This is a genomic window from Caulobacter segnis (assembly GCF_023935105.1).
Classification (GTDB): domain Bacteria; phylum Pseudomonadota; class Alphaproteobacteria; order Caulobacterales; family Caulobacteraceae; genus Caulobacter; species Caulobacter segnis_B.
In genome coordinates, this window is sequence record NZ_CP096040.1 from 109446 (window position 1) to 164304 (window position 54859).

53 protein-coding genes, 2 tRNA genes and 1 pseudogene (2 of these 56 only partly in view) are annotated in these 54859 nt (G+C 68.5%); 19 read left to right on the forward strand and 37 right to left on the reverse strand.

Annotation, left to right across the window (positions count from 1 at the left end; all coding sequences use genetic code 11):
* The 9 genes from MZV50_RS00595 to purU form a co-directional block, all read right to left on the reverse strand.
* Positions 1-16 carry the 5' portion of a very short patch repair endonuclease gene (locus tag MZV50_RS00595; RefSeq protein ID WP_252632436.1) on the reverse strand. It extends 446 nt beyond the left edge of the window, so 16 of the gene's 462 nt are visible here — the first part of the coding sequence; its start codon is at positions 14-16; its stop codon lies beyond the left edge, outside the window.
* The gene (locus MZV50_RS00600) at positions 13-1212 is read right to left on the reverse strand and encodes an FAD-dependent oxidoreductase (protein ID WP_252632437.1); all 1200 of its coding nucleotides are present in this window, start codon (positions 1210-1212) and stop codon (positions 13-15) included. Before MZV50_RS00600 ends, MZV50_RS00595 begins: the two co-directional genes overlap by 4 nt.
* Positions 1213-1217: 5 nt before the next feature.
* Positions 1218-2204, reverse strand: a complete 987-nt coding sequence (gene cysK / locus MZV50_RS00605) for a cysteine synthase A (RefSeq protein ID WP_252632438.1) — start codon at positions 2202-2204, stop codon at positions 1218-1220.
* A gap of 72 nt (positions 2205-2276) precedes the next feature.
* Positions 2277-3416 carry a DNA cytosine methyltransferase gene (locus MZV50_RS00610; protein ID WP_252632439.1) on the reverse strand — a complete coding sequence of 380 codons (1140 nt, stop codon included), beginning with the start codon at positions 3414-3416 and terminating at the stop codon, positions 2277-2279.
* Positions 3417-3460: 44 nt separating this feature from the next.
* Complete coding sequence (locus MZV50_RS00615; RefSeq protein ID WP_252632440.1) at positions 3461-4738, reverse strand: serine hydrolase domain-containing protein; 1278 nt, start codon at positions 4736-4738, stop codon at positions 3461-3463.
* 87 nt (positions 4739-4825) lie between these two features.
* Positions 4826-5707, reverse strand: a complete 882-nt coding sequence (rfbA, locus tag MZV50_RS00620; RefSeq protein ID WP_252632441.1) for a glucose-1-phosphate thymidylyltransferase RfbA — start codon at positions 5705-5707, stop codon at positions 4826-4828.
* A gap of 123 nt (positions 5708-5830) precedes the next feature.
* Positions 5831-6709 (reverse strand): dTDP-4-dehydrorhamnose reductase, encoded by an 879-nt coding sequence (gene rfbD, locus MZV50_RS00625; RefSeq protein WP_252632442.1) that lies wholly within the window; start codon positions 6707-6709, stop codon positions 5831-5833.
* Positions 6709-7776 (reverse strand): dTDP-glucose 4,6-dehydratase, encoded by a 1068-nt coding sequence (gene rfbB, locus MZV50_RS00630; protein WP_252632443.1) that lies wholly within the window; start codon positions 7774-7776, stop codon positions 6709-6711. Before rfbB ends, rfbD (MZV50_RS00625) begins: the two co-directional genes overlap by 1 nt.
* An 81-nt stretch (positions 7777-7857) precedes the next feature.
* Positions 7858-8700: a formyltetrahydrofolate deformylase gene (gene purU, locus MZV50_RS00635; protein WP_252632444.1), complete on the reverse strand. Its 843-nt coding sequence runs from the start codon at positions 8698-8700 to the stop codon at positions 7858-7860.
* A 189-nt stretch (positions 8701-8889) separates the two neighbouring features.
* Between purU and argE the strand changes: the two genes are divergently transcribed.
* On the forward strand, positions 8890-10068 hold the full coding sequence (gene argE / locus MZV50_RS00640) for an acetylornithine deacetylase (RefSeq protein WP_252632446.1): 1179 nt from the start codon (positions 8890-8892) through the stop codon (positions 10066-10068).
* On the opposite strand, the gene MZV50_RS00645 is transcribed toward argE, so the two are convergent.
* Positions 10065-11090 carry a glycosyltransferase family 2 protein gene (locus MZV50_RS00645; RefSeq protein ID WP_252632448.1) on the reverse strand — a complete coding sequence of 342 codons (1026 nt, stop codon included), beginning with the start codon at positions 11088-11090 and terminating at the stop codon, positions 10065-10067. The two genes, argE and MZV50_RS00645, sit on opposite strands and share 4 nt — an antisense overlap.
* Positions 11091-11127: 37 nt before the next feature.
* Here MZV50_RS00645 and rfbC point away from each other — a divergent pair, with 37 nt between their 5' ends.
* The 5 genes from rfbC (at position 11128) to MZV50_RS00670 (ending at position 14751) form a co-directional block, all read left to right on the forward strand.
* Positions 11128-11685 carry a dTDP-4-dehydrorhamnose 3,5-epimerase gene (rfbC, locus tag MZV50_RS00650; RefSeq protein ID WP_252632450.1) on the forward strand — a complete coding sequence of 186 codons (558 nt, stop codon included), beginning with the start codon at positions 11128-11130 and terminating at the stop codon, positions 11683-11685.
* Between the two features lie 137 nt (positions 11686-11822).
* The gene (locus tag MZV50_RS00655; RefSeq protein WP_252632451.1) at positions 11823-12737 is read left to right on the forward strand and encodes an alpha/beta fold hydrolase; all 915 of its coding nucleotides are present in this window, start codon (positions 11823-11825) and stop codon (positions 12735-12737) included.
* Positions 12738-12813: 76 nt separating this feature from the next.
* Positions 12814-14016, forward strand: a complete 1203-nt coding sequence (locus MZV50_RS00660) for a threonine ammonia-lyase (protein WP_252632453.1) — start codon at positions 12814-12816, stop codon at positions 14014-14016.
* Between the two features lie 68 nt (positions 14017-14084).
* Positions 14085-14327 (forward strand): hypothetical protein, encoded by a 243-nt coding sequence (locus MZV50_RS00665; RefSeq protein ID WP_252632454.1) that lies wholly within the window; start codon positions 14085-14087, stop codon positions 14325-14327.
* Positions 14314-14751 carry an HD domain-containing protein gene (locus MZV50_RS00670; RefSeq protein WP_252632456.1) on the forward strand — a complete coding sequence of 146 codons (438 nt, stop codon included), beginning with the start codon at positions 14314-14316 and terminating at the stop codon, positions 14749-14751. Before MZV50_RS00665 ends, MZV50_RS00670 begins: the two co-directional genes overlap by 14 nt.
* A gap of 3 nt (positions 14752-14754) precedes the next feature.
* Here MZV50_RS00670 and MZV50_RS00675 read toward each other — a convergent pair whose 3' ends face one another.
* Positions 14755-15252, reverse strand: coding sequence for an FKBP-type peptidyl-prolyl cis-trans isomerase (locus tag MZV50_RS00675; protein ID WP_252632457.1), 498 nt, complete (start codon positions 15250-15252; stop codon positions 14755-14757).
* A 163-nt stretch (positions 15253-15415) separates the two neighbouring features.
* On the opposite strand from MZV50_RS00675, the gene galU reads away from it, so the two are divergent.
* Complete coding sequence (gene galU, locus MZV50_RS00680; RefSeq protein WP_252632459.1) at positions 15416-16291, forward strand: UTP--glucose-1-phosphate uridylyltransferase GalU; 876 nt, start codon at positions 15416-15418, stop codon at positions 16289-16291.
* 117 nt (positions 16292-16408) lie between these two features.
* Here galU and queG read toward each other — a convergent pair whose 3' ends face one another.
* From queG to MZV50_RS00705, 5 genes are all read right to left on the reverse strand, one after another.
* Positions 16409-17527, reverse strand: a complete 1119-nt coding sequence (gene queG / locus MZV50_RS00685) for a tRNA epoxyqueuosine(34) reductase QueG (protein WP_252632461.1) — start codon at positions 17525-17527, stop codon at positions 16409-16411.
* Positions 17508-18194: an FtsZ-binding protein FzlA gene (fzlA, locus tag MZV50_RS00690; protein WP_252632462.1), complete on the reverse strand. Its 687-nt coding sequence runs from the start codon at positions 18192-18194 to the stop codon at positions 17508-17510. Before fzlA ends, queG begins: the two co-directional genes overlap by 20 nt.
* A 116-nt stretch (positions 18195-18310) precedes the next feature.
* Positions 18311-19762, reverse strand: a complete 1452-nt coding sequence (gene rfaE1, locus MZV50_RS00695; RefSeq protein ID WP_252632464.1) for a D-glycero-beta-D-manno-heptose-7-phosphate kinase — start codon at positions 19760-19762, stop codon at positions 18311-18313.
* Positions 19763-19794: 32 nt separating this feature from the next.
* Positions 19795-20724 carry a cation diffusion facilitator family transporter gene (locus tag MZV50_RS00700; protein WP_252632466.1) on the reverse strand — a complete coding sequence of 310 codons (930 nt, stop codon included), beginning with the start codon at positions 20722-20724 and terminating at the stop codon, positions 19795-19797.
* A 31-nt stretch (positions 20725-20755) separates the two neighbouring features.
* On the reverse strand, positions 20756-21841 hold the full coding sequence (locus MZV50_RS00705) for a citrate synthase/methylcitrate synthase (protein WP_252632468.1): 1086 nt from the start codon (positions 21839-21841) through the stop codon (positions 20756-20758).
* 73 nt (positions 21842-21914) lie between these two features.
* On the opposite strand from MZV50_RS00705, the pseudogene MZV50_RS00710 reads away from it, so the two are divergent.
* Positions 21915-23065 (forward strand): annotated as a pseudogene (locus tag MZV50_RS00710) (citrate/2-methylcitrate synthase).
* 394 nt (positions 23066-23459) lie between these two features.
* Here the strand turns inward: MZV50_RS00710 and rpsA are convergent.
* The 3 genes from rpsA to aroA all read right to left on the reverse strand — a co-directional run bounded on the left by rpsA (position 23460) and on the right by aroA (position 27299).
* Complete coding sequence (rpsA, locus tag MZV50_RS00715; protein WP_252632470.1) at positions 23460-25169, reverse strand: 30S ribosomal protein S1; 1710 nt, start codon at positions 25167-25169, stop codon at positions 23460-23462.
* A 151-nt stretch (positions 25170-25320) separates the two neighbouring features.
* Positions 25321-25962: a (d)CMP kinase gene (gene cmk / locus MZV50_RS00720; RefSeq protein WP_252632472.1), complete on the reverse strand. Its 642-nt coding sequence runs from the start codon at positions 25960-25962 to the stop codon at positions 25321-25323.
* A gap of 5 nt (positions 25963-25967) precedes the next feature.
* On the reverse strand, positions 25968-27299 hold the full coding sequence (aroA, locus tag MZV50_RS00725; RefSeq protein ID WP_252632473.1) for a 3-phosphoshikimate 1-carboxyvinyltransferase: 1332 nt from the start codon (positions 27297-27299) through the stop codon (positions 25968-25970).
* Positions 27300-27416: 117 nt separating this feature from the next.
* Here aroA and MZV50_RS00730 point away from each other — a divergent pair, with 117 nt between their 5' ends.
* The 4 genes from MZV50_RS00730 to MZV50_RS00745 all read left to right on the forward strand — a co-directional run bounded on the left by MZV50_RS00730 (position 27417) and on the right by MZV50_RS00745 (position 29185).
* On the forward strand, positions 27417-27881 hold the full coding sequence (locus tag MZV50_RS00730) for a TIGR02300 family protein (protein WP_252632475.1): 465 nt from the start codon (positions 27417-27419) through the stop codon (positions 27879-27881).
* Between the two features lie 226 nt (positions 27882-28107).
* A tRNA-Ala gene (locus MZV50_RS00735) sits at positions 28108-28183 on the forward strand.
* Between the two features lie 186 nt (positions 28184-28369).
* Positions 28370-28798 (forward strand): Hsp20 family protein, encoded by a 429-nt coding sequence (locus MZV50_RS00740; protein WP_252632477.1) that lies wholly within the window; start codon positions 28370-28372, stop codon positions 28796-28798.
* Positions 28799-28915: 117 nt separating this feature from the next.
* Positions 28916-29185, forward strand: coding sequence for a DUF1150 family protein (locus tag MZV50_RS00745; RefSeq protein ID WP_252632478.1), 270 nt, complete (start codon positions 28916-28918; stop codon positions 29183-29185).
* Between the two features lie 172 nt (positions 29186-29357).
* Here MZV50_RS00745 and ptsN read toward each other — a convergent pair whose 3' ends face one another.
* From ptsN to MZV50_RS00790, 9 genes are all read right to left on the reverse strand, one after another.
* Entirely contained in the window at positions 29358-29822 is a 465-nt protein-coding gene (gene ptsN / locus MZV50_RS00750; RefSeq protein ID WP_252632479.1) for a PTS IIA-like nitrogen regulatory protein PtsN, read from the reverse strand.
* 83 nt (positions 29823-29905) lie between these two features.
* Positions 29906-30538, reverse strand: a complete 633-nt coding sequence (gene hpf / locus MZV50_RS00755; protein WP_252632480.1) for a ribosome hibernation-promoting factor, HPF/YfiA family — start codon at positions 30536-30538, stop codon at positions 29906-29908.
* A gap of 75 nt (positions 30539-30613) precedes the next feature.
* Positions 30614-31225 (reverse strand): exopolysaccharide biosynthesis protein, encoded by a 612-nt coding sequence (locus MZV50_RS00760; protein ID WP_252632481.1) that lies wholly within the window; start codon positions 31223-31225, stop codon positions 30614-30616.
* A 39-nt stretch (positions 31226-31264) separates the two neighbouring features.
* On the reverse strand, positions 31265-32764 hold the full coding sequence (gene rpoN, locus MZV50_RS00765; protein WP_252632482.1) for an RNA polymerase factor sigma-54: 1500 nt from the start codon (positions 32762-32764) through the stop codon (positions 31265-31267).
* A 208-nt stretch (positions 32765-32972) separates the two neighbouring features.
* A complete protein-coding gene (gene lptB, locus MZV50_RS00770; RefSeq protein ID WP_252632483.1) occupies positions 32973-33728 on the reverse strand; it encodes an LPS export ABC transporter ATP-binding protein in 756 nt (251 codons plus the stop codon).
* Between the two features lie 9 nt (positions 33729-33737).
* Positions 33738-34301, reverse strand: coding sequence for an LptA/OstA family protein (locus MZV50_RS00775; RefSeq protein ID WP_252635324.1), 564 nt, complete (start codon positions 34299-34301; stop codon positions 33738-33740).
* Positions 34302-34358: 57 nt separating this feature from the next.
* Positions 34359-34979, reverse strand: a complete 621-nt coding sequence (lptC, locus tag MZV50_RS00780; protein ID WP_436792197.1) for an LPS export ABC transporter periplasmic protein LptC — start codon at positions 34977-34979, stop codon at positions 34359-34361.
* Positions 34980-34988: 9 nt separating this feature from the next.
* Positions 34989-35606, reverse strand: coding sequence for a ribonuclease D (locus MZV50_RS00785; protein WP_252632484.1), 618 nt, complete (start codon positions 35604-35606; stop codon positions 34989-34991).
* Between the two features lie 168 nt (positions 35607-35774).
* A tRNA-Leu gene (locus MZV50_RS00790) sits at positions 35775-35861 on the reverse strand.
* A gap of 170 nt (positions 35862-36031) precedes the next feature.
* On the opposite strand from MZV50_RS00790, the gene MZV50_RS00795 reads away from it, so the two are divergent.
* Positions 36032-36997, forward strand: a complete 966-nt coding sequence (locus MZV50_RS00795) for a complex I NDUFA9 subunit family protein (RefSeq protein WP_252635325.1) — start codon at positions 36032-36034, stop codon at positions 36995-36997.
* Between the two features lie 78 nt (positions 36998-37075).
* Here the strand turns inward: MZV50_RS00795 and MZV50_RS00800 are convergent, their stop codons facing one another.
* On the reverse strand, positions 37076-37879 hold the full coding sequence (locus MZV50_RS00800) for an undecaprenyl-diphosphate phosphatase (protein WP_252632485.1): 804 nt from the start codon (positions 37877-37879) through the stop codon (positions 37076-37078).
* A 228-nt stretch (positions 37880-38107) separates the two neighbouring features.
* On the opposite strand from MZV50_RS00800, the gene MZV50_RS00805 reads away from it, so the two are divergent.
* Positions 38108-39556 carry an NAD(P)-dependent oxidoreductase gene (locus MZV50_RS00805; protein ID WP_252632486.1) on the forward strand — a complete coding sequence of 483 codons (1449 nt, stop codon included), beginning with the start codon at positions 38108-38110 and terminating at the stop codon, positions 39554-39556.
* An 18-nt stretch (positions 39557-39574) separates the two neighbouring features.
* Positions 39575-44098 (forward strand): glutamate synthase large subunit, encoded by a 4524-nt coding sequence (gene gltB, locus MZV50_RS00810; protein WP_252632487.1) that lies wholly within the window; start codon positions 39575-39577, stop codon positions 44096-44098.
* Here gltB and MZV50_RS00815 read toward each other — a convergent pair.
* A complete protein-coding gene (locus MZV50_RS00815) occupies positions 44095-44526 on the reverse strand; it encodes a PaaI family thioesterase (RefSeq protein ID WP_252632489.1) in 432 nt (143 codons plus the stop codon). The two genes, gltB and MZV50_RS00815, sit on opposite strands and share 4 nt — an antisense overlap.
* Positions 44527-44645: 119 nt before the next feature.
* Here MZV50_RS00815 and MZV50_RS00820 point away from each other — a divergent pair, with 119 nt between their 5' ends.
* Positions 44646-46271, forward strand: coding sequence for a cisplatin damage response ATP-dependent DNA ligase (locus MZV50_RS00820; RefSeq protein WP_252632490.1), 1626 nt, complete (start codon positions 44646-44648; stop codon positions 46269-46271).
* Here MZV50_RS00820 and MZV50_RS00825 read toward each other — a convergent pair.
* Positions 46268-47491, reverse strand: a complete 1224-nt coding sequence (locus tag MZV50_RS00825) for a multidrug effflux MFS transporter (RefSeq protein ID WP_436792236.1) — start codon at positions 47489-47491, stop codon at positions 46268-46270. The genes MZV50_RS00820 and MZV50_RS00825 overlap by 4 nt on opposite strands.
* Positions 47492-47617: 126 nt before the next feature.
* Positions 47618-48778 (reverse strand): DegT/DnrJ/EryC1/StrS family aminotransferase, encoded by a 1161-nt coding sequence (locus MZV50_RS00830; protein WP_252632493.1) that lies wholly within the window; start codon positions 48776-48778, stop codon positions 47618-47620.
* A gap of 142 nt (positions 48779-48920) precedes the next feature.
* Here MZV50_RS00830 and MZV50_RS00835 point away from each other — a divergent pair, with 142 nt between their 5' ends.
* On the forward strand, positions 48921-49913 hold the full coding sequence (locus MZV50_RS00835) for a mechanosensitive ion channel family protein (RefSeq protein WP_252632494.1): 993 nt from the start codon (positions 48921-48923) through the stop codon (positions 49911-49913).
* On the opposite strand, the gene MZV50_RS00840 is transcribed toward MZV50_RS00835, so the two are convergent.
* Together MZV50_RS00840 and MZV50_RS00845 are read right to left on the reverse strand one after the other, a co-directional pair.
* On the reverse strand, positions 49840-51015 hold the full coding sequence (locus tag MZV50_RS00840; protein WP_252632495.1) for a trans-sulfuration enzyme family protein: 1176 nt from the start codon (positions 51013-51015) through the stop codon (positions 49840-49842). The two genes, MZV50_RS00835 and MZV50_RS00840, sit on opposite strands and share 74 nt — an antisense overlap.
* Before the next feature lie 8 nt (positions 51016-51023).
* A complete protein-coding gene (locus MZV50_RS00845; RefSeq protein ID WP_252632497.1) occupies positions 51024-52418 on the reverse strand; it encodes a pyridoxal-phosphate dependent enzyme in 1395 nt (464 codons plus the stop codon).
* A 138-nt stretch (positions 52419-52556) separates the two neighbouring features.
* Here MZV50_RS00845 and MZV50_RS00850 point away from each other — a divergent pair, with 138 nt between their 5' ends.
* Both MZV50_RS00850 and MZV50_RS00855 read left to right on the forward strand, forming a co-directional pair.
* Positions 52557-52991 carry a MarR family winged helix-turn-helix transcriptional regulator gene (locus MZV50_RS00850; protein WP_252632499.1) on the forward strand — a complete coding sequence of 145 codons (435 nt, stop codon included), beginning with the start codon at positions 52557-52559 and terminating at the stop codon, positions 52989-52991.
* A complete protein-coding gene (locus MZV50_RS00855; RefSeq protein WP_252632501.1) occupies positions 52988-53218 on the forward strand; it encodes a hypothetical protein in 231 nt (76 codons plus the stop codon). The genes MZV50_RS00850 and MZV50_RS00855 overlap by 4 nt, the downstream gene beginning before the upstream one ends.
* Here the strand turns inward: MZV50_RS00855 and MZV50_RS00860 are convergent.
* The 3 genes from MZV50_RS00860 to rfbD (MZV50_RS00870) all read right to left on the reverse strand — a co-directional run.
* Entirely contained in the window at positions 53215-53448 is a 234-nt protein-coding gene (locus MZV50_RS00860) for a hypothetical protein (protein WP_252632502.1), read from the reverse strand. The genes MZV50_RS00855 and MZV50_RS00860 overlap by 4 nt on opposite strands.
* A 138-nt stretch (positions 53449-53586) precedes the next feature.
* A complete protein-coding gene (gene fsa / locus MZV50_RS00865) occupies positions 53587-54240 on the reverse strand; it encodes a fructose-6-phosphate aldolase (RefSeq protein WP_252632503.1) in 654 nt (217 codons plus the stop codon).
* Between the two features lie 71 nt (positions 54241-54311).
* Positions 54312-54859: the 3' portion of a dTDP-4-dehydrorhamnose reductase gene (rfbD, locus tag MZV50_RS00870; RefSeq protein ID WP_252632505.1), read on the reverse strand. 334 nt of this gene lie beyond the right edge of the window; the window shows 548 of its 882 coding nt (coding positions 335-882); the start codon falls outside the window, past its right edge; its stop codon occupies positions 54312-54314.

Here is a 54859-nt window from a genome sequence, read left to right on the forward strand (position 1 = left end):
AGACGTCGGTGCTCATGGCCGCGTCTCCGGCGGAAAACGGCCCAGGCGCAGCGTCCCCGTCAGCAGCAGCACGCCCAGCGGCTTGAGGCCCGGCCAGCGCGACATCGGGGTGAAGAACCAGTCTCGCATCAAGGGCCAGAACGCGCCGTGGGCCTGGAACAGCGGCGTCAGCGCCTTGGACGCCAACTGATAGAGGCCGGTATGACGCCGTCGATCCGCCTGCCAGGCGCGGACGGTGACGGCGGTCGGGCGCAGGTCGCGGTCCAGGCGCGCCGCCAGCTCGACGGCGTCGACCAAGGCCAGGTTCGCGCCCTGACCCAGTTGCGGGCTGGTGCCGTGGGCGGCGTCGCCGATCAGGACGCAGGCCTGGCGGTTCCAGCGTCCAACGGAAACGTCGCGATAGACGGCCCGCGAGAAGCCTTGCCAGCCAGCGCGATCGGCCAGCAGAGCCGCGGCCTCGGGCCAAAGCGGCGCCAGGCGCGTGTCCCGCCAGGCGGCGAAGTCGCTGGCCAGGAAGGCGTCCATCTGGCCGACCGGTAGCGACCAGAACAGGCTGACCTGACCGGTCTCGCCATCTGGGCCCCGCCCCACCGGCAGGACGCCGGTCATCACCTCGGCCCGGTGGTAGACCTGCCGCAGGGCGCCGGCGAAGCGTCCATCCGGATCGGTTGCATTGGTCCAGACGGCGCCCCAGGGATAGACCGGAGCCCGCGCTCCCGGCCGGATCGCCGTCCGCAGGGTCGAGGCCGAGCCGTCGCCGACGATGGCCAGGTCGAACGGCCCGAAGATCCGTCCGTGCTGGTCATGCAGGACGGGGCGGGCGGGATCCTCGACGCGGACGATCCGCGCGTCGGTGACGATTTCGACGCCCGCCGGGGCCAATTGATCGTGCAGCGTGTCGAACAGCACGGCGCGGTGGATGCCTACCCCGTGCGCGCCGGGTCGCCAGTCGCCGTAGTTCAGATCCATGACCTGGCGGCCGCGCGTGTCCTTGCCTTCCAGCCGCTCGACACGGGCGCCGGCGGCGCGGATGGCCTCTTCCAGGCGCAGGGCGCGCAAAGCCGCCAAGCCCGTCGGCTGCAACAGCAGCCCCGAGCCCAGCGGACGCGGCTGGGCGAAGGCTTCCAGAAGCGTGACCGCATGGCCTCGGCGCGCCAGGGCCAGCGCGGCGGCCATGCCGCCGACGCCGCACCCGACGACGCCGATGCGCAACGGGCTCAGAGGCCCTCGAACAGGGCCGTGGACAGGTAGCGCTCGGCGAAGCTGGGGATGATCGCCACGATCAGCTTGCCGGCGTACTCGTCGCGCAGGGCCAGGTCGAAGGCCGCCGTCAGGGCCGCACCCGAGCTGATGCCCACCGGCAGGCCTTCGGTGGACGCCGCGCGGCGGGCCATGGCGAAGGAGTCGTCGTTCGACACCTGGACGATGTCGTCGATCACGCCGCGATCCAGCACGCCCGGCACGAAACCGGCGCCGATGCCCTGGATCTTGTGCGGGCCGGGCGCGCCGCCCGACAGCACCGGAGAGGCCTCGGGCTCGACCGCGACCATCTTCAGGCCGGGCTTGCGGGCCTTCAGCACCTGGCCGACGCCGGTGATGGTGCCACCGGTGCCGACGCCCGAGACCACGGCGTCCACGGCGCCGGCCGTGTCGTTCCAGATCTCCTCGGCGGTCGAGACGCGATGGATCAGCGGGTTGGCGCCGTTCTCGAACTGCTGCGGCATCACCGCGCCAGGCGTGGCGTCGATCAGTTCCTGGGCGCGCGAGACGGCGCCGCGCATGCCCTTCTCGGCCGGGGTCAGCTCCAGCTTGGCGCCCAGCAGCAGCAGCATCTTGCGACGCTCGATCGACATGCTCTCGGGCATGACCAGGATCAGCTTGTAGCCCTTGGCGGCGGCCACGAAGGCCAGGGCGATGCCGGTGTTGCCCGAGGTCGGCTCGATGATGGTCGCGCCGGGCTTCAGCAGGCCCTGGGCCTCCAGCGACTCGATCATGGCCACGCCGATGCGGTCCTTGACCGAGGCGATCGGGTTGAAGAACTCCAGCTTGGCGACGACCTCGCCCTTGGGCTTCAGCTCGGCCGTCAGGCGCGGCAGGCGGACCAGGGGGGTGTCGCCGATCGTGTCGATGATCGAATCGTAGATCTTGCCGCGACCGGCGCGCTTGAAGCGCGAAGCGTCATAGAGGGAGGAAGCGTCGTCCATCGGAGCACCCTGGAGCCTTAGGTTGCGGAAAGCGGCGGCACCCTAGACCCGCAAATCCCACCTGTCAGGAGGTCATTCAGCGGCGAGGCTTGCAGTTTTGCTATCGAGCAGGGGCTCCAGCAGGCTTTCCGCCAGCCAGCGAACGGCCGGAACCGCGACGCCATCGCCGATCACCTGCAGGCCGGCTGTCTGGGAGCGCGGCAGCCGATAGCTGTCTGGCAGGCCCATCAGGCGCGCGCCCTCGCGCGGCGTGACCAGGCGCGAGCGGACCTGACCGTTCTCGATGACCAACAGGGTCTGGCGCGAGGAGCCGCCGCGCGGCGTGCGCAGACATCCGGCCAGACCGTCGAACCGGACTTCGGCCCGCTGGTCGCCGCCGCGCATGCGCCGGAACACCGCCCCGACCGCGCGCTCGCCCGACTTGATCCGCAGTTCGACCGCCTCGCGGTGGCTGTCGGCCATCAGGGCCAGCAGGGCCTCGGTGCGGTCCTGGGGGTTCCAGGCCACGGCGTCGTCGGGCTCGAGCACGACGGCCAGGTCGGTGTTGCGGGCCGGCGGTGACGGGACACCCCACCAGATCCAGCGTTCTTTCAGGTCATCGGGCAGGCGGGCGGCGGCCTCGCGCACCGCGCGGGTGTGGAAAGCGCTGGAGCCCTCCAGCTCGACCGCCGGCAGGCGCGTGGCGACCACGAAGACACGGGGCCGCGACTGCGGGACGAAGGCGCTGGCGTCGATCTCGATCGCCCCGAAGCGATAGCCCTCCTCCGAAAGCGCGCCGCACAGGGCGGTGAAGTCATCGCCATGGTGCGAGGTCAGGAGGCCGACCACGTTCTCGATCACGATCACCGGCGGGGCGCGATCCTGCGCCGACATCGCCTTCATCAGCGTCCAGAAACCGAAGAAGGCCGAGGACTTGCCGCCCGCCAGGCCCGCCCGCGCGCCCGCCAGGCTGAAGTCCTGGCAGGGGCTGGAGGCCCAAGCCAGGTCGGCGCTCGGGATCTGGTCGGCAGTCAGGGCGAAGACGTCGCCGGCGTGGAAGTGCCCCTCACCCTGGGAAGAGCCGGCGTCCGCGAAGTTGGCCCGGTAGGTCTGCGCCTTCACCGCATCGAAGTCGTTGGCGAAGGCGCAGGTCCAGCGCTCGCCCAGACCGATGCGGGCCATGCCGCCGCCGGCGAAGAATTCGAGGAAGGAGGGGGAGGCGTTCCGATTCATCGCCCCGGAGTCTAGTCGCACCCGCCGCCCGGCCCAAGCCATCGCTAGTCGCCTTTTGGCCCCAGATAGTCCTTGCCGTAGACCGCCTCTCGGAAGTCGTGGTGCAGCGTGCCGTCGAACGGATAGGTCTGGACGAAGAACACCGCCGTCAGGTTGTTGACCGGGTCGACCCAGAACAGGGTGGTCTCGCGGCCGTCCCAGAAGAATTCGCCGACCGCGCCGCGGTTCTCGGCCGCCGTCTGGGGCTGGCTCTTGCGGACCGTGAAGTCGAGGCCGAACCCGACCGTGCCCTTGCTGGGCAGCCAGCGACGCTGGGTGACGCGGGCGTCCAGGTGGTCGGTGGCCATCAGGCGCACGGTCGAGGGCTTGAGGATCCGCACCCCGTCCAGCTCGCCGCCGTTCAGCAGCATGCGCGAGAAGCGGGCGTAGTCGTCGATCGGGGCCACGATGCCGGCCCCGCCCATGGTCAGGCGACGGGCGGGGTTGAAGTTCAGCCTTCGGGTCTCGGCGTCATCCTGACGCGCCAGCTTGCCGTCGGGACCCTTGTTGTAGGTCGCCGCCAGACGGGCGAAGGCGGTCTCCGGCTGGGTCCAGGCGGCTTCCTTCATGCCCAGCGGGTCCAGGACATGAGCCTTCACATAGGCCTCGAACGGCTGGCCAGTCAGCGTTTCGACCAGCAGGGCCTGAACGTCGACGGCGGCGCTGTAGCTCCATTCCTCGCCGGGATCGAACAGCAGCGGCGCCTTGGCGATGCGATGGCCGAACTCGGTCAGGTCGTTGCCGATGTTCATCGGGTCGAGGGCCGAGAACGCCGCGTCGGCCGGCGTCGCCGCGCCGCCGTACGAGAAGCCTGCCGTGTGGCGGAGGATGTCGCGGATCAGGATCGGGCGGCTGGCGGGACGCGTCTGGCCCTGGGCGTCCATCACCTTCATGTCGGCGAATTCGGGCAGGTAACGCGACAGCGGATCGTCCAGACCGAACTTGCCCTGCTCCCACAGCTGCATCAAAGCCACGCCCGTGATCGGCTTGGTCATCGAGAAGATCTGCACCAGGGTGTCGCGACGCATCGGCTTGCCGCCTTCGCGGTCGGCCATGCCGGCGGTCCCGAAATAGCGCTCCTGGCCGTCCTGCCAGACCAGGGCCGAGACCCCGACGGCTCGGCCGCTGTCGACCATGGCTTTCAGGGCCGCGTCGATGCGTTTCTTGTCGATCTTGACCGGAGCGACAGCCTGGGCGGCCGGCGTCGGACGCGCGAGAGCGGGCGCGGCCGGAGCGGCCAGCAGCGTCGCCGCGACGGCGGCGAGGATGAACTTCTTGGACACGCGGCCTCCCCGACGCTTCTTATGACGGCGTCGGGACTGTCGCCGAGGGCGCGTGGCTTTTCCAGCCCGTCGTGGTCGTAGACGCGATCAGGACCGGTCGGGCTGGGAGGCGACCATCTTGAGGTAGACGCCGTAGGGCGACTTGGCCAGGTCGTGGGCCAGGCCCAGCAGCTGCTCGGTCGAGATCCAGCCGTTCTGGTAGGCGACCTCCTCGACGCAGCCGATCTTCAGGCCCTGGCGGTGCTCCAGGGTCCGAACGAACTCGGAGGCCTCCAGCAGGCTGTCGTGGGTGCCGGTGTCCAGCCAGGCGAAGCCCCGGCCCATGCGCTCGACCGACAGCGCGCCGGCCTCCAGGTAGAGGCGGTTGATGTCGGTGATCTCCAGCTCGCCGCGCGCGCTGGGCTTGAGATCGCGGGCGAAGTCGACGACGCGGTTGTCGTACATGTAGAGACCGGTGACCGCCCAGTTCGAGCGCGGCTTTTCCGGCTTTTCCTCGATCGACACAGCCTTGCCCGAGGCGTCGAACTCGACGACGCCGTAGCGCTGCGGATCGTTGACGAAGTAGGCGAAGACGCTGGCCCCACTCTTCGACCGCTCCTTGGCGCCGTGCAGGATGCGGCCAAGGCCCGCGCCGTAGAACAGGTTGTCACCCAGGACCAGCACGCTGGGCTCGTTCCCCACGAAGTCGGCCCCGATCCGGTAGGCCTCGGCCAGGCCGTTCGGATTGGCCTGCTTGGCGTAGGTGATGTTGATCCCCCAGCGCGCGCCGTCGCCCAGGAGGCCTTCGAACAGCGGCAGGTCGCGGGGCGTGGAGATGATCAGCACGTCGCGCACGCCGGCCATCATGAGCACCGACAGCGGATAGTAGATCATCGGCTTGTCGAAGACCGGCAGCAGCTGCTTGCTGATCGCCATGGTCACGGGATGGAGGCGAGTGCCCGATCCGCCCGCGAGGATGATGCCCTTCATTACGTCTTCTTTTTCAGTCTTGACGGTCGAGCCTAGAGCGGAATTCACGGCAGCGTGAGCGCTTTTGGTCCGGGGCCGGCGTTTCAACGCGATGATTTGGAAGAAAATTTGGCGACGTCGGCCTCAGGTGTGGCCCTTGGCCGCCAGATAACGATCCAGCGCCTGCGTCCAGTGCGGCATCGGCCGTCCGATCGCCGCCTCCAGCTTGGCGTTCGACAGGGCGCTGTACGGCGGCCGGCGCGCCGGCGTCGGGAACTGGCTGGTCGGGATCGGCGCCACCTCGGCGGCGACGCCATCCTTGGTGACCTTGGCCTTCTCGATGATCGCCGTCGCGAAATCGCACCAGCTGGCCACGCCGGAATTGACCACGTGATAGGTCCCCGCCGGCGCCTGGGCTCCGATCAGGTCCAGGATCGCCTCGCCGGCGTCCCACGAAGCGGTCGGCGACATCACCTGGTCATCAACCACGGTCAGGCGGCCCCGCTCTCTGCCGAAGCGGATCATCGTCTCGACGAAGTTGCCGCCCTTGCCGCTGGCCCCGGCCACGCCGAACAGAGAGGCGACGCGGGCGACGATGACGTCGTCGTGTTCCAGCCGGGCCAGGTCCTCGCCCAGGGCCTTGGTCGCGCCATAGACATTGACCGGTGCGCGACCGATGTCCTCCGACAAGGGCTGGCGCTGGTCCTGGCCGCCATAGACGTAGTCGGTCGAGACCTGCACCAGCCGCGCGCCCCGAGCCGCGCAGGCCTTGGCCAGGCGGCCGGCGAAGTGGGCGTTGATCGCCACGGCCGGCGCGGGATCCTTCTCGCAGTCGTCGACGCGGGTGACGGCCACGCAGTTGATGGCGACGTCGAAGTCCAGGTCGCCGAGGCCCGCCGCCGGATCGGCCGCGTCGAGCTGGGCGCGGGTCACCGGCGCGAGGTCGAGACCGCGCCGGGCGGCCAGCGTCGTCAGGTCCGACCCCAGCTGACCGTTGGCGCCGAAAAGGGCGATGCGGACCATCAGGCGCTCTTCAGCCCCAGGCGCTGGCCGGCGTAGCGTTCGCGCAGCGGCGCCCACCAGGCCTCGTTGTCCAGATACCACTGGATGGTCTTGCGCAGGCCGGTGTCGAAGGTCTCTTGCGCCTTCCAGCCCAACTCGGTCTCCAGCTTGGTGGCGTCGATGGCGTAGCGGGCGTCATGGCCCGGACGGTCGGCGACGAAGGTGATCAGGTCGCGGCGCTTCAGCCCCGCAACCGGGCGCAGCGCGTCCAGCACGTCGCAGATCGCCTCGACCACCTGCAGGTTGGTGCGCTCGTTGCGGCCGCCGACATTGTAGCTCTCGCCCGGCACGCCCTTGGTGGCGATCAGGTGCAGGGCGCGGGCGTGGTCTTCGACGTGCAGCCAGTCGCGGACGTTGTCGCCCTTGCCGTAGACCGGCAGCGGCTTGCCCTCCAGGGCGTTCAGCGTGACCAGCGGGATCAGCTTCTCGGGGAAGTGATAGGGCCCGTAGTTGTTCGAGCAGTTCGAGACGACGACCGGCAGGCCATAGGTGTGATGCCAGGCCCGCGCCAGGTGGTCGGACGAGGCCTTGGACGCCGAATAGGGCGAGCGCGGGTCGTAGGGCGTGGTCTCGCTGAACAGGCCCTCGGCGCCCAGGCTGCCGAACACCTCGTCGGTCGAGATGTGGTGGAAGCGGAACGCGTCCTTCTCGGCACCCTCCAGGCCCTGCCAGTGCTCCAGGGCCGCTTGCAGCATCACGTAGGTGCCGACGATGTTTGTCTGGATGAAGTCGCCGGGACCGGTGATCGAGCGGTCGACATGGCTCTCGGCGGCCAGGTGCATGACGACATTGGGCCGAAAGCCCTTGACCGCGGCGGACACCGCCGCGGCGTCGGCGACGTCACCCTGGGCGAACCGGTAGTCGGCCTTGCCTTCGAGCATCGCCAGGCTGGCCGGCGAGGCGGCGTAGGTCAGCTTGTCGTAGTTGAGGATCGCGACGTCGTTCTGGCCGGCCAGGTGGCGGCACACGGCCGAGCCGATGAAGCCCGACCCGCCGGTCACCATCACACGGAGATTCTGCTGCGACATTCGCTGGAAAACTCTCGGCTTCTCAAGACGAAGCCCCGTACTCCAGTTTTTAGTGTACGCGCAACAGGCGAGACCCGAACGTCAGTCGGTGAACACCACGGTCTTGCGGCCGTTCAGCAGCACGCGATCCTCGAGGCGGTAGCGCAGGGCGCGGGCCAGCACGCGGCGCTCGATGTCGCGTCCCTTGCGGACCAGGTCCTCCGGCGTGTCGCGGTGGCTGATGCGCTCGACGTCCTGCTCGATGATCGGGCCTTCGTCGAGATCGCCGGTCACGTAGTGGGCCGAGGCGCCGATCAGCTTCACGCCGCGCGCGTGAGCCTGGTGGTAGGGCTTGGCGCCCTTGAAGCCCGGCAGGAACGAGTGGTGGATGTTGATGCAGCGACCCTGCAGCTTGGCCGACAGGCCGTCCGACAGCACCTGCATGTAGCGGGCCAAGACGACGATGTCGGTCTTGGTCTCCTGGATCAGCTTCCAAAGTTCGGCTTCCTGCTCGAACTTGGTCTCCTTGGTCACCGGCAGGTGATGGAAGGGCAAGTCCTTCAGGTCGATGTGGGCATAGGTCTGCGCCGGGTGGTTGGAGACCACGCCGGTGATGTCCATCGGCAGCTCGCCGATGCGCCAGCGATAGACGAGGTCGGCCAGGCAGTGGTCGAACTTGCTGGCCAGCAGCAGCACGCGATAGCGCTCGGCGCGGTCGCGCAGGGTCCACTTCATCTTCAGGCCGTCGGCCAGGGTCCCGAAGTCACCACGCAGAGCCGCGCGGTCGGCGCCGTCGGCATCGAACACCACTCGCATGAAGAACTGGCCGGTCTCCTGGTCGTCGAACTGCTGGGCGTCGAGGATGTTGCAGCCGCGCTCGTAGAGGAAGGCGGAGACCTTGGCGACGATGCCGCGCTGGTCGGGGCAGGAGAGGGTCAGGATCATGGTCCGCTCCCTCTAGAGAACTGCACCGCCGAAGAAAAGCCCGCGCCCCGACGACAGAGGGATGAATTCGCTCGCCTCGGGTCAGGCGGGGCGGCTTCTCGGCATGTCCATGCCCCGCCAGCGACCACTGATCACGAAGCGACCCGCCCCGGGTAGGCGGCGCGGTGAGAACGGGTCTAGGCTCCGACCATGGTTTCCTCATCCGAAGTCTTGTCCGATCGCGCGATCGATCTGCTGGCCAAGCTGGTGGCGTTCGACACCACCTCGCGCCGCTCGAACCTGGAGCTGATCGAATGGGTCGAGGGCTATCTGGCCCATCTCGACATCCCGTCGCGCCGGGTGCCCAACGCCGACGGGACCAAGTCCAACCTGATGGCCACCATTGGCCCGGCGGTCGAGGGCGGGGTGGTGCTGTCGGGCCATACCGACGTCGTGCCGGTCGACGGCCAGCCGTGGTCCAGCGATCCCTGGGTGCTGACCGAGCGCGACGGGCGGCTCTACGGGCGCGGGACCTGCGACATGAAGGGTTTCCTGGCCCTGGCCCTGGCCGCCGCGCCGGACCTGGCCCAGGCCACGCTCTCGAAGCCCGTGCACCTCGCCTTCTCCTATGACGAGGAGGTCGGCTGCCTGGGCGCGCCGGACATGATCGAGGTGATCGCCACCGATCTGCCCCGCCCCGCCCTGGTGGTGGTCGGCGAGCCCACCGACATGGTCGCCGTACGCGGCCACAAGGGCATCGCCACCTTCACCGTCACCGTCACCGGTCGCGAAGCCCATTCCAGCCTCACCCACCTGGGCGTCTCGGCCAACACGGTCGCGATCAAGTTGATGGCGATGCTGGTCGCGCTGTCGGAAAGGCTGGAGCGCGAGGCCGATCCCAACTCGCCGTTCACGCCCAAGGGCGCGACCCTGACCGTCGGCATGGTCCATGGCGGCACGGCCGGCAATATCCTGGCTCGCGAGTGCAAGTTCCTGTTCGACCTGCGCACCCCGGCCGGCCAGGACCCGATGGCGCTGCTGAGCGACTTCTTCGCGGCCGCCGAGGCCATGGACGCCGAGATCAAGGCCAAGGCCCCGGAAGGCGGCGTCAAGGTCGAGCGCCGCTCGCTGACCCCGGCCTTCGCGCCCGAGGAAGACGGCGTCGCCGAGGCCTTCGCCCGCAGGTTGGCCGGCGACAACGGCCCGGCCCGCGTGGTGCCCTACGCCGCCGAAGCCGGGCAGTTCCAGGGCGCGGGCTTCTCGACCGTGATCTGCGGCCCCGGCTCGATCGACCAGGCCCACCAGCCCGACGAATATGTCGAGATCAGCCAGATGCAGCGCGGCGCGGCCTTCATGCGGCGGCTGATCGAGGACCTGACGGCCTCCTAGAGCCCCCGGGCCTTCCGGATCACGAACCGCCGGCCAACGAACGCCGCCGGATCGATCGACATCACCCGCAGGATCGCGCCGGGCGAGACCTTGCGCTTGGCCTGGATCGCGCGGCGGTCGGCCAGCACCGCGTTCAAGTCCTCGCGCTTCAGCGCCGCCTTGATGCCCCGGATGGCCGGCGCGACGTCGCCGCGCCGCCAGTGCAGCAGCAGCAGGCCCCCCGTCACGGCCACGTGCAGCGGCAAGGTCACCGGAAACAGCCAGCCCGGCGTGTTCTTGACGAAGGTCCAGACGCGGTTGCGCGAGCCGTGGAAGATCGAGAAGTCCGAGCGCACGCCCGTACTGGCCGAGCCGACGTGGGCGACCTTGGCCTCGGGCAAGAGCAGGGTCGGCTGGCCGTAGAGGCGCAGGCGATACCCGAGGTCGACATCCTCGCAGTAGCAGAAGTAGCGCTCGTCGAAGCCGCCGACGTCCAGGAACAGCTGGCGATCGATCAGCATGGCCGCGCCGCAGGCCGAGAACACCTCGCCCTCGGGCAGGACCGCCGGGATCTTGCGGCCATACCCGCCGCGGAACGGTATGCCCGCGCTGGTGACGTTGTCGCCGGCCCCGTCCAGCAGGCCCGGCCGATCGGCCGACAGCTGCAGCGAGGCGAAGCTCTTAACGGTCGGATGACGCTCGACCCCGGCCATCAACTCTTCCAGCCACGCCGGCTCGGCATAGGCGTCGGGATTGAGCAGGACCAGCCAGCGCCCCTTGGCCCGCCGGGCGGCCAGGTTGTTGCCGGCCGCGAAGCCCAGGTTCGCGCCGGCCTCGACGAAGTCGACCCACGGATGGGCCTTGGCCGCCGCCTGCGGCGCCCCGTCGGTCGAGGCGTTGTCGATCAGGATCGTCTCGAAGTCGCGGAAGGTCTGGGCCGCCAGCCGCGCCAGGCACGGATCCAGGGTCGGACCGCTCTGGTAGGAGACGATGATCACGCTGACCAGCGGGCCGCTCTTGTGTTCGGTCGTTTCAGGCGGCATCGGTGGCCGGTTCGTTTCTCAAATCAAAGTACGCGTCATGAAGATCACGCCGCTGGCGATCCCCGAAGTGCTGCTTATCACGCCCGCGCGCCATGGCGATGAGCGGGGTTGGTTTTCCGAGACCTTCCGCCAGTCGGCGCTGGAGGAAGCGGGATTTAAGTCGACCTTCGTCCAGGACAACCACGTGCGCTCGACGACGCGCGGCATCCAGCGCGGCCTGCACTACCAGAAGCCGCCGCACGCTCAGGACAAGCTGCTGCGCTGCGTGGTCGGGGCGATCTTCGACGTGGCCGTCGATATCCGGAAGGGCTCGCCGACCTATGGCCAGTGGGTCGGGGCCGAACTGTCGGCCGAGAACCGCCAGCAGCTCTTGGTCCCCAAGGGCTTCGCCCACGGCTACGTCACCCTGACCGACGCCTGCGAGGTGCTCTACAAGGTCACCGACTACTACGCGCCCGCCGCCGAGGGCGCGGTGCGCTGGAGCGATCCGGCCATCGGCATCGATTGGCCGATCTCGCTCGCCGAGATCACCGCCAACGACCGCGACAACTCAGCCCCGCTGCTGGACGAGATCGAGACGCCGTTCGAGTACTGAAGCGCCGCAGGCCCCCACCTGACCGCTTCGCGGTCGTCCGCCCCCGGAATGGGCAGACGGTTATCCGCGATCCATCTTCCCCCTTTGGGGGAGGAGCGCGAAGCGCGGAGGGGGCGAGTGAGGAGAAGGAACACGAGATGAGCCAGTTCACCGACTTCTTCTGGACCTCGCACGAAGGCCTGCCGCTGCACGCCCGCGACTACGCCCCAAAGGGCGTTTCTGGCGGCGAGGCTCAGAAGCTGCCGGTGATCTGCATTCACGGCCTGACCCGCAACGCCCGCGACTTCGAGGATCTGGCGCCGCGCATCGCCGCCACGGGCCGCCGGGTGCTGGCGGTCGACGTGCGCGGCCGGGGCCTGTCGGCCCGCGACCCCAACCCGATGAACTACCACCCGGGGACCTACGCCGCCGACGTCGTCTCGCTACTGGCGGCGGCCGGCATCGACCAGGCGGTGTTCGTCGGCACCAGCATGGGCGGTCTGATCACCCTCGTTCTGGCCTCGTTCAAGCCCGAGGCGATCGCGGCGGCGGTGCTGAACGACGTCGGGCCCGAGGTCTCGCCGGTCGGCCTGGCCCGGATCGCCGGTTACACCGGTCGGGTCGGGCGTTTCGAAGCCTGGGACGACGCGGTCGCCTATGTGCGCGACATCAACCAGGCCGCCTTCCCCGCCTATGATCCGGACGACTGGGAGCGCGCCGCCCGACGGACCTTCGACAGCCAGGATGGCGGCTTCGTCGCGGCTTACGACCCCGACATCGCCGTCCCGATCCGGGCGGCGGCGGAAGCGGCCGCCAAGGTCCAGGCGGAGACGGGGCAGGCGCCGCCGCCGCCGGACATGTATCCGCTGTTCCGGGCCTTGGCCAAGGATCGCCCGCTACTGCTGGTGCGCGGCGGAATCTCGGACCTGATCGACCCGGCCATCGCCGAACGGATGCGCGCCGCCGCGCCCCATATGGCCTATGCCGAGGTTCCCGGCGTCGGCCACGCGCCCATGCTGACCGAGCCGGAAGCCTGGGCGGCGATAGAAAAGCTCCTCCAAGCCGCGCCTTAAAGGGGTGTGCCCGGATGGTCCGGCCGTGCTAGACGCCCGGCCACGGCTCGTTTCTCGCCGCGCAGAGTGCTGACCGATGACCCTCGACCTCGCCGCCATCCAAGCCGCCGCCGGCCGCCTGAAGGGTCAGATCGAGCGCACGCCCTGCCGCCACTCCAAGACCCTGTCGAAGATCACCGGCGCCGAGGTCTGGGTGAAGTTCGAGAACCTGCAGTTCACCGCCGCCTACAAGGAACGCGGCGCGCTGAACAAGCTGATGCTGCTGTCGGAAGCCGAGAAGTCCAAGGGCGTCATCGCCGCCAGCGCCGGCAACCACGCCCAGGGCCTGGCCTATCACGGCGCCCGCCTGGGCGTGCCGGTCACCATCGTCATGCCCAAGACCACGCCCTTCGTGAAGGTGCAGCACACCCGCGACTTCGGCGCGACGGTGGTCATCGAGGGCGAGACCTATGACGACGCCAACGCCCACGCCCGCAAGCTGCGCGACGAGCAGGGCCTGACCTTCGTCCACCCGTTCGACGACTACGACATCATGGCCGGCCAGGGCACGATCGCCCTGGAGATGCTGGAGGACGCGCCGGACCTGGAGATCCTGCCCGTGCCGATCGGCGGCGGCGGCCTGATCAGCGGCGTGGCCACGGCGGCCAAGGCCCTGAAGCCCGACATCCGCATCGTCGGCTGCGAGCCGGCCATGTATCCGTCGTTCACCGCCCGCATGCGCGGCGTCGCGGCCCACTGCGGCGGCCAGACCATCGCCGAAGGCGTGGCGGTCAAGCAGGTCGGCGACCTGACCTATGGCGTCGTGCGCCCGCTGATCGACGACGTGCTGCTGCTGGAAGAGCCGCACCTGGAACAGGCCGTCTCGCTATACTGCAACGTCGAGAAGACCATCGCCGAAGGCGCCGGCGCGGCCTCGCTGGCGGCGCTGCTGGCCTATCCGGAACGCTTCCGGGGCAAGAAGTGCGGCCTGATCCTGTGCGGCGGCAACATCGACACCCGCCTGTTGGCCTCGGTGCTGACCCGCGAGCTGGTCCGCGCCCAGCGCCTGGCCTCCCTGCGGATCATCGGCGACGACCGCCCGGGCCTGCTGTCGACCGTGGCCTCGGTGATCGGGACCATGGGCGCCAACATCATCGAGGTGAACCACAACCGCCTGGCCCTGGACGTCCCGGCCAAGGGCGCGGAGTTCGACATCACCATCGAGACCCGCGACGCCCAGCACACCCAGGATGTCATGCAGGCCCTGCGCGAAAGCGGCTACCCCCCGCGGGTGGTCTGATCCTTCGGTGACCGCCCGCCCTTCCGACGCCCCTTGCGAAGGCGCGTCGCTCGGGAGAGCATGGATGTATGACAGCATCCGAGGACGATGAGCGCGGCGTGCCGTCCGACGCGTTTCGCGAAGGGCGTGACGTCTACATCATCTACAGCTGGGAAGACGTCGCCTTCCATTGGGTGCAGGCGTCGGGACGGGTGCTGCGCCGTTTCAAGGGAACGCGCCGCGAGAGCGAGACCGACCACTCCAACCGATTGTTCATGGACGCCAAGATGGGCGGGCGATTGGCCACGCGGGAAGAGTATGACCACTACTGATCCGAACCTGCTGGACGAGGCGATCATCCTGGCCACCGACGCGCATCGCGGCCAGGTCGACAAGGCCGGCGCGCCCTACATCCTGCACCCGCTGCGGGTGATGCTGGCCCAGACCGACGATGTCCGGCGGATCGCCGCCGTGCTGCACGACGTGGTCGAGGACTGCGGCGTCACGCCGGACACGCTCCGCGCCCGCTTCGGCGACGCCGTGGCCGATGCGGTCATGGCCCTGACCCGGGGCGACGACGAAGACTATGACGCCTTCATCGCCCGGTGCGCCGCCAACCCGGTCGCGCGCGACGTGAAACGCGCCGACATCGGAGACAATCTGGACCTGTCGCGCCTTGCGACCGTCACCGATCGTGACCGCGAGCGCGCCGCCAAGTACCAGCGCGCCCTGGCCCAACTCGATCGGGCGTCTTGAGCCCTACTGTTTGGGCTTGCCCGGCCCGATCCGGTTCACATCCAGCAGTTCGATGCGGAAGATCATCACGCTGTTGGCCGGGATGGGGCCCTTGTCCTGGTCGCCGTAGCCCAGGGCCGGCGGCACATACAGGATCCATTCGTCGCCGGCCTTCATCCGCTGCAGGGCGATGATCCAGGCCGGCACCAAGCCGTCCAGCGGGAACACCGCCGGCACGCCGCGCTCGTAGCTCGAGTCGAACACCGTGCCGTCCAGCAGCTTGCCTTCGTAGTGGACCTTGACCTCGTCGGCCTGGGTGGGGTGCAGGCCGCCTTGCGGGCCTTCGCGCACGACTTTGTATTGCAGGCCCTGAGGCAGGGTGACGACGCCCGGCTCCTTGGCGTTCTTGGCCATGAAGGCGTCGGCGGCGGTCAGGTTCTCCCGCGCCTTCTTGCTGGGACCACAGGCGGCCAGGGTGAGGCCGGCGGCGGCAAGGGTGAAGAGCAGGGCGCGGCGATGCATGGAAGAACCTCGAACAATCAGACCGCTCAGCTAGCACGGACCGCTCGGGATTCCATCTCAGGACGAACACGCCGGCGCGGCCGAACAATTTTCACGGAACAGTGGTGGCTTTGTTTGGAAACGTTTTCTAGAAACGACCACCCAATACTCAGGCGAGACGCCCATGAAACCCGTTCGTAAAGCCGTCCTTCCCGTCGCCGGTCTCGGCACCCGTGTGCTGCCGGGCACCAAGACCACGCCGAAGGAACTGCTGAACGTCGTCGACCGACCGATCCTGTCCTACATCGTCGAGGAAGGCCGCAAGGCGGGCATCGAGCACTTCGTCTTCGTCACCGGCCGCAGCAAGGGCGCGATCGAGGACTATTTCGATCACCAGGTCGAGCTGGAAGCCCAGCTGGAGGCCAAGGGCAAGACCGATATCCTGAAGCAGCTGCGCGACGAGCTGCCCAAGCCGGGCGAGATGAGCTTCGTGCGCCAGATGGCCCCGCTGGGCCTGGGCCACGCCGTCTGGTGCGCCCGCGACATCATCGGCGACGAGCCGTTCGCGGTCATGCTGCCCGACGTCATCGTCGACGCCGATCCCTCGGCCCTGGGCCAGCTGATCGAAGTCTACGACAAGGTCGGCGGCGGCAACGTCATCGGCGTCGAGGAAGTGCCCGAGAGCGAGACCCACAAGTACGGCATCGTCGCCCCGGGCGAAGTGAACGGCCGCCTGGCCACCATGACCGGCATGGTCGAGAAGCCGGCCAAGGGCACGGCCCCCTCGAACTGGTCGATCGCCGGCCGCTACATCCTGCAGCCCGAGATCTTCGAGCTGCTGGCCAGCCAGGAGAAGGGCGCGGGCAACGAGATCCAGCTGACGGACTCGATGGCCAAGCTGATGGCCCAGCAGAAATTCCACGCCTATGTCTACGAAGGCGCCACCCACGACTGCGGCGACAAGATCGGCCTGCTGAAGGCCAATGTCGCCCTGGCCCTGAAGCGCCCTGACCTGGGCGCCGCGGCGCGGACGGCGGTGGAAGCGGCGCTGAAGGCGTAACTCCCCCCACCTGACCTGCTTCGCAGGTCGTCCGCCCCCCAAAGGCGGGCGGAAGGAAAAAGCGGCCTTCTTCCCCCCCTCTGGGGGAGGAGGGCCGTCAGGCCCGGAGGGGGCAGGTCAGGCCCACTCCGCCAAAACATTCTCATCACCCTCCGCGCCCTTCAGCGCCAGCGCCGCCTCCCCGACCAACCGCCGCGCGGCCCACACCGCCGCGCCGCGCACCACCGGCGCGGGGTCCGCCAGCAGCGGCTCGACCACCGTCATCAGGCTCGCGTCGCCGCTGTTGCCGATCGCGTAGAGCACGTTGCGCACGAAGCGATCCCGCCCGATCCGCTTGATCGGGTTCTTCGAGAACAGAGCGCGGAACGCCGCGTCGTCCAGCACAGCCAGCTCGGCCAAGGACGGTTGTTTCAGGGCCTCGCGGGCCTGCAGCTTGGCCTCGTTCGACAGGCTGGCGAACTTGTTCCACGGACAGACCGCCAGGCAGTCGTCGCAGCCGTAGATCCGGTTGCCCAGCGCCGGCCGGAACTCGGTCGGGATCGGCCCCGCCACCTCGATGGTCAGGTACGAGATGCACCGCCGCGCATCCAGCTGGCGCGGGGCCGGGAAGGCGTTGGTCGGGCAGATGTCCAGACAGGCGCTGCACCGGCCGCAGTGGTCGACTTCCGGCGCGTCCGGCGGCAGGTCCAGGGTGGTTAGCACGCTGCCCAGGAACAGCCACGAGCCGAACTGGCGCGACACGAGGTTGGTGTGCTTGCCCTGCCAGCCCAGGCCGGCGCGCTGGGCCAGGGGCTTTTCCATCAAGGGCGCGGTGTCGACGAAGACCTTCACGTCCTGGCCGAACCGGCGATGCATCCAGCCGGCCAGCACCTTCAGGCGCTTCTTGATCACGTCGTGATAGTCGCCGCCTTGGGCGTAGACCGAGATGGCGGCGTGGTCGGCGCGCGACAGCTGTTCCAGCGGGTCGATGTCGGGCCCATAGTTGACGCCCAGCACCACCGCCGACCTGGCCTCCGTCCACATGGCCGTGGGGTGCGCGCGCCGCTCCAGCGTCTCTTCCATCCAGCCCATGTCGCCATGACGCTCGGCCACGACGAATTCGCGCAGCCATTCGCCATTCGGCCAGGCGGCGGCCGCGTCGGCGAAGCCGCAGGTCGAGAACCCCAGGCTCAGGGCCTCGGCGCGGATCTCGTCCTTGATCGCCTCAGGGGAAAGCTCAGAAATCGAGGTCGTCATAGTGCGCGGCCGGCGCGAGGCCGGGCCAGCGGTCGGCCAGGATCGGGCGGAAGGCCGGCCTCGACTTCAGCTTCATGTACCAGGTCTTGGCCGTCGGGAAGTCTTTCCACGGCACGTCGCCGAAATAGTCGATGACGGAAAGGTGCGCGGCGGCGGCGAAGTCGGCCAGGCTCATGCGGCGGCCGGCCAGCCAGTCGCGGGTCTGCAAGAGGCCGTCGACATAGCCCAGGTGCGCCCGCAGGGCCTCGCGGCCCTGGCGCAGGGCGGCCAGGTCCGGGGCGCCCATCCGCAGCAGGCGCTTCTCCATCTTCTCGTGCAGGAGGAAGCCGTTGACCTCGTTGTCGAACTTGCGGTCGAACCACTGCAGCAGGCGGCGGGCCTCGGCGCGTTCGCCGGCGTCGCGGCCCAGCAGGGCCGGCTCGCTCTCGGTCTCCTCGATGTGCTCGAGGATGGCCCGCGTCTCGCAGACCACCAGGTTGCGCTGGTTGCGGGTCTCGACCAGCACCGGCGGCAGGCCCGAGGGGTTCAGAGCGGTGAACTCGGGCGGCATCTCCCAGTAGCGGACCTGGATCTCGACGAATGGCAGCCGCTTCTCGCCCAGCGCCAGACGCACCTGTCGCGAGGCGGGGTCGAGGGGAAAATGGTGAAGGGTGCGTTCGACGCTCATGCCCAGGTGCGCTCAGGCTGCATCGAAAGAGCGATGCGCCGCTTTGCTTAACAAGAGATTGCCGAACGGCGTTTAGCCTGGAAATCCAGGCTTTTGCGCGGCGCTTTTACTCAGGCTCAGCTGTTCATGCGCGCAATGAGGTTGGTCGTGCTCTGGCCCTGCTTAAGCTCGGCCAGCACCACCTTGCCGCCATAGCCCAGCACGACGTCCGAGCCGACCACCGTCTCGACCGTGTAGTCGGCGCCCTTGACCAGCACGTCCGGGCGGAAGGCCTTGATCAGCGTCAGCGGCGTGTCCTCGTCGAACAGCACCACCAGATCCACCGACGACAGCGAGGCCAGCACCGTGGCGCGGCCCTGCTCCTTCTGCACGGGACGGGTCGGGCCCTTCAGCTTGGACACCGACGCGTCGGTGTTGAGGCCGACGATCAGCCGGTCGCAGGCGGCCTTGGCCTGGCTGAGCAGCGAGACGTGGCCGGGATGCAGCAGGTCGAAGCAGCCGTTGGTGAAGCCGACCTTCAGGCCCCGCGCCCGCCAGCCCTCGACGATCTCCACGGCGTGGTCGCGGTCGGCGATCTTGATCTCGCCGGGCTCGCCCTGCGCCGAGCCAGCGCGGGCGGTCAGCTCGGCGGCGGTGACGACGTCGGTGCCCAGCTTGGCGACCACCAGGCCGCCGGCCAGGTTGGCCAGGTGGGCGGCGTCGGCCAGGCTGGCGCCGGCCGCCACGGCCAGGGCCAGGGTCGCGGCCACGGTGTCGCCGGCCCCCGAGACGTCGAACACCTCGACCGCCGTGGCCGGCAGGTGGACGTGCGGCTGGCCGCGCACCGACAGCGTCATGCCGGCGCCGCCGCGGGTGATCAGGGCGGCCTCCAGCCCCGGGGCCATGGCCAGGATCGCCGCGCCAGCCTCTTCGGAGGCCTCGTCAGAATTGTCGACGACGCCTGTGGCCTCGGCGGCCTCCTTGCGGTTGGGCTTGATCAGGGTCGCGCCGTCATAGCGGGCGAAGTCGCGGCTCTTGGGGTCGACGATCACCGGCTTGCCAGCCGCGCGGGCCGCGTCGATCGCGCCGCGCACGACCTCGGGGGTCAGCACGCCCTTGGCGTAGTCAGACAGCACCACGACATCGGCGGCGGGCAGGCGCGCCTTGAAGGCCGCCAGCAGGGCCGCGCCGTCGCCGGGTCCGCGATCCTCGCGGTCGACGCGCAGCATCTGGTGCGCGCCCGAGATGTAGCGGACCTTCTCGGTGGTGCGGCGGACGGCGTCGGTGACGAGCTCGGCGTCCAGGCCGTGCTCGACGTCGATCATCCCCCGCAGGGCCGCTCCGGCCTCGTCCTGGCCCACGAGGCCTATCAACACCGCCTTGGCGCCCAGGGCGGCGACGTTGCGAGCGACATTGCCCGCCCCGCCCAGCATGGCGGTTTCCTTCTCGACCGCGATGACCGGCACCGGCGCCTCGGGCGAGATGCGATCGACCGCGCCGTAGATGAAGCGGTCCAGCATCACGTCGCCGAGGACCAGAACGGTCTTGTCGGCGAAGGCGCGGGGCAGGTGGGCGAGCGTGTCGTTCATGCGGAGTTTTCGTACCTAGCCGCCCCGAAAACTCAACCCTCGACGCCCTCGGCGAAGACGCCGCCGTGCTTCTCGGCCAGGCCCCGCGGGTCGGGGTGAATGATGATGTCGGCCGAGGGGAAGGCTTCCAGCAGGCGGTTCTCGGCGGCGACGATAACGCTGTGGGCCTCGGCCAGGGAGATCTCGGCGGGTAGGTCGGCGTGCATCTGCATGTGGATATAGGGACCCGAGGCCCGGGTGCGCAGTTGGTGCACGCCCAGCAGGCGCGGGTCGGCGGTGGCCAGGGCCACGATCCGCTCGCGTTCCGCCTCGGGCAGCTCGCGGTCCAGGAGCTGGTCCGAAGCCTCGCGGAACACGCCGATCGCGCCCCAGATCAGCCACAGCGCCACGATCAGGCCCGCCGCCGCGTCGACCCAGGAGAGGCCCAGCCACGAGGCCGCCGCGACCCCGACCAGGGCCACCGCGTTCGACCCCAGGTCGGCGGCGTAGTGAGCTCGGTCGCCGGCGATGGCGATCGAGCCGCTGGCCCTCAGCACCCGGCTCTGGGCGGTGATCAAGGCTAGGGTCAGGCCGATCGAGATGACCATCACGACCACCCCGGCCAGGCCGTGCTCGACCGGGCGCGGGTTCAGGAAGGCGGCGATGGCCTCGCGGCCGATCAGGGCGCCCGAGGCGAACACCAGGCCGCCCTGCAGCAGGCTCGAAAAAGCCTCGGCCTTGCCGTGGCCGAAGCGATGCTCGGCGTCCGGCGGGGTCGCCGCGTAGCGGACGGCATAGAGCGTGATCAGCGAGGCGACCAGGTCCAGCGCCGAATCCGACAGCGAGGCCAGGATCGCCACCGAGCCGCTGGCCCGCCAGGCGATCGCCTTGACCACGATCAGGACCGTCGCCGTCGCGACGGACAGCAGCGCCACCCGCTGGGTGGCGGCGCGGGTTTCGGGCGAGGCGGCGGAGAGGGACATAGTCCCTCTCTACCGCACCCCGCGCCGAAGGCTAAGCCGCCGCGCGTACTTGAGGGCCCACATAGACCGACTGCGGCCGGATCAGCCGCCCGCCGGCCAGCTGCTCGCGGGCGTGGGCCAGCCAGCCAGCGACGCGGCCCATGGCGAAGACGCAGGTGAAACTGGCCGGCGGCAGGCCCAGAGCTTCGAGCAGCAAGGCCGTGTAGAACTCGACATTGGTGTCCAGCGGCCGGTCGGGCTTGTGTTCGCGCAGGATTTCCAGCGCCGCCTGTTCGACGGCCTCGGCGAAGGCGACCCGGCCGGGCAGGCTGGGCGAAGCCGAGGCCAGCTTGCGCACGGCGGCCTTCAGGGCGTCGGCGCGGGGGTCGCGGACGCGGTAGATGCGGTGGCCGAAGCCCATCAGCCGGTCGCCACGCGCGAGGGCCTTCTCCAGCCAGGGACGGGCGTTGTCGGGCGTTCCGATCGCGTCCAGCATCTCGATCACCGGCCCCGGCGCGCCGCCGTGCAGCGGCCCCTTCAGGGCCGAGAGCCCGGCCAACACCGCCGAGGTCAGGCCCGCGCGGGTCGAGGCCACCACGCGCGCGGCGAAGGTCGAGGCGTTCAGGCCGTGGTCGCAGACCGTGACCAGATAGGCGTCCAGGGCCGCGGCCTCGGCATCGGTGGCCGGCGCGCCCCGCGTCATGCGCAGGATGTCAGCGGCGTGCGACAGAGCCGGGTCCGGCGCGACGGGGCTCTGGCCCTTGGCGACGCGCAGCACGGCGGGAGTGAAGACGGCCGGGGCGGCGATCAGCAGCAGGGCGGTCGGCAGGTCGTCGCCGTCGGGCAGCCGCGCCAGCAGGGCGCGCATGGCCTCGACCGGGTCGCGGCGGGCCAGGCCCTCGTCCAGGGCGGCGACCTCGGCGAACGCGCGGACCCGGGCCGCGCCCAGGGCGGGCGCCAGGTCACTAGGCGCATCCTCGAAGAAGCCGTCGAACAACAGGTGGGCGGCCTCCTCGTAGCGGGTGCGGCCTGACAGATCCTCGACGGCGTAACCCCGGATCACCAGGCGGCCCTTGGCCCCGTCGACATCGGACAGAACGGTGCGGGCGGCGATGACGCCCTCAAGACCATCGGACATTGCGGTCTCCTTTCGAGGCGAAGGAGCGCCCGTCGCGCTTGATCGTCAATCTTGATCAATATAATCAATCTATATGGCGGATTGGCTCGACGCGGATCAGGTTCTGGAGCGGCTGGGGATCCGGCCGCAGACGCTCTACGCCTATGTCAGCCGGGGCCGGATCGAGGCCGCCGCCCATCCGCACGACCCGCGCCGCAGCCTCTACAGGGCCTCCGACGTTGCGGCCCTGGCCCAGAGGAAGGCGCGCGGTCGCCGGGCCGCCGACGTGGCCGCCGAGGCCATCGCCTGGGGCGAGCCCGTGCTGCCCTCGGCCATCACCACCGTGGCGGGCGGCCGTCTCTGGTATCGCGGCCGCGACGTCGTCGACCTCGCCGAGCAGGGCCTGACCCTGGAGAACGTCGGCCGGCTTCTGCGCGGCGGCCACGGCGGGGCGCTGAAGTCGTCCCGCCGGCCCGATCCGCCTTCGGCCGACAGCGCGCGAGGCCGGCTGTTCCTGACCCTGGCGGCCCGCGCCGGTCGCGAGCCGCCAGCCAGGGGCCGCGCCCCCTGGCCCTGGCCATGGAGGCCGCCGACCTGCTGGAGGCCGTGGTCGACGCCGCCACCGGCCAAACCGGCGAAGGCCCGGCCCACGCCCGCTTCGCCGCCGCCTGGGGCCTGGACGCGGCCGGGGCGGACCTCGTTCGCCGGACCCTGGTGCTGCTGGCCGACCACGAGCTGAACGCCTCGACCTTCGCCGCCCGCGTCGCCGCCTCGACCGGCGCGTCGCTGTCGGCGGCCTGCCTGGCGGGACTGTCGGCGCTGTCGGGACCGTTGCACGGCGGCATGGCCGCGCGGGTCGAGGCCTTTGTCGAAGAGGCCGAGCGTCGCGATCCGAACCATGCCGTCTCGGCTCGCCTGGCGCGGGGCGCGTCGATGCCGGGCTTCGACCATCCGCTCTATCCCGATGGCGACCCCCGTGCGGGGGCGCTGCTGGCGGCCTTCGAGGCCCCGCCCCTGCTGGCCGAACTGCGGACGGCGACGGAAGCCGCCACGGGCCTCGCCCCCAATATCGACTTCGCGCTGGTCACCCTGGCGCGGACCCTGAAACTGCCGCCGGACGCGCCCTTCATCCTGTTCGCGACGGCGAGGAGCGCGGGCTGGGCGGCGCATGCGATCGAGCAATTGCAGACGGGACGGCTGATCCGGCCACGGGCGCGGTATGTGGGGGAAGCTCCTCCCATCTGACCTGCTTCGTGATCGAGCGCGACCCCGACGCCAGCCCCTCGGGCTTGGTGATCCGCGCGATGCGGCGGCTGTAGTGGAATAGGGCGTCCTTGCCGAGCAGGGCCTGGGTGTCGTCCAGCACCGCCTGGACGGCTGGAGCTTGGGCGTCGTTGGGCGCCGTCGGGACGTCGGCCACCTGGATCCACTTGGCCGGCGGGCCATAGGCGGGCTTGTCGTCGGCCCACGCCGCGCTCGCCAGCGCCAAGACCGAAACCGCGGCGACCGCCATTCAACGCTGATGCACGCAAGCCTCCCCGAACTCGACCTCAGGAAGTTGTGGCGGGCTTTGGGACAAAAGAAAACGGCGGCTGGATTGCTCCAGCCGCCGCGACTTCAACTCCGATGGAGCCGAAGACTATTCCTTGGAAGCGCGCTCGCGGAGAGCGGCGCCCAGGATGTCGCCCAGCGAAGCGCCGGAGTCCGACGAGCCGAACTGCTCGATGGCTTCCTTCTCTTCGGCCATTTCCAGCGACTTGATCGACAGCGACACGCGGCGAGCCGCCTTGTCGATGTTGGTGATCTGAGCGTCGACGCGGTCACCCACGGCGAAGCGCTCGGGGCGCTGTTCCTGACGATCGCGCGACAGGTCCGACTTGCGGATGAAGGCGGTCATCGGGGCGTCATCTTCACCGAAGCGGACTTCGATGCCGCCCGAGGTGACTTCCGTCACGGTCACGGTCACGGTCTGGTTCTTGCGGAAGGTGTCGCCCGACATCGGGTCGCCAGCCAGCTGCTTGATGCCCAGCGAGATGCGTTCCTTCTCGATGTCGACATCCAGGACCTTCGCCTTGACGACGTCGCCCTTCTTGTAGCGCGCCATGGCTTCTTCGCCCGGGACGCTCCAGTCGATGTCCGACAGGTGCACCATGCCGTCGATGTCGTTGTCGAGGCCGATGAACAGACCGAATTCGGTCGCGTTCTTGACTTCGCCTTCGACCGACGAGCCGACCGGGTGAGCTTCAACGAAGGCTTCCCACGGGTTGGCCAGGGCTTGCTTCAGGCCCAGCGAAACGCGGCGCTTGGACGGATCGACGTCCAGCACGACCACGTCGACTTCCTGCGAGGTCGAGACGATCTTGCCGGGGTGGACGTTCTTCTTGGTCCAGGACATTTCCGAGACGTGCACCAGGCCTTCGACGCCGGCTTCCAGCTCCACGAAGGCGCCGTAGTCGGTGATGTTGGTGATGCGGCCCGTGAACTTGGCGCCGACCGGGTACTTGGCTTCAACGCCATCCCACGGATCCGACTGCAGCTGCTTCATGCCGAGGCTGATGCGCTGGGTGTCCGGGTTGATCTTGACGATCTGGACCTTCACGGTGTCGCCCACGGCGAGCACTTGGCTCGGGTGGTTGACACGCTTCCAGCTCATGTCGGTGACGTGCAGCAGGCCGTCAATGCCGCCCAGGTCGACGAACGCACCGTAGTCGGTGATGTTCTTGACGACGCCTTCGCGGATTTCACCCTCTTGCAGCTGCGACACCAGTTCGGTGCGCTGCTCGGCGCGGGCTTCTTCCAGGATGGCGCGACGCGAGACGACGATGTTGCCGCGCGGACGGTCCATCTTGAGGATGGCGAAGGGCTGTTCCTTGCCCATCAGCGGGCCGACGTCGCGGACCGGACGGATGTCGACTTGCGAACCCGGCAGGAAGGCCGAGGCGCCGCCCAGGTCGACGGTGAAGCCACCCTTCACGCGGCCGACAATGGCGCCCATGACGGGTTCGTTGCGGGCGTAGACGCCTTCCAGACGGGTCCAGGCTTCTTCGCGCTTGGCCTTCTCGCGGCTGATGACCGCTTCGCCCATCGCGTTTTCGAGGCGTTCCAGGAAGACTTCGACGGTGTCGCCGGTCTTGATGGTGGCCTTGCCGTTCTCGTCGACGCCGAATTCCTTCAGCTGGACGCGACCTTCGGTCTTCAGACCGACGTCGATGATGGCGAAGTCCTTTTCGATCCCGACGACCTTGCCTTTGACGACGGTGCCTTCCGCGAAATCGCGGCCGCCCATCGAGTCGTTCAGCAGCGCTTCGAAATCGTCGCGCGTCGGGTTGAAGCTCATATCGTCAGCCATGCTGATCTTTAGTCTCGTAGGTTGGGGGAAGCCCTGTGATGAGCGCCGCTGGAGAAAGCGGTTCTCGGGATTCCGGATGAAGTGGGTTGTCTGCGGGTCCCGCGATGTTCTCTCTATCGCGGCGAGGTCGGCGGTGGATTTGCCCTCCGGCTTAGAGCCGGTGGTGGGCGCGCGCGTCCTCGACGATACGGCGGGCCGCATCGAAGGCCTGCTCTATAGTCATTTCCGACGTATCGAGCAAGACGGCGTCGGGCGCTTGCGTCATCGGGGCGTCCTTGCGGCCGCCGTCACGCGCGTCGCGCTTGTGGATGTCGGCCAGAATATCCTCGAAGGCGACGGTCTCGCCCTGGCCGACCAGCTGCTTCCACCGCCGCTCGGCGCGGATCTCGGGACGGGCGGTGACGAACAGCTTGGCGGGCGCGTGGGGGGCGATGACGGTGCCGATGTCTCGGCCGTCGATCACCGAGCCGGGCTGGCGGTCGGCGAAGTTTCGCTGCAGATCGAACAGGGCCGCGCGCACCCCGGGATGCACCGCGACGCGGCTGGCGGCCTCGCCGGCGGCGCGTGTTCGAACCTCGGCGCGGTCGAGGGCGGACAGCTCCAGGTCGCGGGCCACGGCCTCGGCGGCGATCGGATCGTCTAGGTCCCCGGCGCCGTCCAGCACCGCCACGCCAACGGCGCGGTACAGCAGGCCGGTGTCCATCAGCGGATAGCCGTACAGCGCGGCCAGGCGGCCGGCGATGGTGCCCTTGCCCGAGGCGGCCGGGCCGTCGACGGCGATCACGAAGCCCACGGCCCTCAAGCCTCGCTCAGCGTCGCGCCCAGGCCGCGCATCAGGTCGGCGAAGCCGGGGAAGCTGGTGGCGATCATGCCGGGCTCGTCGACGGTCACCGGCGCCTGGGCGGCCATGCCCAGGATCAGATGGCTCATGGCGATCCGGTGGTCGCCGTGGGTCTCGACGGTCGCCCCGCCGCGCGGCGGCTGGCCGGTCCCGCGGACGATGAAGCCCTCGGGCTCTTCCTCGACATCGACGCCGCAGGCTTCCAGGCCGGCCGCCGTCAGGGCGATGCGATCGCTTTCCTTGACGCGCATCTCGCCGACGCCGCGCATCACCGTCTCGCCGGAGGCGAAGGCGGCGGCGATGGCCAGGATGGGATATTCGTCGATCATCGCCGGGGCGCGCTCGGGCGGGACGACCACGCCTGTGAGCTTGGAGTAACGGGCGGTGATGTCGCCGACGTCCTCGCCGCTGGCGACGCGTTGGTTCGAGATCGTGAGATCCGCGCCCATTTCCTGCAGCGTCGCGAAGAGGCCGGTGCGCAACGCGTTGAGCATCACGCCCTCGACCGTCACTTCCGAGCCGGGGACGATCAGGCCCGCCACCAGCGGGAAGGCCGCCGACGACGGATCGCCGGGCACGGCCACGTGCGTGCCGGTCAGCTTCTGGCCCTCGGGCAGGCGGATATGGCGGATGGTCTTGTCGCCGACCTTGCGGTCCTCGACTATCACCTCGGCGCCGAAGGCGCGCAGCATGCGCTCGGTATGGTCGCGGGTGGCTTCCGGCTCGATGACCTCGACGCCACCCTCGGCGTGCAGGCCGGCCAGCAGCACGGCCGACTTCACCTGGGCCGAAGCCATGGGCAGGGTGTAGTTCAGGCCGCGCAGGGCGCCGCCCTTCAGGGTCAGCGGCAGGCGGCCCTTGTCGCGGCCCAGCCAGGTCGCGCCCATGCGGGCCAGCGGATCCAGCACCCGGCTCATCGGGCGGCCGCGCAGCGAACTGTCGCCGGTGAAGGTCGCGCACATGGGGAAACCGGCCGCCGCGCCCATGATCAGGCGCACGCCGGTGCCGGCGTTGCCGCAATCGATGACGTCGACCGGCTCCTCGAAGCCGCCCTTGCCCTCGATGCGCCAGCGCCCGACGCCCTCCTGCTCGACCCGCGCGCCGAAGGCCCGCATGGCCCGCGCGGTGGCGAGGACGTCGTCGCCCTCGAGCAGTCCCTCGACCGTCGTCGTCCCGGTCGCCAGCGCGCCCAGGATCATTGATCTATGGGAAATGGACTTGTCGCCCGGGGCCCGCACGATCCCTCGCAGAGCGCCTGCGGGTGCGCTCTTCAATCCAGCCGACGACATGCCGAAACCGGCTCCTTAGTACTTGGTGGTTTTCGCGAAGGGGTTTGCTTTTGACAGCGGGCTCACGCCATGGCAAGTCACCGGCCGCTTTTCCCATCCGGATCAAAGGGTCGCCAATTGGCCAATCCCGACCTGGGCGCAAAACAAATCTGCCCCAACTGCCAGTCGAAGTTCTACGATCTCAACCGCCGTCCGGCCGTCTGCCCCAAATGTGGCGAGCAGTTCGACCCGGAAGAGGCGCTGAAGTCGCGCCGCGTTCGCGCGCGTTCCATCACCCCGGACTATGACGCCGAGGACGAGAAGCCCGCCCCCGCTCCCAAGGACGAGGACGGCTTCGAGGACGAAGTCGATGAAACCCCGGAAATCGACAAGGTCGAGCCGGACGTCATCGACAGCGAGGACGAAGACGCCGAACCCGGCGCCGCCCCCGCGGGCGGTGACGACCTGGGCGTCGACTTCGCCGAGGACGAAGAACTCGCCGAAGACGAGGCCGACGACGTTCCGTTCCTGGAGGACGAGGACGACGAGGACAATCTCGACGACGAGATCGAAGGTCTGCCCGGCGAGGGCGACGACGACTAACCGCGTCGGCTGATCCAGCTGGATAGCGGGTTTCGGACAGTCGAAACCCGCTATCCACAGGGGTTTGAGGGGGTGCGACACTTTTCTCGAAAAAAGTTCGAGAAGAGGCTTGATCCCAAAAAAATCCCGGACTAGTTTCCGCGCCTCTTCGGGGGTCGACGCAAGTCGGAACGCCGAAGAGACCAAGGATTTCCGAGGGTTACCGCAAGGTTCCTAGGAAATATTTGGGGCTATAGCTCAGCTGGTAGAGCGCTTGAATGGCATTCAAGAGGTCAGCGGTTCGACTCCGCTTAGCTCCACCATCAAGGCCCGGACGGAAACGTCCGGGCCTTGTCCATTTCTGGACCCGTGCGCCCCGCGCCTCTTGAACCCGCTCTCCTCTTGAAGTGATTGGCCACGGCCTCCACATCTGGAGCCGTGTCGTGGGGATCTCCGCCGATCCTCGGGTTTGTCTCCGCGAACGAAGTCGCTTGAGCGAGGACTTCGCGATGACCCGGACGATCCTGTTCGACAGCCCCTTCCTGCTGGGCTTCGAACACACCCGAGACCTGATCGAGCGCGCCGCCAAGGCGGCCGCCGAAAGCTATCCGCCCTACAACGTCGAGCAGGCCGACAACGGCGGCGTGCGCATCACCCTGGCCGTGGCGGGCTTCTCGCCCGACCAGCTGCATGTGACCGTCGAAGCGGGTCAGCTGATCGTGGCCGGCAAGCGCGACAGCGCCGATGGCCGTTCCGAGGCCGAGCGCGCCTTCCTGCATCGCGGGATCGCCGCCCGGGGCTTCGTGCGCACCTTTGTCCTCGCCGAGGGCATGGAGGTGACCGCCGCGACCCTCGAGCATGGCCTCCTGCATATCGATCTGGCACGGCCCGAACCCGAGCGCCTGATCAAGCGCATTCCCATCAGGAGCGCGGGCTGATCGCCCGCGTGGCCTATCCCCAGCGCGGGCTGAAGAGCCGCGCGGAACCCGTCCCTCCCGGCGCGGCGCTGAACCGGCCGGAGAAAGGCGCGTTCCCTAATCAAGGAGGTGGTCATCATGACGCCTAACACCCACCACGACCCGCTCTTCACGAGCGAAGCCTTCGCGGCCCTCGGCGCGCCCGATCTCGTCTATGTCCGGCCCATCAAGGCCGCCGAGATCCTGGCCGACGTTCCGGAAGGCGTGGAGGACTTCAATCTGGCGCCCGACCAGACCCTGTACGCGGTGTGTCGCGCCGACGGGGCGCGTCTGGCCGTCATGATCGATCGCGACACGGCGATCGCCGCCGCCATCGCCCACGAACTGGCGCCGGTCTCGGTGCACTAAATGGAAATCTCCTCCCCCCCCCCCGCGATGCGGGGGAGGTGGCCCGGAGGGCCGGAGGGGGCGAGCTGGGCGAATGCCGCACCAGCCCCCTAAGTCACGGAGTTTATCCTCGGGCCGACCTCCGGTCGGTCCCGGGGGTGACGGCTACCCCGCATCGCGAGGGTAGCAGAGGTCAGGCCGCTGTGCTGGTCGCCTCGTGGGTCAGCAGCACATGAATGGCGTCGGCCGAGCGCGCCTGGCGCAGGGCCAAACGGATCTCGGGCTGGCGCATCATCCGCGCCACCCGCGCCAGGGCGCGCAGATGCTGGGCGTTGGCGTCGCGCGGGGCGAACAGGGCCACCAGAAGATCCACGGGCTTGTCGTCGAGCGCGTCGAAGGCCACCGGCGTGTCCAGGCGCACCACGACCGCGCGAACGCGGTCCAGGCCGTCCAGGCGCGCGTGCGGAATGGCCACGCCCTCGCCCACGCCGGTCGAGCCGGCGGCCTCGCGTTCGACCAGGCCCTCGAGAGCGGCCTCGACGTCGACGCCCAACACGCGGGCGGCGACGTCGGCGACCATGGAAAGAGCCTGGCGTTTGCCGGGAGCGCCAGCGCGCAGCGCCACCGCTCCAGGGTCCAGAAGATCGCCAATGGTCATGGATCTAACGCTCGCTCATTGTCGACCGCCTTGGCGCCGTCGCCGAGAGTCCGCCGACGACGCCTCCGACCATGGCTGGTCGGTTAGCTCGCGGCCGACCCGTGCCCGTTCAGCGACTTCGTGCGTTCGGGATCGATCCAGCCGATATTCCCGTCTGGACGCCGGTACACCACGGACAATCCGCCGTGGGCGGCGTTCCTAAACACGATTGCCGGGTAGGCGGTCAAGTCCAGTTCCATGACAGCCATGGAAACGGTCATCGTCTTCACCGCGGCCTGGGTCTCCGCGATGACCATCGCCGCGGGCGCGCCCGTCGGGTGGTCGTTGTCTCCAACCCAGTCCTCGTCCTCGATATCTTCGGCCTCGGGAGCCCGGAGAACGAACATCGAGGCGTTCTCGACTTGCTTGGCCGTGGCGGCCGCCGAGTGGCTCTTCAGCCGCCTCTTGTATCGTCGGATACGGGTGTCGATCTTGGCCAGGGCCGAGTCGAACGCCGAGTGCGCGTCGCCGCCGGAACCGTGGCTGATGAGTTGCTGGCCGGAAGCCAATTTTACCGAGCAATCGACACGGAAGGCATAGCCATCCTTGCTGACCACGACCTCGGCGTCACCGCCTCGATCGAAGTATTTCCCAATGCTCAGGGCGATTTCGTCGGAGACTCGCGCTCGCAGAGCCTCACCAACGTCGACATGCTTGCCGGAGACTTGGACTTGCATACCGACTACAACGCGCCTGTCGAAGTCGGGTGTCAAGCGGCGCCTTAGGTCCTTAAGGGGACGTCTCTAAGGGTCCTACATGAGGCCCGAAAAGACCCCCATCAGCTTGTGCACGGCGATGATCACGACATGGGCGCTGACGAACAGCAGAGCCCCGCTTCCGAGCGCCATCAGGTAGCCCAGCAGGGCCAGAAAACCGTCCCGCTGCAGCAGCGCCAGGGCCAGCACGGCGACCGTCGCGCCGGGCGCCAGGTTGCCCAACGGGATGGGCAGAACCAGCACCAGGGCCAGCAAAGTACAGACCACGCCGATGGCCCGCTCGCCCAGAGGTGCGAACATCGGTCGCAGCCTGGGACGGGTGATCAGCTCCATGCTGCGGACGATCGGACCCAGCCGGCGGAACAGCCCGCGCAGGTCATCGCGCTTCAGGGGTTTGTCGACCAGGGCGCGGGGCAGCCAGGGCGTATCGGCGCCCATGGCGATCTGCGGGGCCAGGAACAGGATCGGCAGCGACAGGATGGTCGAGGACCCGGGCGGCAGCGGCAGGGTGTTCAGCAGGCCAAAGACCAGCAGCATGGCTCCGAACGCGCGGCTGTCGAACGCGACCAGCATCTCGCCGACCGTGAGGGTGGGGCTGGCGTCCTCGCCGAACCCCTCGATCACGTCCGCCAGACTCTTTTCACTCATCGCGACCCTTCCACCGCCACGAAACGCACGGAAGGGGTTCTAGACCGCTTCCTTCATCAGGCGACGGCGCTCGACCGACGACGGGATCCGCATGGCTTCGCGGTATTTGGCCACGGTCCGGCGGGCGATGTCGACCCCGGCGGCCTTGAGAATTTCGACGATGGCGTCGTCGGAGTGGACGTCGGCCTCGCGCTTCTCGGCCTCGACCAGGCCCTTGATCTTGTGGCGGACGCTGGCGGCCGAGTGGGCCTCGCCGCCTTCCGACGACTGGATGGCCGAGGTGAAGAAGAATTTCAGCTCGAACACCCCGCGCGGCGTGGCGATGTACTTGTTGGAGGTGACGCGGCTGACCGTGCTCTCGTGCATGCCGATGGCGTCGGCGACGGTCTTCAGGTTCAGCGGACGCAGGTGCTCGACGCCGAAGGCCAGGAAGCCGTCCTGCTGGCGCACGATCTCGCTGGAGACCTTCAGTATGGTCTTGGCGCGTTGATCCAGGCTCTTCACCAGCCAGTTGGCGGTGGCCATGCAGTCGGCGACGAAGGTCTTCTCCTGGTCGCTTCGCGCGCCCTTGGAGACGCGGGCGTGATAGCGCTGGTCGACCAGCACGCGCGGCAGGGTGTCGGTGTTCAGCTCGACGTGCCACATGCCGCCCAGGCCCTCGCGAACCATGACGTCGGGCACCAGGGTCTCGGCCGGCTCGCTGTGATAGGCCGCGCCGGGGCGCGGGTTCAGCGACCGGATCTCGGCGACCATGTCGCGCAGGTCCTCGTCGTCGACGCCGCAGATCCGGCGCAGGCCGGCCATGTCGCGCTTGGCCAGGAGCTCGAGGTTGTCGAGCATCGCCGCCATGCACGGATCGTAGCGGTTCAGGTCCTTCAGCTGCAGCGCCAGGCACTCGCGCACGTCGCGGGCGAAGACGCCGACGGGCTCGAAGCCCTGCAGGACGGCGAGCACTTCCTCGACCATCTCCAGCTTGCAGCCCAGCCGCGCGGCCAGCTCGATCACGTCCAGGCGCAGGTAGCCTCCCTCGTCGACCGCGTCGACCAGGATCTCTGCAATGGCGTTGCGGGCCGGCGACAGGGCCGCCTGGACCAGTTGCGCGCGCAGATGCGCCGCGAGGGTCGGGACGTCCGTCAGGGCGCTCTCGTAGCCTTCGTCGCCTTCGAAGGAGCCGCCGCCGCCGGCGCGCGACCAGTCGATTTGGCCGCCGGCGTGCTCGGCGGCGGACTCGGCCCCATCTCCGGTGGCGCGCTCGCCCGGCGAGACGTCGTCGGACGGTGAGTCCATCTCGCGGCCGGCCGTCATGTCGGCCACGGCGTCGACCTGGGTGAGGCTGGCGTCGCGGACGGCCTCGACCTCACCCGCCGGCTCGGACTCGCCCTCGTCGCGTTGCAGGAGCGGGTTACGCTCCAGCTCGGCCTCGACGAAGGCGTCCAGCTCGATGTTCGACAGTTGCAGCAGCTTGATGGCCTGCTGCAGCTGCGGGGTGATGACGAGGCCCTGGCCTTGCCGGAGCTCCAGTCGGTGGCTGAGCGCCAATGCGCCCTCCTGACGAACGAATGAACTTCGAGCGTCATTGAAGGGCTGGTTTGGTTAACGGGTCGCGAACGCTTGCAAATATCGGGCCGGTGCGACCTTCCGTCCCGAAAAATATCGCGACGAGGGCGTTTGCCTTTTCAAGACAAGAGCTTGGGTCGCGCTTGAGGGGCGGAAAGGGCGATCTTCGCCGCCTTTCCGCGCCAATTGATCACCCCAGTTTGGGCTCGGAGAAGCTGTCGCCCAGATACACGCGCTTAACTTCCGGGTTGTCGACGATCTCGCGCGGCGAGCCCTCGAACAGCACCTCGCCCGCGTGGATGATCGAGGCGCGGTCGATGATGTCCAGCGTCTCGCGCACATTGTGGTCGGTGATCAGGATGCCGATGCCGCGACTCTTGAGGTAGCCGACCACCTCGCGGATGTCGGCGATGGCCAGGGGGTCGATGCCGGCGAAGGGCTCGTCCAGCAGCATGAACGACGGTTCGCTGGCCAGGGCGCGGGCGATTTCCACGCGGCGACGTTCACCGCCCGACAGGGCGACGGCCGGCGACTTGCGGATGTGGGTGATGCGCAGCTCTTCCAGGATGCTGGTGACCTGCTCGCGGGCCTTGCGCGGGTCCTTCTGGCGCATCTCGACCACGGCCATGACGTTCTGCTCGACCGTCATGCCCCGGAAGATCGACGCTTCCTGCGGCAGGTAGCCGACGCCGAGACGGGCGCGCTGGAACATCGGCTGGGCGGTGATGTTCTCGCCGTCCAGATAGATCGCGCCGTAGTCGGCGGCGATCAGGCCCGTGACCATGTAGAAGCAGGTGGTCTTGCCGGCGCCGTTCGGGCCGAGGAGGCCGGCGACCTCGCCGCGCTTGAGGCGCAGGGAGACGTTCTTGACGACCGGGCGGTCGCCGAACGACTTGCCCACGGAGTCGACGAACAGGCCGTCCATGTCGTTGGAGGTCAGGGTCATGAACGGGCTCTAGCGCGGGGCGGTCTGGTCGGCGGCGGCCGGCGTGTCGGACTTCTTGTCGTCTTGGTAGAACACCGCGCGCACGCGCTTCGGCGAGGATCGGCCGGGGCTGTTCGATTCCAGCTTGGCGTCGTTGGTCTTGGTGTTGACCGTCAGCTTGTCGCCGGTCGTCACGTCCTTGCCCTTGGTGACGACGACATTGCCGGTCAACACGGCGATGTTGTTGTCGAAGGTGTAGACGGCGTGATCGCCGCGGGCCTGCTGGGCCTCGCTGACCAGATAGACCGTGCCCTCGGCTTCCATCCGTTGCGCCGCGCCGCAGCTGTTGTTGGCGTCGCCGCCGGCCTTGCGGGCGCTGTAGATCGTCACCTGCTTGGCCCGCATGCGCGAGCGGTTCTGCAGGATCTCCACGTTGCCGCGGAAGATTGTGATGCACTTGCTGTTGATCGTTTCCTGCTGATCGGCGGACACGTCGATCGGCGCGCTCGAGTCGCCTTGCTGGGCGTAGGCCGCGCCGGCCCCAAACCCAGACAGGATCAACGCGGTCGCCGCCGCAGCCGTCCATCGCTTCATCAGAACCATGTCCTCATCCGTCGCGGTTCGCGTCCGAAGCGAACCTGCGCCATTTCTTTACTGCCGTTCGAACCGCGCGCGAACCCCGCCTCGGAAGACGATGCGATCGCCCTTGTCATATACGGAGTAAGCGCGAGATTGCACCTGTCCGCTGGGACCTTCGCCGTTCATCGTGGTCTCGCCCGTGACATTTCCGGTCTTGGTGTCGACGAACGACTCCTCCGACGCGAACCGGTAACCGGTGCCATCGTCCAGCCGGACGTCGTCCTTCAGGTTCAGGCTGAAGTCGTCCTGGCGATAGACGCCGTGCTTTGCGGTCATCCGCGTGGGCGTAGGCGAGCCCAGATCCAGGGTCAGGGCCGGATCGTCCAGGAGGATCCGGCGCGGATCGTTGTCGTCGCGGATCGCCGACCGCGCGGTGATCATGAAGCTGCGTCCGTCGGTCGACTGGCCGTAGAAGCGCGGCGTGATCAGGCGGATCTCGGTCTTGGCCTCGGTCGGCGGATGGGTCGCGGCCATGTAGGTGCGCCAGCCGACCTGCGAGCCGACGATCAGCAGCAGGATGCCGATGGCCAGCGGCAGGACGATGCGGGCGGCCAGAACGCGGCGCGAGCGGCGGCGCCAGCGCGCGAGGTCGGCGCTCATCGCTCGTCCGGTCATGACCGCGGTCGGGTGCATCCGCTTCCGTCAGCTATGGGCGAAGATATCGACCTCTTCCCAGCCGGCCAGGTCGAGCGAGGCGCGGTGGGGGAGGTAGTCGAAGGCGTGTTGCGCCAGGGCCATGCGACCCTCGCGTTCCAGCATGATGTTCAGCTTGTCGCGCAGGGCGTGCAGGTGCAGCACGTCCGAGGCGGCGTAGGCGACCTGTTCGGGGCTCAGCGTGGGCGCGCCCCAGTCCGACGACTGCTGGACCTTGGACAGCTCCACGCCCAGCAGCTCGCGCGTCACGTCCTTCAGGCCGTGGCGATCCGTATAGGTGCGGGCCAGCTTCGAGGCGATCTTGGTGCAGTAGACGGGCGCGGTCACGACCCCCAGATGGAGTTCGAACATGGCGATATCAAAGCGCCCGAAGTGGAAAAGCTTCAGAATGGCCGGATTGGTCAGCAGGGCCTTCAGGTTCGGACAGTCGTAGCCAGGGCGGCCCAGGCGCACCACGTGCGCGTCGCCGTCGCCCGACGACAGCTGGACCACGCACAGCGGGTCGCGGCCCAGGCGCAGGCCCATGGTTTCCGAATCGATCGCGATGATGCTCGCGCCGGCGAACACGCCATCGGGCAGGTCGCCCTCGTGAACGAAATTGGCCAAGTCTCAGAAATCTCCAGCGAGGATACCGCGCCGACGCGCCGAACCACGCGACCTATATAGGCGCGTGTCACTTATACTCACGATGAACGGGATATCTATCCGCCCAGTTTTCTGGACATGGGGGGATTTTTGGCGCCACCCCCGCTTCTCGAAGAAGCCAGTAAGGGGTGGTGCCCAGGAGAGGACTCGAACCTCCACGACCTTTCGGTCACTGGCACCTGAAGCCAGCGCGTCTACCAATTCCGCCACCTGGGCCCGCTGTCGCAACCGGTTAGGTCGCCGCGAGGCCGGGACGTTTAGGGAAAGCTTCTGACCGCGTCAACAGGCAAAAAACGACAAAGCGTGATTTCGTTGCGAACAAGGCCCGGGTCGTCTAATTCCCCCGTTTATCGCGGTAGAGTCATCGCATGCGACGAGGAATGAAGATGCAGGGTCTGGTCACGGTGTTCGGCGGCTCCGGTTTCGTGGGCCGCCAGGTCGTGCGGGCGCTCGCCAAGGCGGGCTATCGGGTGCGGGTGGCCGTGCGCCAGCCGAACCTGGCCTATCGTATGCGCATGCTGGGCGATGTCGGCCAGATCGAGGTCTTCCAGGCCAATGTCCGCAATCCGGCCTCGGTGGCTCGCGCCCTGAACGGCGCCGAGGCCTGCGTGAACCTGGTCGGCGTGCTCTGGGAGAGCGGCCGCCAGAAGTTCCAGTCGCTGCACGTCATGGCCGCCAAGACCGTGGCCGAGGCCGCCGCCAAGGCCGGCGTCAAGCATCTGGTCCATGTCAGCGCCCTGGGCGCCAACGCCGACTCGACCTCGAAATATTTCCGCACCAAGGCCGAGGGCGAGGCCGCCGTGCGCGAGGCCTTCCCGGGCGCGACCATCGTTCGCCCGTCGCTGGTGTTCGGCGTCGACGACAAGTTCTTCAACAAGTTCGCCCAGATCGCCGCCCTGTCGCCGGTCGTGCCGCTGGTCGGCGGCGACACCCGCGTCCAGCCGGTCTTCGTCACCGACGTCGCCGCCGTGATCGCCAAGGCCGTGACCAGCCCAGCCGCCGTCGGCGTGACCTACGAGCTGGGCGGACCGACCGTCTACACCATGCGCGAGATCCAGCAGCTGATCCTGACCGAGACCGGCCGCGCCAAGCCGCTGGTCGCCCTGCCCTGGCCGATCGCCTCGCTGCTGGGCTCACTGGGCGACATCCAGGGCTCGATCATCCCCTGGACCCCGCCGGTGACCTCCGACCAGGTCGAGATGCTGAAGACCGACAACGTCGCCGAGCATGGCCTGCCGGGCCTGGCCGAGGCCGGCGTGATCGGCACGGCGGTCGAGGCCGTGGTCCCGACCTACCTCTACCGCTATCGCAAGGGCGGCCAGTACGCCGAGACCCCGGCGGGGGCGTTCTAAGGCTTCCAAGCCTGTCGAAACGAAGAAGGGCGGACGCCGCGAGGCGTCCGCCCTTTTGCTGTCCGCCCGTCGGCGAGATCAGTGGTGCAGGTACAGAACAGCCAGGCCGCCGATCCCCACGACGATCCGCCACCAGGCGAAGGGCGCGAAGCCGCGCTTGCCGACGAAGTCGAGCATGTACTTCACGACCACCAGGCCCGACAGGAACGACACCACGAAGCCGATCCCGACGATGCCGACATGGCCGGCGTCCAGGGCGTCGCGGTTCTTGTAGACGTCCAGCGCGAAGGCCCCGACCATGATCGGGATGGCCATGAAGAAGCTGAACTCGGCCGCCGCCCGGCGCTCGATGCCGAACAGCATCGAGCCGACGATGGTCGAGCCCGAGCGCGAGACGCCCGGCACCAGCGACAGACACTGGAACAGGCCCACGATCAGCACCTTGTGCAGCGGTAGGTCCATGGCGTCGTGATCGACCGCCGGCGGGGCCTTCTTGTCGATGAACAGCAGGATGACGCCCCCGACCAGCAGCGACCAGCAGATGATCAGCGGGCTCTCGAACAGGAATTTCTTGATCACGTCGTGCAAAAGCAGGCCGGCGACGAAGGCCGGGGCGACGGCGACGATGACGCTGAGCGCGAAGCGGCGCGCCTCGGGCCGGGTCGGCAGGCCGATCAGCACGCCCCACAGCTTCTGGAAATAAAGGGCCACCACCGCCAGGATCGCGCCCAGCTGGATCAGCACGATGAACGTGTCCCAGGCAGGATCCGTCAGGCCCATGGCCCCCTTGGCCAGCAGAAGATGGCCCGTGGAGGAGACGGGAATGAACTCCGTCAGCCCCTCCACCAGACCCAGAATGATAGCGCTCAACCAGTCAGGCATGTCTTGGCTCCAAACCCCCGCCTGGCGTGCGCCTGACACGGTAAATAGGTCGTAAATCCACAAAGTGGACTATATTGGACTTCTGTTGCGAGTCGATCTCAAAGACCATGGGGTAAACAGGGATATATAAGTCCATAAATTTGACGAACACATTCTTATTGCGCTGAAGAGTCCGTATGAGGCCGGCCTGAGCAATTTTTCTCCTACTGGAGAGACGGGGAAAGTCGCATGGCCGAACGCATGCTGAAATTCATCTCGGTGGCCCGCAAGACGCCTGAAAAGCGTGCGGCCGCCGAACGTTCGGGCGACTTCCACGAGATCTACGCCGACTTCATCGACGCGAAGGCGACCGAGCAGGCCTCGCGTTGCTCGCAATGCGGCGTGCCGTTCTGCCAGACCCACTGCCCCCTGCACAACAACATCCCCGACTGGCTGCGGATGACGGCCGAGGGCCGTCTGGAAGAAGCCTACGCCCTGTCGCAGGCGACCAATTCGATGCCGGAAGTCTGCGGCAGGATCTGCCCCCAGGACCGCCTGTGCGAAGGCAACTGCGTCATAGAGCAGTCGGGTCACGGCACCGTGACGATCGGCTCGGTCGAACGCTATCTGACCGACAAGGCCTGGGAGAACGGCTGGGTTAAGCCGCTGGTCGCCGGTCCGGCGCGCGGTCAGTCGGTCGGTGTGATCGGCGCGGGCCCCGCCGGCCTGGCCGCCGCCGAGCGGCTGCGCGAGGCCGGTTACGACGTCACCGTCTATGACCGCCACGACCGCGCCGGCGGCCTGCTGATCTACGGCATCCCCGGCTTCAAGCTGGAGAAGGACGTCGTCGAGCGCCGCACCCGGCGCCTGGCCGATGGCGGCGTCGCCTTCAAGCTGGGCTTCGAGGTCGGCAGGGACGCCACGCTGGAAGACCTGCGCGCCAAGCACGACGCGGTGCTGATCGCCGTGGGGGTCTATGCCGCGCGCGACCTGACCGTGCCGGGCGGCGGCAGCAAGGGCGTGGTGCCCGCGCTGAACTACCTGATCGCCTCAAACCGCCAGGACCTGGGCGACACCGTGGCCGAGATCGAGTCCGGCGAGCTGAACGCCGAGGGCAAGGACGTGGTCGTGGTCGGCGGCGGCGACACCGCCATGGACTGCGTGCGCACGGCCATCCGCCAGGGCGCCAAGTCGGTCACCTGCCTCTATCGCCGCGACAAGGCCAACATGCCCGGCTCGATGCGCGAGGTCGCGAACGCCGAAGAAGAAGGCGTCACCTTCGAATGGCTGGCCGCGCCGCGCGCCCTGTCGGGCGAGGCCGAGGCCGTCACCGGCGTGCGCGCCATCCGCATGCGCCTGGGCGCCCCGGACGCCTCGGGCCGCCAGAGCCCGGAAGAAATCCCCGGCGGCGACTTCGATCGTCCGGCCCAGCTGGTGGTCAAGGCCCTGGGCTTCGAGCCCGAGAACCTGCCCGAGCAGTGGTCGGCGCCCGACCTGAAGGTCACGCGCTGGGGCACGGTCAAGGCCGACGTCCGCAACCAGATGACCAATCTGGACGGCGTGTTCGCCGCCGGCGACATCGTGCGCGGCGCCTCGCTGGTCGTCTGGGCGATCAAGGATGGCCGCGACGCCGCCGACGCCATCCACCGTTACCTGCAGGCCAAGGTCGGCGCGCCCGCGCTGATCGCGGCGGAATAAGAAGAGGACCGTAAGACCATGAGCGAGATGGACCTCTATCTGAAGAACCGCCAGGCGCTGATCGACGGCCACGCCTACGACCCCTCGACCGAGCGCGACGCGTGCGGCGTCGGCCTGGTCTGCGCCATCGACGGCCAGCCGCGCCGCGAGGTCGTCGAGCTGGCGATCAAGGCCCTGAAGGCCCTGTGGCACCGCGGCGCGGTCGACGCCGACGGCAAGACCGGCGACGGCGCCGGCGTGCTGGTCAGCGTTCCGCAGGACTTCTTCGTCGACCAGGTGCGCCGCACCGGCCACGCCCTGCGCTCGGGCCCGATCGCCGTCGGCCAGGTCTTCCTGCCGCGCACCGACCTGGGCGCCCAGGAAACCTGCCGCACGATCGTCGAGGCGGAAGCCCTGCGCTTTGGCTTCTACATCTACGGCTGGCGCCAGGTGCCGGTGAACACCGCCGTGATCGGCGAGAAGGCCAACGCCACCCGTCCGGAAATCGAGCAGATCATGCTGGCCGGTCCGGCCGGCCTGGAAGGCGAGGCGCTGGAGCGCGCCCTGTTCCTGTGCCGCAAGCGCATCGAAAAGCGCGTCCACGCCCAGAACATCACCGACTTCTACATCTGCTCGCTGTCGGCCAAGTCGCTGATCTACAAGGGCATGTTTCTGGCCGAGGCGATCGACGAGTTCTATCCCGACCTGAAGGACGAGCGCTTCACCGCCGCCGTGGCGATCTTCCACCAGCGCTATTCGACCAACACCTTCCCGCAGTGGCGCCTGGCCCAGCCCTTCCGGATGCTGGCCCACAACGGCGAGATCAATACGATCAAGGGCAACATCAACTGGATGAAGTCCCACGAGATCAAGATGGCCGCCCAGGCCTTCGGCGAGTTCGGGGACGACGTGAAGCCGGTCATCCAGCCGGGCGCCTCGGACAGCGCCAATCTGGACAACACCTTCGAGGTGCTGGTTCGCGCCGGTCGTGACGCGCCGATGGCCAAGGCCCTGCTGGTGCCGGAAGCCAGCAATCCAAAGATGAAGGACGCCCACAAGGCGCTCTATTCCTACTGTAACGCCGTGATGGAGCCGTGGGACGGTCCGGCCGCCCTGTGCGCCACCGACGGCCGCTGGGTCGTGGCCGGCAAGGACCGCTCGGGCCTGCGCCCGCTGCGCGTGGCCTACACCGACGACGGCCTGGTGATCATGGGCTCGGAAGCGGGCATGTGCGGCGTCGACGAGAGCCGCATCACCCGCAAGCTGGCGATCTCGCCGGGCCGCATGCTGGCCATCGACCTGGCCGAGGGCCGCCTCTACGGCGAGGACGAGATCATCGACGAGCTGGCCGGTCGCCACCCCTATACGGAGTGGCTGGGCAACATGGTCGATCTCGAGAAGGAGATTGCGCCCGGGCCCGAGCCGCGCCGGTTCGGCCGCGAGGAACTGACCCGTCGCCAGGCCGCCGCCGGCTATTCGCTGGAAGACCTGGAGATGATCCTCGCCCCCATGGTCGAGGACGGCAAGGAAGCCGTCGGCTCTATGGGCGACGACACGCCGCTGGCCGTGCTGTCGGAGAAGTACCGTCCGCTCAGCCACTTCTTCCGCCAGAACTTCAGCCAGGTGACCAACCCGCCGATCGACCCCCTGCGGGAGACCGGCGTCATGAGCCTGAAGACCCGGTTCAAGAACCTGGGGAACATCCTGGCCCAGGACGCCGCGCAAGCCGACGTCTACGTGCTGGAGAGCCCGGTGCTGACCACCGGCATGTACATCCGCATCCACGAGCTGCTGGGCGAGAAGAACGTCGCGGTCATCGACTGCACCATGCCGCTTCCCGCGCCCGAGGCTCGGGCCGGCGACGCCCTGCGCGCCAATCTCGACCGCATCCGCGCCGAGGCCGAGGATGCGGTGCTGCGCGGCTGCGGCGCCATCGTCCTGACCGACGAGGCCAGCGACGAAAGCCGCGTCGGCCTGCCGATGATCCTCGCCACCGGCGGCGTCCACGCCCACCTGGTCGCCAAGGGCCTGCGCTCGTACGTCTCGATCGTCGTCCGCTCGGCCGAGTGCCTGGACACGCACTATTTCGCGGTGCTGGTCGGCGTCGGCGCCACGGCGGTCAACGCCTACCTGGCCCAGGAGAGCTTCCAGGATCGCCTGGAGCGCGGCCTGGCCGGCGACCGGACGCTGCGCGACGTGTGCCTGAACTTCAAGGGCGCCATCGAGGGCGGCCTGCTGAAGATCATCTCCAAGATGGGCATCAGCGTCATCAGCTCGTACCGCGGCGGCTATAACTTCGAAGCCGTCGGCCTATCGCGCGCCCTGGCCGCCGAGTTCTTCCCCGGCATGCCCTCGCGCATCTCGGGCATCGGCCTGGCCGGCATCGAGAGCAAGACGGTCGAGCTGCACCGCAAGGCCTGGGGGCTGACGGCGGTGACCCTGCCGGTCGGCGGCCTGTACAAGGCGCGTCGTTCGGGCGAGGCCCACGCCTTCGAGGCCCGTCTGATCCACACCCTGCAGACGGCCTGCGACACCGGCGACTTCGAACTCTATCGCCGCTGGTCCAACGGCCTGCGCACCCAGAAGCCGATCCAGCTGCGCGACCTCCTGGACTGGCGCTCGGACCGCAACCCGATCTCGACCGACGACGTCGAGAGCGTCAACGAGATCCGTAAGCGCTTCGTGACGCCTGGCATGAGCCTGGGGGCCCTGGGCCCCGAGGCCCACGGCGCGCTGAACATCGCCATGAACCGCATCGGGGCCAAGTCGGTCTCGGGCGAGGGCGGCGAGGACAGCGCGCGCTACAAGCCGCTGCCCAACGGCGACAACCCCAACAGCGCCATCAAGCAGGTGGCCTCGGGGCGCTTCGGCGTCACCGCCGAGTATCTGAACCAGTGCGTCGAGCTGGAGATCAAGGTCGCCCAGGGCGCCAAGCCCGGCGAGGGCGGCCAGCTGCCCGGCTTCAAGGTCACGGAGATGATCGCCCGCCTGCGTCACGCGACGCCGGGCGTGATGCTGATCAGCCCGCCGCCGCACCACGACATCTACTCGATCGAGGATCTGGCCCAGCTCATCTATGACCTGAAGCAGATCAACCCGGTCGCGCGCGTCACGGTCAAGCTGGTCGCGGCCACCGGCATCGGCGCCATCGCCGCTGGCGTGGCCAAGGCCAAGGCGGACGTGATCCTGGTCGCCGGCGGCGTCGGCGGCACGGGCGCCTCGCCCCAGACCTCGGTGAAGTACGCCGGCGGTCCGTGGGAGATGGGCCTCTCGGAAGCCAACCAGGTGCTGACCCTGAACAACCTGCGCCACTCCGTCGTCCTGCGGGCCGACGGCGGCATGCGCACGGGCCGCGACATCGTCATTGCCGCCATGATGGGCGCCGAGGAGTTCGGCATCGGCACCGCCTCGCTGGTGGCGATGGGCTGCATCATGGTCCGCCAGTGCCACTCCAACACCTGCCCGGTCGGCGTCTGCACCCAGGACGAGGCCCTGCGCGCCAAGTTCACGGGCACGCCGGACAAGGTCATCAACCTCTTCACGTTCATCGCCGAAGAGGTGCGCGAGATCCTGGCGGGCCTGGGCTTCAAGAGCCTGCAGGAGATCGTCGGTCGCACCGACCTGCTGGCCCAGGTCAGCCGCGGCGGCGAGCACCTGGACGACCTCGACCTGAACCCGCTGCTGGTCCGCGCCGATCCGGGCGCGAACAAGCCGTACAACACGGTCGTCGGCCGCAACGCGGTGCCGGACACGCTGGACGCCCAGATCGTCCGCGACGCCGCTCCGCTGCTGGAGCGGGGCGAGAAGATGCAGCTGACCTACACGGTCCGCAGCACCGCCCGAACCATCGGCACCCGCACATCCAGCCACATCGTCCGCAAGTTCGGCATGAAGGGCCTGCCCGCCGGCCACCTCACCGTCCAGCTCAAGGGCTCGGCCGGCCAGAGCCTGGGCGCCTTCGCGGTCCAGGGCCTGCGCATCGAGCTGACCGGCGAAGCCAACGACTATGTCGGCAAGGGCCTGTCGGGCGCGACGATCGTCATCAAGCCGGCGCGCGGCCTGGCGGCGCCGGAGACCAACGCCCTGATCGGCAACACCGTGCTGTTCGGCGCCACTTCGGGCCGGCTGTTCGCGGCGGGCCAGGCGGGCGAGCGCTTCGCCGTCCGCAACTCGGGCGCCACCACGGTGGTCGAGGGCTGCGGCGCCAACGGCTGCGAGTACATGACCGGCGGCCAGGTGGTGATCCTGGGTCCGACGGGCAGCAACTTCGGGGCCGGCATGACCGGCGGCATGGCCTTCGTGCTGGACCAGCACGAGCGGTTCGAAGCCAATATCAACCCCGAGAGCATCGTCGTGCAGCGCCTGGCCTCGCCCTATTGGGAAGGCGTCCTGCGCTCGCTGATCGCCGAGCACGCCCGCGAGACGGACTCGGTGTTCGCCGCGACCCTGCTGCGCGACTGGGACCGCGTGCGGGATCAGTTCTGGCAGGTCTGCCCGAAGGAGATGATCGGCCGTCTGCCCCAGCCGCTGGCGGCGGAAGAGGCCGTGCACGAACGGGCTTAGGCGGCGGCTCGGGCTTCGAGCAGCTTGAAGGTCGCACGGGCGCGCGCGACGGGAACCCCGTCCGCGCGCACCGTCGCCTCCGCGAAGCAGATCGAGCGGCCCAGCTTGACGAAGTCGGTGTCGAACGCGAGCCATTGGCCCAGCTTCGCCGAGCCCAGATAGTCCAGAGTCAGGGATACGGTGACGAGGCCCGCGGTCGCCTGATCCGTGGCCGCGAGGTTGACGCCCAGCGACAGGCCCATGGCGTTGTCGGCCAGGGTCGCGAGGAACCCGCCGTGCGGCATGCCGCGGGAATTGCAGTGCTCGGATCGCACCCGGACGCCCAGCACCAGCCGATCCGACGCCGCGCGGGCGTAGAGAGGCTCCCACGGCTCGGTGACCGGGCTCCTGCGCGTGTGCGGCAAGAAGCCCTCGGGGATATTGTCCATGACCGCATCGCCTGATTTCAAACAGTTGTTTTAATCTAGCATCGATCTCCCCCTTGCGCGAGGGCTCCGCGCGTCGCGTGATGGCGTCGGCTGAACGAAACGGGGCCGTCCGACATTCCATGTCCATGCGCGCCTTCGCCCACCTGCTGGATCGGCTGTCCCTGACCAGCTCGCGCAACGCCAAGCTGACCCTGATCGAGGACCACCTGCGCCAGACGCCGGACCCCGACCGGGGCTACGCCCTGGCGGCCCTGACCGGGGCGCTGTCGTTCAACGCCGCCAAGCCGGCCTTCATCCGCAAGGCGGTCGAGGCGCGGATGGACGCCCAGCTGTTCGCCTGGTCCTACGACTATGTCGGCGACCTGGCCGAGACCGTCGCCCTGGTCTGGCCGGCCCCCTCTTCCAGAAAATGGCCTGGCGCCAACCGCCCGCCCGAGCTGTCCGAGGTGATCGAGGCCCTGCACTCGGCCTCGCGCACCGAGGTCCCGCGGCTGATCGAGGGCTGGCTGGACGCCCTGGATCCCGACGGCCGCTGGGCGCTCTTGAAGCTGATGACCGGCGGCCTGCGGGTGGGCGTGTCCTCACGGCTGGCCAAGCAGGCCTGCGCCAATTTCGGCGGGGTCGAGATCGGCGAGATCGAGGAGGTCTGGCATGCGATGGAGCCGCCCTATGGCGATCTCTTCGCCTGGCTGGAGGGCCGGTCCGAGCGCCCTTCGCCCGACGCCCCGGGCCGCTTCCGGCCGGTGATGCTGGCCCAGCCGATCGACGAGGCCGTCGACTTCGCCAAGCTGGATCCGGTCGACTACATCGCCGAGTGGAAGTGGGACGGCATCCGCGTCCAGGCGGTCAGCGAGCGCGGCCAGAGGCGGCTCTACACCCGCACCGGCGACGACATCTCGGCCGCCTTCCCGGATGTGGTCGAGGCGCTGGACTTCGAGGGCGCGATCGACGGCGAGCTCTTGGTCCTGCGCGACGGCGCCCTGGCCCCGTTCGGCGACCTGCAGCAGCGGCTGAACCGCAAGACGGTCGACGGCAAGCAGCTGGCCAATTTTCCGGCCGGCATCCGCGCCTACGACCTGATGCTGGACGGCGAGGAGGACGTTCGGTCCTTGCCGTTCGTCGCGCGGCGCGCGCGGCTGGAGGCGTTCGTGGCGCGACTGAAGACCGCCCGCATCGACCTCTCTCCACTGCAGCCTTTTTCGACCTGGGAAGAGCTGGCCGCCCTGCGCCTGGACCCGCCCGAGGGTGACGCGCGGCTGTCGGAAGGCCTGATGCTGAAGCGCCGCGACAGCGTCTACGAGCCGGGCCGCCCCAAGGGCCCGTGGTTCAAATGGAAACGCGATCCGCACCTGATCGACGCGGTTCTGATGTACGCCCAGCGCGGCCACGGCAAGCGGTCCAGCTTCTATTCCGACTACACCTTCGGCGTCTGGCGCGAGGACGAGGAGGGCCGGCGCGCCCTGACCCCGGTGGGGAAGGCCTATTTCGGCTTCACCGACGAGGAGCTGAAGCAGATCGACAAGTTCGTCCGCGACCACACGATCGAGCGCTTCGGCCCGGTGCGCTCGGTGCGGGCCGACCTGGAGTTCGGCCTGGTGTTCGAGGTCGCGTTCGAGGGCTTGCAGCGCTCGACCCGGCACAAGTCCGGCGTCGCCATGCGCTTCCCGCGCATCAACCGCATCCGCTGGGACAAGCCCTCCAGAGAGGCCGACGAACTGGCGACCCTGGAGGCGATGCTGGACTAGTGGGCGGCGGCTCCGGCCGAGGCCGTCGTCCCGGCGCCGGTCTGGAACAGCTTGCCCTTCTCGGTCGCCAGCACCGTCAACAGGCCCGCCAGGCCGAAACCGAGGAAGCCCAGGGTCAGGGGAATGGTCGTGCCGTCGTAGAGCTGGCCGATAAAGAAGCCGAACACCGCCCCGCCGATCGTGGTGATGAAGCCCTGGATCGAGGCGGCCGCGCCGGCCACGTGGCCCAGCGGCTCCATGGCGATGGCCCCGAAGTTCGACATCACGAGGCCGAAGCAGAACATCATGCCGGCCTGCAGCAGGGCGAAGGTCAGCAGGGTTTCATGTCCGGTCTTGGCCACCACTGCGTGGACGCCGGCGAAGGCGATGAAGCCGATCAGGGCCCAGTGCGAGACCTTGCGCATGCCCAGCTTCTCGACGATCCGCGAGTTGAGCAGAGACGAGACGGCCATGGTTCCGGCGATGCCGGCGAAGACCAGCGGGAAGATGTCGCCGGCGTGCAGCACCTCGGCGAACACCTGCTGGGCCGAGTTCAGGAAGCCAAACAGGCCCGACAGCACCAGGGCGGCGGCCAGGGTGTAGCCCATGGCGATGCGGTCGGTCAGGGCGGTCTTGAAGGCCGAGCTGACCCCGGCGACCGAGATCGGAATGCGGTCTTCCGGGTGCTGGGTCTCGGGCAGCTTGATCGCCGCCCAGGCCATGACGATCAGGCCGAAGATCGACAGGATCCCGAAGATCCAGCGCCAGGACGCGAACAGCATGATCGCCATGCCCAGCGAGGGAGCGATGATCGGCGTGGCCAGGAAGACGATGAAGGCCAGCGACATCACCCGCGCCATCTGGCGGCCGGCATAGCAGTCGCGGACGATCGACACCGACAGCACCCGCGTCGAGGCCGCGCCCAGGCCGGTCAGGAACCGGGCGACCAGCAGCATCTCGAACGAGGTCGAGAAGGCGCAGAGGGCGGCGAAGACGGTGTACAGCGCCAAGCCCACCATCAGCACCGGCTTGCGGCCATAACGGTCGGCCAGCGAGCCATAGGCCAGCTGGGCCACGCCGAAGCCCAGCAAGTACGAGGTGATCACCCACTGGCGCGCATTGGGATCGTGCACGCCCAGCGCTTCGCCGATGTGGGGCAGGGCTGGCAGCATGGAGTCGATGGCTAGGGCGTTGGTCGCCATCATCGCCGCGATCAGGGCGACGAACTGGCCAAAGCCCATGCCGGGATGCGGCGATGGCTTGGTATCGGACATGAATCTTCTCGCGTGGACTGACGCCCCAGCCACGAGACGTGTCCCGCGCGATATAGGGGTTGGCGCCGGCGACGCCACCCATAAAAGCCGCGGTCAGCCGTTGAAGGCCCGGATCGCCTCGATGATCTTCTGCTGGTCGGCCTCGCCCAGATAGGGGTGCATCGGCAGGGCCAGCACCGTCTCGGCCTTGGCTTCGGTGACCGGCAGGCCGCCCGCGCCGCGCGGGAAGTGGGCGTAGGGCGCCTGCAGGTGCATGGGGACGGGGTAGTAGACCGCCGTCGGAATGCCCTGCGTCTTCAGGTGGGCGGCCAGGCCGTCGCGGTTCTCGTGCTCGATCACGTACTGGGCCCAGACCGAGACGCCGCCGTCGATCACGGCCGGGGTCGCGATCACCGCGCCCTTCAGCCCCTCGGCGTAGCGGTTCGCCACGACCTGACGCAGTTCGATCTCCTCGGCGAAGAGCGCCAGCTTCTCGATCAGGATCGCCGCCTGGATGGTGTCGAGGCGCGAGTTCATGCCGATGCGGGTGTTCAGGTACTTGGGGTCGTGGTCGAAGGTCTTGCCCGCCAGGTCCGGACCGACCGCCTTGCCGTGGACGCGGTAGCTGTCCATCAGGTCCCACAGCGTGGCGTCGTTGGTCAGCACCGCCCCGCCGTCGCCGTAGCAGCCCAGCGGCTTGGCCGGGAAGAAGCTGGTGGTGGCCACGTCCGCCCAATGCAGCGGGTGCTTGCCATCCAGCGTGCAGCCGAAGCCCTGGGCGCTGTCGGAAATCAGCTTCAGGCCCTCGCGGTCGCAGATCGCCTTGATGGCCGGATAGTCGGCGGGCTGGCCGAACAGGTCGACGGCGATGACCACCTTCGGTGTCAGGCGGCCCTCGGCCTTCACCGCGGCGATGGCGGCGTCCAGCTTGGCGGGATCCAGGTTGAAGGTGTCCGGCAGGACGTCGACGAACACCGGCGTCGCGTCGACCCACGGCACGACTTCCGGCGTCGCGGCGAAGGTGAAGGACGGGCAGAACACCGCGTCGCCCCGGCGCACGCCCCAGGCCATCAGCGGCAGGACGATGGCGTCGGTGCCGTTGGCGCAGGATAAGGCCAGCTTGGCCTGGCCGAATTCGGCGAGCTTGGCCTCGAACTCGCGCACCTGCGGACCCATGACATAGGCGCCGCTGTCCAGCACCTTGGCGATGGCGGCGTCGATCTTGTCGCGGATCCGGCGCTGCTGCGCGGCGAGGTCGATGAAGGGCATGCTCATGGCGCGGCCTCTTATGCGCGGTTCATGACGAATTCGAGCCAATTGATGTAACCGACTGTTTCCCGCTTCAAGCGAGGTCAAGCGGAACCACGGCTCGGCCTTGCCGTTGACCGAAGCGCGCGGGGGCGCCTACGAGAGTTCCATGCAGACCAAACCCAGTGTCATCCCGGCGGATACGTCGCTGCCGTCGCTCGCGAACATGAAGGCCGACGAGACCATGCTCGGACACTTTCTGGATTGGCTGGGCGGCCTGGCGGTGAACCTGGTGGTCGCGGCCTTGACCTTGGCGGTGACCTTCTGGGTCGCCGGCTGGGCCGCGCGGTTCATGCGCCGGACGCTCAGCCGCGTCCACCGCAGCAATCCCGATCCGACCCTGGAGAGCTTCGCCGCCTCCTTGGCCCGCTACGCCGTGGTCGCCGTCGGCCTCGTGGCGGTGCTGCAGACCTTGGGCGTGCAGGCCACCTCGATCATCGCGGTGCTGGGCGCGGCCTCTCTGGCCATCGGCCTGGCCCTGCAAGGCGCGCTCTCGAACGTGGCGGCCGGCGTGATGATCCTGCTGTTCAGGCCCTACAAGGTCGGTGACGTCATCGAGACCGCGACCCGCCAGGGCACCGTCAAGTCGCTGGACCTTCTGTTCACCGAGATCGCCACCCCCGACAACGTCAAGGTGATGATCCCCAACAGCAAGGTGTTCGGGGACGTGATCCTGAACTACTCGTCCCACCGCAACCGGCGCGTGGACGTGCTGTTCAAGGTCCCGTTGAAGACCGACCTGGTGGCGGCGCTGAAGCGCCTGCGCGAGCGGGCCGAGAACGACCCGCGCATCCGCAAGGATCCGGCTCCGATGATCGAGGTCACCGACCTGTCGGAAGTCTTCGCCCAGGCCGCGATCCGCGTCTGGGTGGCGGCGGCCGATTTCGGACCGGTGAAGACCGACCTGATGCTGTCGGCGCATCTGCTGGCCGAGGATCCGGCGCGGGACGACCTGCCGCCGCCGCGCCCGACCAAGGCCAAGGACCCCTCGCCGGCCATGCCGGGCGAGGGCGAGCACCATCATCTGCTCAGCCTGATAAAGCCGCGTCGAGGTCGGAAATCAGGTCCCGGCAAGACTCAATCCCCACCGAAAGCCGGATGAGGCCGTCCGAAATCCCCAAAGCCGCGCGCTGATCGGCGGGGATCGAGGCGTGGGTCATGATCGCCGGATGCTCGATCAGGCTCTCGACCCCACCCAAGCTCTCGGCCAGCGTGAACAGGCGCGTGCGTTCCAGCATCTTGCGGGCGGGCGCCAGACCGCCCTTCACGTCGGCCGAAATGATGCCGCCGAAGCCGCCGACCATCTGGCGCTTGGCCAGATCGTGCTGGGGATGGCTCTCCAAGCCTGGATAGATGATGCGCTCGATGGCCGGATGCCTTTCCAGCCAGCGGGCGATCTCCAGGGCGCTTTCGCAGGCGCGCTGCATGCGCAGGGCCAGGGTCTTGACCCCGCGCAGCGCCAGGAAGCTGTCGAACGGCCCCAGCACCCCGCCGACGGCGTTCTGCAGGAACTTCATCTGCTCGGCGAGGGCGGCGTTGTCGCCGACCACCGCCACGCCGGCGACCACGTCGGAGTGGCCGTTCAGGTACTTGGTGGCCGAGTGCATGACGACGTCGAAGCCCAGCTCCAGCGGCCGCTGGATATAGGGGCTGGCGAAGGTGTTATCGGCGACGGTGATCAGGCCGCGCGCCTTGGCCAGGGCGGCGATGGCCGCCAGATCCGCCAGCCGCAGCATCGGGTTCGTCGGCGTCTCCACCCAGATCATCCGCGTCGCCGGGGTGATGGCCGCCTCGACGGCCGAAAGATCGGCCATGTCGACGAAGCTGAAGGTCAGCCCCGCCGAGCGCTTGCGCACCTTGTCGAACAACCGGAACGACCCGCCATAGAGATCGTCGCTGGCGATCACGTGCGCGCCGCTGTCCAGGGTCTCCAGGATCGTCGAGGCCGCCGCCAGGCCCGAGGCGAAGGCGAAGCCCGCCGTCCCGCTCTCCAGGTCGGCGATGCAGCGCTCGAAGGCGAAGCGGGTCGGGTTGTGGCTGCGGCTGTACTCGAAGCCCTTGTGCTCGCCAGGGCTGGCCTGGGCATAGGTCGAGGTGGCGTAGATCGGGACCATCACCGCGCCCGTGGTCGGGTCGGGATACTGGCCGCCGTGGATGGTCCGCGTGGCGAAGTCCAGGCGGTTCTTGCCGGGGGTGTCGGTCATGCGGCTCCTTAAGCGCTGAGGCGCAGGTGGTTGATCAGATCAACCCGGGTGATCACACCTAGGAACTCCTCGCCGTCGACAACAAGGGCCACCTCGTCGCGATCGAACACCTCGGGCAGGTCGTCGACCGATTGGTGGGCCTGCAGGGTCTTGACGTCGCGGGTCATGGCCTGGGCGACCGGCGTCTTGAACTTCAGGTCGCGATCATCGTCCTCGACCGCGGCCAGGATGTCGCTCTCGTCGAGGATGCCGACCAGCCGGCCATGGTCGACGACCGGCAGCTGGCTGATGTCGGACGAGCGCATGCGGTTGTAGGCGGTCAGCAGGGTGTCCTCGGGGCCGATGGCGATGACCCCGCCCTCGGCGTAGCGCTTGGCGATCAGGTCGCGCAGGTCCCCGTGCATCTCGCGCCCGTCGAAGCCGTGCGCGGCCAGCCACAGGTCGTTGAACATCTTGGTCAGGTACTTCGAGCCCGTGTCGCAGACCAAGGTCACCACCCGCCGTGGCGCGGTCTGCTCGCGGCAATAGCGCAGCGCCGCCGCCAGCAGGCAGCCCGAGGACGAGCCGGCCAGGATGCCCTCCTTGCGCAGCAGCTCGCGAGCCGTGCCGACGCTCTCGCGATCGCTGATCGAATAGGCCTTGGACACCAGGTCCATCTGGGCGTTAGCGGGAATGAAGTCCTCGCCGATGCCCTCGACGATCCAGCTGCCCGCCTCGCCGAAGGTCCTGGTCTCGACATAGTCGCGCAGGATCGAGCCTTCGGGATCGGCCAGCACCATCTTCGTCTTGGAGGAGTTCGCCTTCATGTAGCGGCCGACGCCGGTGAGGGTGCCGCCCGAACCAACGCCGACGACGATGGCGTCGATGTCGCCGTTCATCTGGGCCAGCAGCTCGGGGCCGGTCGTCGTTTCGTGGGCCAGGGGGTTGGCCGGGTTCTCGAACTGGTTGGCGTACAGCGCGCCGGGGATCGACTGGGCCAGACTCTGGGCCATGTCCTGGTAGTATTCGGGATGACCCTTGCCGACGTCGCTGCGGGTCAGGCGCACGTCCACGCCCATGGCCCGCAGGTGCAGGATCTTCTCCCGCGCCATCTTGTCGGGGACGATCAGGATCAGCTTGTAGCCCTTCAGCGTGGCGACCTGGGCCAGGCCAAGGCCCGTATTGCCCGCTGTCGCCTCGATGATCGTGCCGCCGGGCTTGAGGCGACCGTCGGCCTCGGCCGCCTCGATCATCGCGCGGGCCACCCGATCCTTGATCGAGCCGCCGGGGTTCTGGTTTTCTAGCTTGAGGAAGAGCCGGCAGAGGCCGGTGTCGAGATTCTTCACCTCTACCATCGGGGTGCGGCCGATCAGGTCGAGTGCGGAACCGGCAATGCCGGGAAGTCCGGATTTGAGGTCGTTCATGGCGCAGCTCCGCCGCCGGGTGAAACGATTTCACCTAGGTAGGTACGGTTCGCGCAAGAAAGAAAGGCCGTTGGCGCGCTTATCTTGGATGGATCGTTCGGGATTTACGAAGGATCGGCCTGCTCATAGCGTCGCTTCATGACCGACGCCTTTGCCGCCGAATTCGAAGACCTGTTCCGGGCGACCTACCGGGCCGCGGTCAGGCGCGTACGCGACAAGCGCGAGCGGCTGTCGCCCGAGACCACGACTCTGCTGGACCATCTGGCCGCGGCCGGTCCGCTGACCGCCGGCGAACTCTCCCGCTGCCTCGACCGTGCCCCCAGCACCCTGACCGAGATGGTCGATCACCTGGTCGACAAGGGCCTGCTGACCCGCGACCGTGATCCGGCCGACGCCCGCCGCAGCCTGATCTGGCTGACCGACACCGGCCAGGCCGCCCTGCTGGAAAGCCGGAACGTGCTGGACCTCGACATCCTGGCCGCCGCCGGCGCGGGCCTCGCACCGGAACAGCGCCAGGCCCTCATCGATCACTTCCGGGCCTTCGTCGCCCACCTGAAAGGAACCCGCCCATGAGCCACAACTGCGAAAGCTGCGGCATGCCGATCGAGACCGGTTCCTACTGCCAGCACTGCGTCGACGAGGCTGGCGTACTGCAGGACTTCCCCACCCGCTTCGAGCGGATGGTGCAATGGCAGGAGCGGCGCGGCAGCCCGCGCGCCCAGGCCGAGCAGGAAACCATCGCCTACATGTCGAAAATGCCCGCGTGGAAGGACCACCCGGAGGTGCTGGCCCGCCTCTAGGCCGTACCGAGTGTGCCCCGCTGGTTTAGCCACTCCGTGGCGAACTTCTTCGACAGGCACACGTCCTCGAACACCACCCGGCGCAGCTGACCCAGCAGCTCGGGCGTGTCGTGGATAATCACGAAGGGGAAGCCGTTGGCCGAAAGGAATCCGTGGAGGAATCGCGAAAAGCGGTCGGCCTCTTCGGGGCCGGCCAAGCGGACTTCGGTTTCGGCGGCAGTGGGAACCATGAGCGTGGCCCTCTGTGGACGGACCAAGCCTTAACGCATGAACTCGCATTTGCGAACCAGCTTCGCCACTGCGAAATAAACTGTGATCACTTGTTCGGCTCCCGGGCGAGCCATGGCCCGCCCGGGAGCAGCGGATGCCTAGAGGATGGACTGGCCGGTCGAGGCCCAGTCCTTCAGGAACTGTTCCAGGCCCTTGTCGGTCAGCGGGTGCTTGTAGAGGTCGCTGAACACGGCCGGCGGGATGGTGACGACATCAGCGCCGACGATGGCGGCTTCCTTGACGTGGGCGGCGTTGCGCACCGAGGCCGCCAGGATCTCGGTCTCGTAGCCGTAGTTGTCGTAGATCGTCCGGATGTCGCGGATCAGGTCCATGCCGTCGAAGCCGTAGTCATCCAGGCGGCCGATGAACGGCGAGACGAAGGTCGCGCCGGCCTTGGCGGCCAGCAGCGCCTGGGTCGGCGAGAAGCACAGGGTGACGTTGGTCTTGATCTCTTCGTCGGCGAAGGCGGCGCAGGCGATCAGGCCGTCACGGGTCAGCGGGATCTTCACCACCACGTTCGGGGCGATGGCGGCCAGCTTCTTGCCTTCGGCGATCATGGCGTCGGCCGTGGTGGCGGCAACCTCGGCGCTGATCGGACCGGGGACGATGTCGCAGATCTCGGCGATCACTTCCAGCATCGGACGGCCCGACTTGGCGATCAGGGTCGGGTTGGTCGTGACGCCGTCGATCAGGCCGGTCGTGGCCAGGTCGGCGATGACCTTGGTGTCGGTGCTGTCGAGGAAGATCTGCATGGTCGCTCGCGCTGGATTTTCTGGAAAAGTTGGGCCTGGGTTTATCCCGCCGGGCCCGGCCGCGCCAGCATTTAGGCCTGAAATCCAGTCGCCACGAGCTGATCGGCCGTGCGTTCGACCGCCGTGCGCCAAGGCTCGGGCATGAAACCGAACGCCCGCTGAAGCTTGCCCGTGTCGAGGGGAGAGCGGGGCGGACGCGGCGCGGGCTCGGCGAACGCCGCCTGTGTGGTAGGTTCGACCCTCGCCCGGGTCAGCGGATCGCGGTCGATCGCGGCCTTGGCGAAGTCGAAGCGGCTGGTCTCGCCGGCGTTGGCGAAGTGGAACAGGCCGAACACGGGATCGCCGGTGGGCGCGGCGGCCCAGCGCGGCGCGGTCGCGACCAGGAACGCGGCCAGGGCCTCGCCGTCGGTCGGCGATCCGAACTGGTCGGCCACCACCTTCAGCACCTCGCGCTCGCGGGCCAGGTGCAGCATGAAGCTCACATAGTTGCGGCCGTAGCGGGAGAAGACCCACGAGATTCGCAGGACCGCCGTGCGCGGATGAGCCAGTACGGCCTGCTCGCCGGCCAGCTTCGAGCGGCCATAGACATTGATCGGTCGGGCCGTGTCGGTCTCGACAT

Bases quoted from the DNA above. Each gene is read 5' to 3' on its own strand.
- cysK (WP_252632438.1), bottom strand. From the start codon at position 2,204: ATGGACGACGCTTCCTCCCTCTATGACGCTTCGCGCTTCAAGCGCGCC.
- MZV50_RS00610 (WP_252632439.1), bottom strand. From the start codon at position 3,416: ATGAATCGGAACGCCTCCCCCTCCTTCCTCGAATTCTTCGCCGGCGGC.
- rfbA (WP_252632441.1), bottom strand. From the start codon at position 5,707: ATGAAGGGCATCATCCTCGCGGGCGGATCGGGCACTCGCCTCCATCCC.
- rfbD (WP_252632442.1), bottom strand. From the start codon at position 6,709: ATGGTCCGCATCGCCCTTTTCGGCGCCAACGGTCAGCTGGGGTCGGAC.
- rfbB (WP_252632443.1), bottom strand. From the start codon at position 7,776: ATGTCGCAGCAGAATCTCCGTGTGATGGTGACCGGCGGGTCGGGCTTC.
- purU (WP_252632444.1), bottom strand. From the start codon at position 8,700: ATGATCCTGACCCTCTCCTGCCCCGACCAGCGCGGCATCGTCGCCAAG.
- argE (WP_252632446.1), top strand. From the start codon at position 8,890: ATGGTTTCCTCATCCGAAGTCTTGTCCGATCGCGCGATCGATCTGCTG.
- MZV50_RS00645 (WP_252632448.1), bottom strand. From the start codon at position 11,090: ATGCCGCCTGAAACGACCGAACACAAGAGCGGCCCGCTGGTCAGCGTG.
- rfbC (WP_252632450.1), top strand. From the start codon at position 11,128: ATGAAGATCACGCCGCTGGCGATCCCCGAAGTGCTGCTTATCACGCCC.
- MZV50_RS00655 (WP_252632451.1), top strand. From the start codon at position 11,823: ATGAGCCAGTTCACCGACTTCTTCTGGACCTCGCACGAAGGCCTGCCG.
- MZV50_RS00660 (WP_252632453.1), top strand. From the start codon at position 12,814: ATGACCCTCGACCTCGCCGCCATCCAAGCCGCCGCCGGCCGCCTGAAG.
- MZV50_RS00665 (WP_252632454.1), top strand. From the start codon at position 14,085: ATGACAGCATCCGAGGACGATGAGCGCGGCGTGCCGTCCGACGCGTTT.
- MZV50_RS00670 (WP_252632456.1), top strand. From the start codon at position 14,314: ATGACCACTACTGATCCGAACCTGCTGGACGAGGCGATCATCCTGGCC.
- MZV50_RS00675 (WP_252632457.1), bottom strand. From the start codon at position 15,252: ATGCATCGCCGCGCCCTGCTCTTCACCCTTGCCGCCGCCGGCCTCACC.
- galU (WP_252632459.1), top strand. From the start codon at position 15,416: ATGAAACCCGTTCGTAAAGCCGTCCTTCCCGTCGCCGGTCTCGGCACC.
- queG (WP_252632461.1), bottom strand. From the start codon at position 17,527: ATGACGACCTCGATTTCTGAGCTTTCCCCTGAGGCGATCAAGGACGAG.
- fzlA (WP_252632462.1), bottom strand. From the start codon at position 18,194: ATGAGCGTCGAACGCACCCTTCACCATTTTCCCCTCGACCCCGCCTCG.
- rfaE1 (WP_252632464.1), bottom strand. From the start codon at position 19,762: ATGAACGACACGCTCGCCCACCTGCCCCGCGCCTTCGCCGACAAGACC.
- MZV50_RS00700 (WP_252632466.1), bottom strand. From the start codon at position 20,724: ATGTCCCTCTCCGCCGCCTCGCCCGAAACCCGCGCCGCCACCCAGCGG.
- MZV50_RS00705 (WP_252632468.1), bottom strand. From the start codon at position 21,841: ATGTCCGATGGTCTTGAGGGCGTCATCGCCGCCCGCACCGTTCTGTCC.
- rpsA (WP_252632470.1), bottom strand. From the start codon at position 25,169: ATGGCTGACGATATGAGCTTCAACCCGACGCGCGACGATTTCGAAGCG.
- aroA (WP_252632473.1), bottom strand. From the start codon at position 27,299: ATGTCGTCGGCTGGATTGAAGAGCGCACCCGCAGGCGCTCTGCGAGGG.
- MZV50_RS00740 (WP_252632477.1), top strand. From the start codon at position 28,370: ATGACCCGGACGATCCTGTTCGACAGCCCCTTCCTGCTGGGCTTCGAA.
- MZV50_RS00745 (WP_252632478.1), top strand. From the start codon at position 28,916: ATGACGCCTAACACCCACCACGACCCGCTCTTCACGAGCGAAGCCTTC.
- ptsN (WP_252632479.1), bottom strand. From the start codon at position 29,822: ATGACCATTGGCGATCTTCTGGACCCTGGAGCGGTGGCGCTGCGCGCT.
- hpf (WP_252632480.1), bottom strand. From the start codon at position 30,538: ATGCAAGTCCAAGTCTCCGGCAAGCATGTCGACGTTGGTGAGGCTCTG.
- MZV50_RS00760 (WP_252632481.1), bottom strand. From the start codon at position 31,225: ATGAGTGAAAAGAGTCTGGCGGACGTGATCGAGGGGTTCGGCGAGGAC.
- lptB (WP_252632483.1), bottom strand. From the start codon at position 33,728: ATGACCCTGACCTCCAACGACATGGACGGCCTGTTCGTCGACTCCGTG.
- MZV50_RS00775 (WP_252635324.1), bottom strand. From the start codon at position 34,301: ATGAAGCGATGGACGGCTGCGGCGGCGACCGCGTTGATCCTGTCTGGG.
- lptC (WP_436792197.1), bottom strand. From the start codon at position 34,979: ATGCACCCGACCGCGGTCATGACCGGACGAGCGATGAGCGCCGACCTC.
- MZV50_RS00795 (WP_252635325.1), top strand. From the start codon at position 36,032: ATGCAGGGTCTGGTCACGGTGTTCGGCGGCTCCGGTTTCGTGGGCCGC.
- MZV50_RS00800 (WP_252632485.1), bottom strand. From the start codon at position 37,879: ATGCCTGACTGGTTGAGCGCTATCATTCTGGGTCTGGTGGAGGGGCTG.
- MZV50_RS00805 (WP_252632486.1), top strand. From the start codon at position 38,108: ATGGCCGAACGCATGCTGAAATTCATCTCGGTGGCCCGCAAGACGCCT.
- gltB (WP_252632487.1), top strand. From the start codon at position 39,575: ATGAGCGAGATGGACCTCTATCTGAAGAACCGCCAGGCGCTGATCGAC.
- MZV50_RS00815 (WP_252632489.1), bottom strand. From the start codon at position 44,526: ATGGACAATATCCCCGAGGGCTTCTTGCCGCACACGCGCAGGAGCCCG.
- MZV50_RS00820 (WP_252632490.1), top strand. From the start codon at position 44,646: ATGTCCATGCGCGCCTTCGCCCACCTGCTGGATCGGCTGTCCCTGACC.
- MZV50_RS00825 (WP_436792236.1), bottom strand. From the start codon at position 47,491: ATGGGCTTTGGCCAGTTCGTCGCCCTGATCGCGGCGATGATGGCGACC.
- MZV50_RS00830 (WP_252632493.1), bottom strand. From the start codon at position 48,778: ATGAGCATGCCCTTCATCGACCTCGCCGCGCAGCAGCGCCGGATCCGC.
- MZV50_RS00835 (WP_252632494.1), top strand. From the start codon at position 48,921: ATGCAGACCAAACCCAGTGTCATCCCGGCGGATACGTCGCTGCCGTCG.
- MZV50_RS00840 (WP_252632495.1), bottom strand. From the start codon at position 51,015: ATGACCGACACCCCCGGCAAGAACCGCCTGGACTTCGCCACGCGGACC.
- MZV50_RS00845 (WP_252632497.1), bottom strand. From the start codon at position 52,418: ATGAACGACCTCAAATCCGGACTTCCCGGCATTGCCGGTTCCGCACTC.
- MZV50_RS00850 (WP_252632499.1), top strand. From the start codon at position 52,557: ATGACCGACGCCTTTGCCGCCGAATTCGAAGACCTGTTCCGGGCGACC.
- MZV50_RS00855 (WP_252632501.1), top strand. From the start codon at position 52,988: ATGAGCCACAACTGCGAAAGCTGCGGCATGCCGATCGAGACCGGTTCC.
- MZV50_RS00860 (WP_252632502.1), bottom strand. From the start codon at position 53,448: ATGGTTCCCACTGCCGCCGAAACCGAAGTCCGCTTGGCCGGCCCCGAA.
- fsa (WP_252632503.1), bottom strand. From the start codon at position 54,240: ATGCAGATCTTCCTCGACAGCACCGACACCAAGGTCATCGCCGACCTG.